The sequence below is a fragment of the Pseudactinotalea terrae genome, from assembly GCF_009733845.1.
GTDB lineage: Bacteria > Actinomycetota > Actinomycetes > Actinomycetales > Beutenbergiaceae > Pseudactinotalea > Pseudactinotalea terrae.
This window is the reverse complement of the sequence record NZ_WNXZ01000004.1, coordinates 57,672-114,053: the sequence shown is the minus strand read 5'-3', so window position 1 is coordinate 114,053 and position 56,382 is coordinate 57,672. Positions and strand designations below refer to the sequence as shown.

The following is a 56,382-nucleotide window of genomic DNA, read 5'->3' as shown; positions in this document are numbered from 1 at the left end:
TCAGCGGGCAGGTCATGCAGTGCCCGCCGCCGCGGCCCCGGCCCAGCTCGGCACCGACGATCTCGATCACCTCGATGCCCGCCTTGCTCAGCATCGCGTTGGTGTGGGTGTTGCGGTCGTAGGCGTAGACGACGCCCGGCTCGGCCGCCACCACGTTGTTGCCGCTGTCCCACTGCTGCCGCTCGGTGGCATAGGTGTCGCCACCGGTCTCGATGACGTTGAGCGAGGACAGCCGCAGCGCGCCGGCCAGCACGTCGAGGAAGGGCGCGCGCTCCTCCACGACGTCGAGGCGGCCGCCGCTCCCGGGGTACAACGAGAACGGTTTGAGGTCGTAGACGATCGTGGGGAACACCGTGACCACGTCGCGGTCGGCGAACGTGAGCACGGTGTCCAGGTGCATCGCGGCACGCATCCGCGGCAGGCTCGCGACCACGACCCGTTCGGCGGCTTCCTGCTCGAAGAGCGCCGTCGCGAGGCTGGTCAGCCCTTGTCGAGAGGTGCGCTCGCTCATCCCGACGAGCACCACGCCGTTGCCCAGCGGCATCACGTCGCCGCCCTCGACCGTGGCCTGACCCCAGTCCTGCTCGGGGTCGCCCCACCACACCTTCACCTGCCCGGCGAAGTCCGGGTGGAAGGTGTAGACGGCGGTCATCAGCAGCGTCTCGTCGTGGCGAGCGGGCCAGTACAAGGGGTTCTGCGTGACGCCGTCGTAGATCCAGCACGTGGTGTCGCGCGTGTAGAGGGTGTTCGGCAGGGGCGGCATCACGTAGTCGGCCACGCCCTCGGACTCGCGAGCGAGGGCGAGGTAGGAGGAGCGGAAGTCGGCGGGCAGCTCTCGCGTGGACAGCCCGCCGATCAGGTGGACCGCGAGCTCGCGGTCGGAGAGTGACTCCAGGTACGCGCGGACGTCGGCGACGACGCCGACCCCGACGTTCGCCGCCACGATCTTGCGGTCCAGCAGCCACTGCTTGGCCTCGGGGATCGCCATCGTCTCCGCGAGCAGGTCGTGGAGCTCGACCACCTCGGTGCCGCGCTCGATCATCCGCTGCACGAAGTCGGCGTGGTCCCGCTTGGCGTTCTGGACCCACAGGACGTCGTCGAAGAGCAGGTCGTCGCAGTTCGTGGGTGTCAGGCGGTCGTGCGCCATGCCCGGGCTGCACACCAGCACCTTGCGCAGCGTGCCCACCTCTGAGTGGACACCGTACGGGGTCGTGGTCACGATCAGCTCCTCACCGAGTCGCTCGAGTCTGCCACGCGGCCACGGCTCAGCGGCGCGCTCTCAGCCCCAGCCCAGGGCACGCACCGCTGCCGCTGCCGCGGCCCCGAGGATCACGACGACGATGAACGGGGCCCGCAACCACAGCGCCCCGGCGGCGACAGCCACCGCCACCAGCCGCGCATCGATGACCAATGCCGTGCCCTCGGCGAAGGTCTGCGTGACCACGAGCGCCGCGAGCAGCGCGCACGTGACCATCGCCGCGGTGTGAGCCATCCGGCGGTTCTCGAGCACCTCGGTCGGCACGAGGTAGCCGACCAGCTTGAGTGCCACGCACACGAGCGCGGCGATCAGCACCCACAGCCACAGGCTCATGCGGCGCTCCGGACGTGCGGCGGCTCGCGGTACTGCCACCACGCGATACCGGCGGTGACCGCGGCCGCTGCGAGCACCGGGACACCGGCAGGGGCGATCGGGATCATGATCGCTGCGACCACAGCCGCGACCACGCCGATCGTCTGGGCCTGTCGCTGCTTCAGCCGTGGCCACAGCAGCGCGAGAAAAGCGGCGGCCGCAGCGCCGTCGAGCCCCCACCTGGCCGGGTCTCCGAGCACGTCACCGAGCAGCGCGCCGCCGAGGGTCGCGAGGTTCCAGAACACGAACACCCCCAGCCCGGCGGACCAGAACCCTGCGCGCGCGGCGGGCTCGTCGGGCTGGGCGAGCGCGACCGCCGTCGACTCGTCGATCGTGATCTGCGCAGCTCCCAGCCGCACAAGCCTGCGCGGCTTCAGCAGCGACGCCATCTGCAGCCCGTACAGGGAGTTCCGGACCCCGAGCAGCGCGGCGGTCGCCGTCGCGGCCGCACCGCCGCCGCCCGCGCCGATGATCCCGATGAACGCGAACTGGCTGCCACCGGTGAACATCAGCAGCGAGAGCACGCAGGTCTGCCACACGTCGAGGCCCGCGGCCACCGAGAGCGCGCCGAAGGAGATCCCGTACGCGCCGGTCGCGAGTCCGACGGAGATCCCCTGCCGCACGGCAGATCGGACGCTGGGGCTTGCGCGCACGGGAACACTCTGCCATCCGTGTCCGCACGGCAGCAGTTCTCCGGGCGCCGTCCGTCTCGGCTCAGAAGGTGATTCGAATGACCCGGTCGTCGCCGGGCGCCGGGTCGCCCCGGCCATCGGTGTTCGAGGTGGTCACCAGGAGGCTGTCGCCATCGGGGGTGACGGCGCGCAGGCGTCCGTAGTCGCCGAAGTGACTGATCGGTTGGCTCGGGATCGCGCCGTCGATCGGGATCTCGATGAGCGACTCACCCTGCAGCGCCGCCATCCACAGCGACCCCTGCCAGAAGGCAAGTCCCGACGGCGAGGCTTCGTCGGTCGTCCAGGTCAGCACAGGCTCTGCGGTGTCGGCGGACCCGCCGAAGCCCTCGACATCGGGCCACCCGTAGTTGAAGCCGGCCTCGATGACGTTGAGCTCGTCCCACTCGCTGCTGCCGTACTCGGCGGCCCAGAGCCGACCTTCGTCGTCGAAGGCGAGGCCCTGCACGTTGCGGTGCCCGTAGCTGTAGACCAACGAGTCGAACGGGTTGCCGGGCGCGGGCGCCCCGGTCACGGTGAACCGCAGGATCTTGCCGTTGAGCGAGCCGGTGTCCTGCGACAGGCTGGGCGCACGCGCATCGCCGGTCGAGGCGTAGAGGAAGCCGTCGGGACCGAGGATCAGGCCACCGCCGTTGTGGGTGTCCTCGTTCGGGATACCGCTGACGATCACCGTGGGCTGGCCCAACCTCGAACCGTTCCACGGCAGCGCCACCACCCGGTTGTCCCGCGAGGTGGTGACGTAGGCGAACAGCGTCCGCTCGTCGGCGCTCAGGGCGAGTCCGAGAAGACCGCCCTCGCGGCTGGGCGCGGTCTCCCCGAGGACACCGACCACCGTCGTCCCGCCGTCGGTGTCGACCAGCAGGATCTCGCCCGTGTCGCGGCTGCTCACGAGCATCCGACCATCGGAGAGCGGCTCCACGTCCCAGGGTGTGACCAGGCCGGTGACCACGTCGGTCGCGGTCAGGTCGCCGCTCGCCTGCGTGTTGACGTCGGGCGGGGTGCTCGACGTCGTCTCCTCGGTGGCCGGCTCCTGCGACGAGGGGTCCTCGGTCGTCGGCGCCTCCGAGCTGGGATCCGGCTCCGCGGACGTGGCCGGCTCGCTGGTCGGCGACGTGCTCTCGCCGGTGCTCACCGGCGGCGGGGCCTGCCCGGCGCACGCCGTCAGCAACGCGATCGCCGCGAGTCCGCACAGCAGCGCGAGACCGCGACCACGGCGCGATGACGGCGCCGGGTCTGCGGTCGCGTGCTGTGTGGTGTTCAGAACTCCCAGTCCTCATCCTCGGTGTTGACTGCCTTGCCGATCACGTAGGACGAACCGGAGCCCGAGAAGAAGTCGTGGTTCTCGTCGGCATTGGGCGAGAGCGCGGACAGGATCGCCGGGTTCACGTTCGTCTGGTCCTTGGGGAACAGACCCTCGTATCCTAGGTTCATCAAGGCCTTGTTGGCGTTGTAACGCAAGAACGCCTTGACATCCTCGGTCAGGCCCAGCGGGTCGTAGAGGTCCTCGGTGTACTGCTCCTCGTTCTCGTACAGCTCGAAGAGCAGGTCGAACGTGTAGTCCTTGAGCTCCTGACGGCGCTCGGGCGAGGCCTTCTCCAGCGCCTTCTGGTACTTGTACCCGATGTAGTACCCGTGCACGGCCTCGTCGCGGATGATCAGCCGGATCAGGTCAGCCGTGTTGGTGAGCTTGGCGCGGCTGGACCAGTACATCGGGGCGTAGAAACCCGAGTAGAACAGGAACGACTCCAGCATGGTGGAGGCGACCTTGCGCTTCTCGGGGTCGTCGCCGCGGTAGTAGTCGAGGACGATCCGCGCCTTCTCCTGCAGGTTCGCGTTCTCCTCGCTCCAGCGGAACGCCTCGTCGATCTCAGCGGTGGAGATCAGCGTGGAGAAGATCGAGGAGTACGACTTCGCGTGCACCGACTCCATGAACGCGATGTTGGTGTACACCGCCTCCTCGTGGGGCGTGATCGCATCCGGGATCAGGCTGACCGCGCCGACGGTGCCCTGGATCGTGTCGAGCATCGTCAGACCCGTGAACACCCGGGTCGTCATGCGCTGCTCCTCCTCGCGGAGGGTGTGCCAGCTCTGGATGTCGTTGCTCAGCGGCACCTTCTCGGGGAGCCAGAAGTTGTTGACGAGGCGGTTCCAGACCTCGACGTCCTTCTCGTCCTCGATCCGGTTCCAGTTGATCGCCGACACCCGGCTGACCAGCTTGGGCTTGTCGCCGTGGGCTGCGCTTACTGCGGTCACTGCGTCACTTCCTTGCTTCTGATGGTGTCGATGCCGGGGTCGCGCCCCCGTGCGCTAGAGCATGCAGCTGACGCAACCCTCCACCTCCGTACCCTCGAGGGCGAGCTGCCGCAGGCGGATGTAGTACAGCGTCTTGATGCCCTTGCGCCACGCGTAGATCTGCGCCCGGTTGAGGTCGCGGGTGGTGACCGTGTCCTTGAAGAACAGCGTCAGGCTCAGCCCCTGGTCCACGTGCTGCGTGGCCGCGGCGTACGTGTCGATGATCTTCTCGTAGCCGATCTCGTACGCGTCCTGGAAGTACTCCAGGTTGTCGTTGGTCATGAAGGGCGCGGGGTAGTAGACGCGGCCGATCTTGCCTTCCTTGCGGATCTCGATCTTGCTCGCCACCGGGTGGATCGAGGAGGTCGAGTTGTTGATGTAGCTGATCGAACCGGTCGGCGGCACGGCCTGCAGGTTCTGGTTGTAGATGCCGTGCTCCATCACCGAGGCCTTGAGCGCACGCCAGTCGTCCTGCGTGGGGATGTGCACGCCGGCGTCCTCGAACAGCCGGGCGACCCGCTCGGTGGCCGGCAGCCACTGCTGCTCGGTGTACTTGTCGAAGTACTCGCCGCTCGCATACTTGCTGCGCTCGAACCCGCCGAAGGCACGGCCGCGCTCCATCGCCAGCTTGTTCGACTCGACCAGGGCGTGGAACAGCACCGTGTAGAAGTAGATGTTGGTGAAGTCGATGCCCTCCTCGGACCCGTAGTGGATCCGCTCGCGGGCGAGGTAGCCGTGCAGGTTCATCTGGCCCAGCCCGATCGCGTGGCTGTCGTTGTTGCCCTGCTCGATGCTCGGCACGGACCAGATGTGCGTCTGGTCGGAGACGGCGGTGAGCGCACGGATCGCGGTGCCGACCGTCTTGCCGAGGTCGGGCGAGTCCATCGACAACGCGATGTTCATCGACCCCAGGTTGCAGGAGATGTCCTTGCCCACGTGGTTGTACGACAGGTCCTCGTTGTACGTGGACGCCGTCGAGACCTGCAGGATCTCGCTGCACAGGTTCGAGTGCGTGATCTTGCCGTCGACAGGGTTGGCCCGGTTCACCGTGTCCTCGAACATGATGTACGGGTAGCCGGACTCGAACTGGATCTCGGCGAGCGTGGTGAAGAACTCGCGGGCCTTGATCTTCTTCTTCTTGATGCGGCCGTCGTCGACCATCTCGCGGTACTTGTCGCTGACGTTGATCTCGGCGAACGGCACCCCGTAGACGCGCTCGACGTCGTACGGCGAGAACAGGTACATGTCCTCGTTGTTCTTGGCGAGCTCGAAGGTGATGTCGGGGATGACCACGCCGAGGGAGAGCGTCTTGATCCGGATCTTCTCGTCGGCGTTCTCACGCTTGGTGTCGAGGAACCGCATGATGTCGGGGTGGTGCGCGTGCAGGTAGACCGCGCCCGCGCCCTGGCGCGCACCGAGCTGGTTCGCATAGGAGAAGGAGTCCTCGAGCAGCTTCATCACCGGGATGACGCCGGAGCTCTGGTTCTCGATCTTCTTGATCGGAGCGCCGTGCTCACGGATGTTGGACAGCAGCAGCGCCACCCCACCGCCGCGCTTGGAGAGCTGCAGTGCGGAGTTGATCGCGCGGGCGATCGACTCCATGTTGTCCTCGATCCGCAGCAGGAAGCAGGAGACGGGTTCGCCGCGCTGCTTCTTGCCGGAGTTGAGGAACGTGGGCGTGGCCGGCTGGAACCGGCCGGAGACGATCTCGTCGACCATCGTGAGCGCGAACTGCTCGTCGCCGTCGGCGAGCGTGAGCGCGACCATCACGACCCGGTCCTCGAAGCGCTCGAGGTATCGCTTGCCGTCGAAGGTCTTCAGCGTGTACGAGGTGTAGTACTTGAAGGCGCCCAGGAAGGTCTGGAAGCGGAACTTCTTGTTGTACGCGTGGTCGAAGATCGCCGTGAGGAACTCGAAGGAGTACTTGTCGAGGACCTCGGCCTCGTAGTAGCCCTCCTCGACCAGGTAGTCGAGCTTCTCGCGCAGGTTGTGGAAGAAGACCGTGTTCTGGTTGACGTGCTGGAGGAAGTACGCCCGCGCCGCCTCCCGGTCCCTCTCGAACTGGATCTCGCCGTTGGGGCCGTAGAGGTTCAGGAGGGCGTTGAGCGCGTGGTAGTCCATCTCCCCCTTCGACGCGGGGTTGCCGCCAGCCGTCTCGATCGTCTCGGCCTCGGTCAGGGTTGCTGCCACAGTCGTTCAATCCCCTCTCGGACGCTTCGTACGTCCTCGGTTGTTCCTAGTAGCTCGAACTTGTACAGGTGGGGAACGCCGCACTTGCGGGCGATGATGTCGCCAGCGATGCAGTACGCGCTCCCGAAGTTGGTGTTCCCGGCCGAGACCACGCCGCGCAGCTGTGAGCGGTTGCGTTCGTCGTTGAGGAACTTGATGACCTGCTTGGGCACCGCGCCCTGACCGTTGCCACCGCCGTAGGTGGGGACGAACAGCACGTAGGGCTTGGTCACCAGCAGGTGCGGCTCGGTGGGTCGCAGCGGGATCCGCTGCGCGGGCACCCCGAGCCTGTCCACGAATCGCTTCGTGTTCTCCGAGACCGAGGAGAAGTACACGACCGACAGGCGCGTGCCGCTCATGTGCTTCTCCTTGCTGTCTCGGTGGTGGTGCTGCGAACCGGAGCCCGGATCGTGTCTCGGGCCCCGGTTCGCAGGGTCTGGAGTTGTCGTCGATCGCTCGACGGCGGAGCTCGCCCGGGTCGGTGACCCGACCGCGAGTGCTCGCTGGGTCAGGCGATCGCCGCGGCGCTCTGCGCCGACTGCACGAGGGCCTTGATGCGATCGGGGCGGAAGCCCGACCAGTGGTCGCCGTCGGCGAACACCACGGGTGCCTGCTGGTAGCCCAGCGCCTTGACCGACTCGAGGGCCTCAGCGTCGGTGCTGATGTCCACGATCGTGTACTCGAGCCCGTGCTTGTTGAGAGCGCGGTAGGTGGCGTCGCACTGCACGCACGCCGGCTTGCTGAAGACGGTGATGGTCATGATTTCCCCTCCCTGGCTGCGGCTCGCGCAGCGCCTGACGTACCCGGTGCTCACACCCGCCGTCGGTCCCTGGTGCGATGCTGTCTGCCTTCGTGAGGCCGACGACACCGGCGGAACCACGGCGTTGTAACTACATCCATGTCATTCGTGGGCGCTTGTGCTCCGCCCCACGTCTTCGACACTACACCTAGTGGCCGACAAAGCGCGAGACCCACAGATGTTGTGTCCGGCGTGTTGCTCGTGGGCGCGTCCTCCACAGCTTCGCGGCGTGTCGATGTGCAAGGCGGACCCCTTTCTGTGGGTAGTCCGGCCACATCTGTGGACAGCCCTGTGGGCATCTCGGAAGGGCTCCTGCGGGTCCCCAGCAAACCCGCTGATCCAGCCTCGGTCGGGGGTCGGAGAGTTCAACCCTCGCTGCACAGGCTGTCCACAGGACAGCTCCTTGCGCCATCGTCCTCGCCAGCCCCGGTGGGCTCCCAGGCAACAGTGGTCACACGTGCCACGCACCGGTGGCGTGGCACGGCGGCGGCGAGAACCTCACGCGGCACGCAACCGTGCGCCCAGGCTCTGCGCCCCGACCACCAGACCGGCGGCGGCCAGCACGATGTCCTTGAACACGTACTGAGCCTCGAGGCTGGGCCCGCCGGCGTACATCAGCTCGGGGAACAGCACCAGCGGCGACATGATCCCGACGAGCGCCACGGCGAGCACCACGAGCCCAAGCCTGACGAGTCGACCGGTCAGCAGGGTGAGCCCGATGACGGTCTCGACGACCGCCGTCAGCAGCACGGCCGCCTGGCCTCCGACGATGCCGAACGTGAGGACCTCGATCGTCGCGGCGGCCAGCCCTTCGGCCGGGCTCAGCCCGGGCACGTACTTGGGGATGGCGAACGCCAGGAACACGAGGCCGAGACTGATGCGCAGGATGCTGAGACTGTGGGCCGCGAGCCAGTCCCGGACCCGGTCGTTCAGGCCGCCCGGGGTGCGCAGCGCGGTGGTGCGGATGGTGGACATGAGGTGCTCCTTCGTAGGGGGTGATCCGATGCGTCCACGCTCCCGGGGATCGCCCGCGCCGACATCTGTCAGGCGACGTCACCTGCGGTACGCCCGGGCGCTCAGGCGCGCCGCGCGGGCTACGTCGCGGGTCGACCACGCGTCACGCGCGGAGCGCGGATCCCCACCGCAAGCACTGGGGGTCTCCCCCCGCGCCGCCGCCAGGCATGACGACGGCCGGCCGGTTCACGAGGAACCGACCGGCCGCCGTCGGGCCGTACGGGCTACGGCTTGGCGCGCAGCGCGGCGAGCCGCGTGCGGTAGTCCTCCGCCGTGATGTCGCCCTGCGCAAACCGCTCGGCGAGCACGCACTCACCGGCGCGGGGGCCGGCCGTGCGCTCCCGGTGCCGGCGACCGAGCACCACGGCGGTGATCGCTACGCCGATGATGAGCAGCCAGATCAGCGGGAACAAGAAGAACGGGAACGGCGGGCCGTAGCCGCCGTGCCAGCCGCCGTCGGCGAGGACGTGTCCGATGATCTCCATGGGGAGCCTCCTTCGTGTGATGGGACATCTCCAGCCTCATCACGGGAGGCCGCTGCGGCATCCGTCGCGGCGCGTGACCTCGACTAAGCCGACCGACGTAGCGCCGCTGCCTGCTCCCGCAGCACCGCCGTGGTCATCTCGGCCCACCGCGCGATGACCTGCTGCTGCTCGAGCGTGAAGCCAGCCGTGACCTCGGCCATCGCCGAGCCGAGCGCGGCGAACGCGGCAGCCACCCGGGGGTCCGTGGGGCGGCTCGCAGTCACCACGAGCCGCCGTCGGTCGTCGTGATCGCGGTCCCGCCGCGCGAGGCCGGCCGCCTCGAGGCGGTCGACAAGCCCGGTCACGGCACCCGCCGTCAACGACGTGCGCGCCGCGAGCTCGCCCGCCGACATCGCACCCTCGCGCTGCAGGATGCCGAGCGCCTTGTGATCGGCAGCAGACAACCCGAGCAGCCCACCGATCGCCTCGTGGAACGCGACGACGGCGTCGCTCAGCTCGCTCCCGAGTGCAGTTCCGCGGTCAGGAAAGTGATCGGCCATGGCCACATGATCCACCATAGCTTATAGTTTAGAACACTGAACTATTTAGTAGAGCGAAGGGATTGCTATGTCTCTGCGGATCAGCCGCCAGCACTGGGTGGAAGCGGCCGGCGTGCTCGCCACCGCCACGAGGTTCTTCGTCCGGCACTACCCGATCGTGCTCGTGTTCGGGGCTGTGGCTTCGCTGCAGCGGTTCCTGGCGGTGGGTGGCGACGACCGGTTCGCGTTCGCCGGCGGCCTCGCGGGTGAGCTCGTCACCGCCGCTGTCCGGGTCCTGTTCCTGGTGTGGCTCGTCAGACGTATGTTCGCGGGCGACGACATCGGCTGGTCGCAGGTCGGCCACCGCCTCGGCCGGTTCGGCCGGACCCGCACCGGGGCCGTGCTGGCCACCGCCGTCATGCTCGTCGGGCTCACGATCGTCGCCAAGGTGATCCCCGACGCGGTCGCGGCCACGCTTCCCGAGAGCGAGCGCGCCACCTACCTGTCGTGGGAGCTCGCGATCAAGAACGTCACGGTGATCCCGTTCACCATGGTGTGGCTGACGGCGCTCAGCAGGCACGCCGTGCGGCGCGGCGCGCCGGTCACGACACGGTGAGGTACGTCCGCGGACGTAGCCGGAGCGCCGACCCGTAACGGACGCAGATTCGCCCGCACCCGGTCAGGATGGAGCGGTGCGGGAGCGTTGGAGTTGGCGAGAGGTGGTGCCGGCAGCCGTCGGCGCCGTCGCCATCCCCGTCATCACGCAGGGGTCGCAGCGCTGGGGCCGAGGCATGGCCGGCGATCCACTCGACCTGCCCGGCGTGACCCTCATCGCGATCGCCGCCGCGATCCTGCTGCTGCGCAGGCGCCGACCCGTCCTCACGCTCGCCGTCGTGACAGCGAGCGTGATGACGTACCTCTCGCTCGGCTACCCCTACGGGCCCGTGCTCATCACCTTCGTGCTGGCTGTCTACTCGGTCGCCCACCACCGCCCGTTCCGACCCGCTGCGCTCGCCACCGGCATCGCGATCCTGGTGCTGCTCAGCCACGTCTATGTCCGCGACGGCGCAGAGCCGAGCCTGGCGGGCGTGCCGGTCGCCGTGGCCTGGGCCGTGGTGCCGTTCGCGATCGGGTTCGCGATCCGGCAGCGCGGGCACGCGACCGCCCGCGACCGCGAGGCGCAGCTGCAGCGTCGCGTCGACGCCGAGCGGCTCCGCCTCTCGCGTGACGTGCACGACGTGGTCGGTCACGGTCTGGCCGCGATCAACCTGCAGGCCTCGGTCGCGTTGCGCTCCGCCGACCGCGACGACCCGCGCGCTCGCGAGCGCACCCGGGACGCCCTCGCCGCGATCGAGTCCGCGAGCGCGGCCTCGCTCGACGAGCTCCGGTCGGTTCTCGCCGGGCTCCCGGGCGAGGCCGCGCCACACCAGCCGGCTCCCGGCCTGTCCGGCCTGCCGGCTCTCGTCGAGCGCATGAGCGCGCCCGGGTCGCCCGTCACGTTGCGCATCGAAGGTGCGACGGCGCCCCTGACCGGCGCACCCGACCTCGCCGCCTATCGGGTGGCGCAGGAGGCCCTGACCAACGCCGTGCGGCACGGCACCGGTGGCCCGATCACGGTCGTGATCACGCACGCACCCGACGCAGTCACCCTCGCGGTCGAGAACCTCGCGCCGAGCGATCCTCCACGCGGGGCGAGCCCCGGCATGGGGCTCCCCGGCATGCAGGACCGGCTGGCCGCCGTCGGCGGTTCGCTGACGACCAGCGACGACGGCGGCCGGTTCCGGCTTCGTGCCCACATCCCCCGAGAGGAGAGCCGATGATCTCCGTGCTGATCGTCGACGACCAGGACCTCGTGCGCCGCGGCCTGCGGTCGTTGCTCGAGGACGAGGAGGACATGATGGTCGTGGGCGAGGCCGCCGACGGGCTCGACGCCGTCGCACTCGCCAAGCGTGAGCGGCCCGACGTCGTGCTCATGGACATCCGGATGCCCGGTGTCGACGGTCTCGAGGCCACCCGCCGCATCGGCGCCGACCCCGATCTCGCCGGCACCCGGGTCGTCGTGCTGACGACCTTCGAGACCGATGCCTACATCCTCGAGGCGCTCCGCAACGGCGCCAGCGGGTTCCTCCTCAAGGACGCCGGGCCGGACGAGATCCTGCACGCCCTCCGCCTGGTGCACGCCGGCGAGGCGCTGCTCGCGCCGTCGGTCACCCGGCGCGTGGTGCGCGAGCTGATCGCCGCCCGAGCGCGCGTGCACACGCCGCACCCTCGCCTGGGTGACCTGACCGCACGCGAGCGCGAGGTCGTCGGGCTGGTCGGCCGCGGGCACTCGAACGCCGAGATCGCCGAGGAGCTGGTGCTCAGCCCCGCGACCGCCCGCACGCACGTGAGCCGCGCGATGATCAAGCTCGGCGCGCGGGACCGTGCCCAGCTCGTGGTCTTCGCCTACCAGTCCGGCCTGGTGGACTGAGCACGCCGAACCCTCCTTGAGTGCGCACATCCACGGTGGGTGCGCACTGTGCACGGTGCGCTTTCACCGTGGATGTGCGCACTCAGCGGGGTCAGGCGTCGCCGTGCCTGTCCGTCACCCGACGCGCAGTCGCACCTGCATGCTCGCGGGCGCGGGGTTGAGCGTCGCGTTCGGCAGCACACCCGGGCCGCACGCGGCGCTGCCGACGCCGTGCTGGGCCACGTCGAGGTGCAGCCACAGCGCACCGTCGGCCTCCAGCTCGTGCGGGTGCGCAGCGGCGGCCAGCGCCTGGTCGGACCAGGGCCGCGCCGTCAGCTCGATGCCGTCGATGTCGTCGGCCCCGAGGACCACCTCACCCACGACGATCTCGAGCGAACCGGTCTCGAGCGCGAGCGTGGCGTGGTTGACGCCGCGTCGAGCGCCGTTCTCCTGCGGGTGCGTGTACCGGGTCTGCAGCTCGGCGACCGTGTGCGAGTACCGGCCGAACAGCGCGGCCTTGGTCGAGTCCGCGTAGGACTCGCCCGGCCCCTGCCCCACCCAGTCGACCGCCACATCCGCAGCGTTCGGCTGCTCGAGCGCGAGCAGCCAGCCGAGCCGCGGCAGCGGCGCGGCCCAGCGGCCCTCGGGCACCAGCTCGAGCGTCAGCTCGACCACGCTCGGGTCGTCGGCGTCCGCACGCCAGGTGTAGCGGACCGACAGGCCGCAGTCGCTGGCGGCGCCCGCGAGACGGCCAGTCACCACCAGCGCCTCGCCGGCCCCCTCGGAGGTCTCGACCACCGCGTCGTCGAGACGCTCGTGCAGACGGGTCAGGCCCGCAGCCTCCCAGAGCGCGCCGTCCTGGCGGCCCGGGCCGTTATCGGCGCCGTCGTTGTCGGTCGGTGCCCGCCAGGCATCCGCCCGTGAGGTGAGCACCTCGGTCCCGCCGAGCGAGACCAGCCGCCCTGCGCCGTCGAAACGCGCGGGTCCCACCGCGAAGGCGTCATCGGCGCTCTCGACCGGTCCGGAGACCGGCGCGAGCGGAACGCGGGCCTGGATCTGGATCTGCCCGGCACCGAGCTCGGCGGGTGCCTGCTCGCCCCCCTCGTTGTTACGTGCGCGCACGATCCACCAGACGTCGGCACCCGGGTCGACCTCGGGCACCTCGATGCCGGCGGCCTCGAGGCTGACGATCGCGGACTCACCCGCCTCGAGCACACCCACGACCTCGTCGAGCGATCCCTCGGCGACGGTCTCGCCGTCGGCGCTGAGGACCCACGCGAGGGTGACGTGGTCGGTGCTGCGGAACGCGTACCGGTTCCGGATCTCGAGGGTGTCCGGGATCCCGGGGAACCCTTCGACGCGGATCGGCGCGTACACGGCCGCCATCTCGAGCATGCCTGGCGAGGGCGTGCGGTCAGGCAGCAGCAGGCCGTCGGCGATGAAGGTGCCGTCGTGCAGCTCCTCGCCGAAGTCCCCGCCGTAGCCGTAGAACTCCACGCCGTCGGAGTCCCGCGTGAGGATGCCGTGGTCGATCCATTCCCACACGAACCCACCCATCAGGCGCGGGTAGACCTCGAAGAGGTCGTCGTAGTCGGTGAAGCCGCCGGGGCCGTTGCCCATCGCGTGCACGTACTCGCACTGGATGAAGGGCAGGTTGCGACGCCGGGCGTCGACCTCGCCGTCGATGGTGTCATCACCCTGACCCCGCTGCAGCGCCCGGTCCTCGCCGCGGCCGATCTGCAGCGTCTCCTCGGTGGAGGCGTACATCCGGGAGTAGACGTCGGTGTGCTCGCAGGTCCAGTCGCCCTCGTAGTGCAGCGGTCGGCTGTCGTCGATCTCGCGGATCGCGTTCGCCATCTCGCCGAGGTTCGAGCCGGTCCCGGCCTCGTTGCCCAGCGACCACATGATGATGCTGGGGTGGTGGGCGTCGCGCCGGACCATGCGCTGCACCCGGTCGACCAGCACGTCGCGCCAGGCGGGCGAGTCGGTCGGGTTGTCGCGCCAACCCGCAGGCTCGAAGCCGTGGGTCTCGAGGTCGTTCTCGTCGATGACGTACAGGCCGTAGGTGTCGCACAGGTCCAGGAAGTGCGGGTGCGGCGGGTAGTGGCTGGTGCGCACGGCGTTGACGTGATGCGTCTTGGCCAGCAGCACGTCGGCCAGCATCGTCTCGGGCGTGACCGCGCGGCCGCGGGTGGGCTCGAACTCGTGCCGGTTGACGCCGTAGAGCTTGACGGGCGCACCGTTGACGGTGAACACCCCGTCGATGATCGCGATCGTGCGGAACCCGATCTGCAGGGTCACGGTCTCGGCGCCGGTCGCGATGCTCGCCTCGTACAGGCGCGGGTTCTCCGCGCTCCAGGGCTCGACGGCGGCGCTCACCTCCTCGCCGGAGCTCACCTCGATGCCGAGCTCGCCGATCGTGATCGTGGCGCCCGCCGGGTCGGTCGTCTCGACGTCGACCTGCAGCGTTCCCTCACCGGCGGTGTGGTCGTAGGAGGCGCGGACCTCGACGTGCTCGATGCCACCCTCGGGGCGGTGCAGCAGCGCGACATCACGGAAGATGCCGGACATCCACCACTGGTCCTGGTCCTCCACGTAGGTGAAGGCCGACCACTGCGTCACCCGGACCGCGAGCAGGTTCTCGCCCGCCTGCACGTGCTCGGTGACGTCGATCTCGGTGGGCAGCCGCGACCCGTGCGAGGTCGCGACCGGCGCGCCGTTGAGCGAGACCTCGAACCAGGAGTCGACGCCCTCGAACCGCAGCACCACGCGGCCGGAGTCCAGCCACGCAGCCGGGACCTCGAGCGCTCGGCGGTACTCACCGGTCGGGTTCTCTCGCGGCACCCGCGGCGGGTCGAGCGGGATCGGGAACAGCACGTTCGTGTAGGCGGGCTTGCCGTAGGGCCAGGCGTCCGGCGCACCGGCCATCTGCCAGTGGCTCGGCACCGCCAGGGTGTCCCACCCCTCGCCCGCATCGCCCGGGTCGGCACCCGTGACCGCCTCCGGGAACAACCGGAACCGCCAGTCGCCGTTCAGGTCGATCGATGACGCCGTCGCAGCGCCCGCCGGCGGCCGGAACCGCGGCTCCCGCACCCCGCTCGGGACGACGACGCTGGTGTGACTGGGGCGCGCGGACATCGACTTCTCCTGAGGGTTGAACTAATCCGTCCGCAGGAGCCTAGTGGGCGAACGGCGGCGTCCGATCTCGCGGATCGCGAGAGTCCCAGCAGCCACGCGGGCTACCGTTCGAGCATGACCCCACCTCCCCCGGCGCGCACCGACGCCGTTCTCGCCGGACTGGACGCCCTCACCTGGCTCGAGGACACCTATCGGGACCTCCACCGCCATCCCGAGCTCTCGCACGGCGAGGTCCGGAGCGCAGGCATCTGCGCGGCCAGGCTCCGCGAGCTCGGGTACGAGGTGAGCGAGCAGATCGGCGGAACCGGCGTCGTCGGCGTGCTCAGGAACGGCGAGGGGCCCACCGTGCTGTTCCGCGCGGACATGGACGGTCTCCCGGTCCGGGAGGACACGGGGCTGGACTACGCCTCCACCGCGACCGACACGGACCGCGAGGGCATCGAGCACCCCACGATGCACGCGTGCGGTCACGACTTCCACATGACCTGGCTGCTCGGCGCGGCGGCGCTGCTCGCGGCCGGTCGGGAGCACTGGTCTGGCACGTTCATCGCGCTGTTCCAGCCCGCCGAGGAGACCGGCGACGGCGCGATCGCCATGATCGAGGACGGCCTCGTCGAGCGGCTCCCCCGCCCGGACGTCGCCCTGGGGCAGCACGTGGGAGGCGCACGTGCCGGCAGCCTTCACCTGCGGCCGGGACCGACGATGTCGCGCTCCGAGAACCTCAAGGTCGTCGTGCACGGCTTGGGCGGGCACGGCTCGATGCCGCAGTACACCATCGACCCGGTGGTGGTGGCCTCCGCCATCGTGATGAACCTGCAGACCGTGGTGTCCCGGACGCTGGCGGCCACGGAGTTCGGCGTGGTCACGGTCGGGTTGCTGCACGCCGGCACGAAGGCGAACATCATCCCCGCGAGCGCCGAGCTGCACCTGAACATCCGCTCCTACGACGACGCCGTGCACGACCGGATCGTCGCGGCGATCACTCGGATCGTCAACGGACAGGCCGCGGCGGCCGGGTGCCCTCGCGAGCCCGAGATCTCCGCCTACGACCAGGTGCCCCTGACCGACAACGACCCCGAGGTGATCGCACGCGTGCGAGCGGCGCTCGAGGCTGCGGGCGAGCACGTGGTCGACGGCGAGAAGATCACCGGCAGCGAGGACTTCTCCTGGCTGCCGCACGCGTGGGGGATCCCGTATGCCTACTGGTTCGTGGGCGGCTGGGACCAGGCAGCCTTCGACTCTCTCGAGGCCGCGGGCCGACTGCTCGAGATCCCGAGCAACCACTCCCCCTTCTTCGGACCGGTGATGCACCCGACGCTCGAGACCGGGGTGCGCTCCGCCGTCGTCAGCTCGCTGGCCCACCTGGGTGCGGCCGCGTCATGAGCGAGCTGCCGCCCGGCCTGGCCGAGGACCCGTTCGACTACCAGGTCACCCGGTCAGGTCAGGTGCGGGTCAGCCGCGGCGGTCGCGAGGTCGTCGTGGTCGGCGGTCGAGACGCGGAGCGTCTCGCCGCCCGGCTCGCGAGCGCCGACCCCGACCAGGTGCAGCACCTGCTCGCACGCGCGACCGGCAACTACCGGCGCGGGAACGAACGGCGACCGCACCGCTGAGCGTGGCGGCGCACCGGACATGATCTCCACCCACCGGTGAAGGCTCGCCGCTCTGCCTGATCGAGGAATCATCATCGCCACCTCCACACCTCAGGAGTCGGCGGGTTCGGTGGTGATACGGCCTCAGCTGCCGACGACGCCGCCCTGCTCGAACGCCTCGGCCAGCGCACCCTTGACCTCGACGGCGACCCGACCGTCGGCGTGCGCGGTGGCCTGCTGGGTGGTGCCGTCACGGCCGACGAAGAACACGTGCGACGAGAGTGCACCCGGCTGGTTCTGGTGCTGGTCCAGCGCGAGGTTGACCATCCCGTTCATCGCGAAGACCGTGCCCGGCCCACCGATCTCGTGCAGCGCGATCATGTGCCGGTTCGGGATCGCCAGCAGCAGCCCGGGCGAAAGGCCCTTGCTGCCGGCCTGCGCCAGCAGCTGGTCGAGCGCGAAGTAGCGCGACGGGCCGAAGAAGTCGTCGGTCGTGAACACGTGGATCGCCGAGTCGGGCCGCTGCTGGTCGGCCAGCACTGTGCGGTGCGTCATCGCGGGGAGCCGGCGGATGTTCTCCATCGCGAGCGCCCTGATCTCCTCCCAGCTGCCGAGAGCGTCGATGTTGCCGAGCTCCTCGGTGTGCTCGGGGAAGTCGATCGCGACCATGCCCACGATGCCGGGCAGCACGCGGGAGTCGTAGTCGGGACTCCGCGGCAGCGCCGCCTGCTCACGCAGCCGCAGGTACACCTGGGTGCGGACCTCGTCGAGCGAGCGTGCCTCCTGGTCGATCGTCCCGTCCATGATCCGCACGTGGTTGGCCACGATCGCCCGCCAGTGCTCGCGCGGCGCCTGCCGCAGGGTGGCCTCGAGGTTCGCGGTGCCGAACGAGCGGCCGTCGGCCCCGTGCAGGCCGCCGCGGCCGTCGGGGACGACCTCGCGCCCACGCTCGGCGAACGCCTGCTGCGTCAGGTGCAGGATCGCCGCGCGGTCCGCCTCGGTGAGCTCCCCAGGGAGCGAGCCCTGACCACCTTGCCGGGCTGCGCCGTCGTCGGCCTTCTTGCGGAACTTGTCCATCCACCCCATGCGCGCCAGCCTGCCACCCAGCGGCCGGGAAGGACGAGGGCAGTTCGTACTCAACCAAGAGGTTGACAAGCGTGACGGGTCGGGCGTAGGTTTCTTGTCAACCAACTGGTTGAGGAGGAGCACGTGGCGGACGAGCTGTCCAAGGTCTTCGCGGCCCTGGCCGATCCGACGAGGCGCGACATCGTGGCGCGGCTGGCATCGGGTGACGCAACGGTCACCCAGCTCGCGGCGCCCTACGAGGTCAGCGTGCAGGCGATCTCGAAGCACCTCCGGGTGCTCGAGGACGCAGGTCTGGTCACCAAGACCAAGGAGGCCCAGCGCCGCCCCGTGCACCTGGAAGCGGAGGTGTTCGACCTCATGACCAAGTGGATCGAGCGCTATCGGCAGCAGGCCGAGCAGCGCTACCAGCGCCTGGACGCCGTCCTGGCGGAGCTCACCGAGGAGAACGAGGGAAAGGGACAAGCATCATGACCACCACCAGCATCATCGCCGAGGCCACCATCGAGGCCGACGAGCAGGTCCCGGCGATCCGCATCGTCCGGGACTTCAAGGCCAGCCCGGCCCAGCTCCTGAAGGCGCACACCGACCCGGCGCTGTTCAGCCGGTGGATCGGGCCCAAGGACATGCGCAACGAGATCACGGTCTGGGAGCCGCGGACCGGAGGCGAGTGGCGCTACGTGCAGCACCGGGGCGAGGAGCAGTACAGCTTCCGCGGCTGCTTCCACGAGGTCAGCGAGACCAAGATCGTGCAGACCTTCACGTACGAGGGCTTCCCGGACGGCGTGGCGCTGGAGACGATGACGTTCGAGGATCTCGGCAACGGGTACACCCGGATGCACGCGCAGTCGCTGTGCGACTCGTTCGAGGCTCGCGACGGCATGCTGAGCTCGGGCATGGACGTCGGCGTGCACGAGGGCTACGCGAAGCTCGACGACGTCCTCGCGGAGGGCGCTGCCTGATGGGTCTCGCCGAGCTCGCGCCGAGCGAGCGGCACCGGGCGGTCGCGGCGGACTTCACCGCCGCGGCCGCGCAGGTGCCGGACTGGGACACGCCGACGCCGGTGGCGCAGTGGCGGGCCAGGGACGTCGTCGGGCACCTCGTGGGGTGGTTGCCCGGCTTCCTCGAGGGCGGTGGGGTCTCGCTCCCGGCCGTGCCCTCGGCCGACGGCGACCCGACCGCAGCGTGGGCAGCGCACGCCACCGCCGTGCAGGCCCTCCTCGACGACCCGACGACGGGGGAGCGCACCTTCGAGCGGCCGTACGTGCCTGCGCAGCCGCTGGGCCAGGCGATCGACACGTTCTACACCGCCGACGTCTTCATGCACACCTGGGACCTGGCCCGCGCGGCAGGGGTGGAGGTTGCGCTGGACCCCGAGCTCTGCGCCCGGCTGGTCGACGGCATGGCGGAGATCGAGGACGTGCTGCGCAGCTCCGGCCAGTACGGTCCGGCTGTCCCGGTGCCCGCGGATGCCGATCCGCAGACCCGGCTGATCGCTTTTATCGGCCGGGACCCGGCCTGGTCCCCTGCGGCCTGAGCCCATCCCAGCCCGCTGACCCGTCAGACCGTCTTGACCGCGGCGAGCACCGCCGCGAGCGAGGTCTTGGCGTCACCGAAGAGCACCTGGGTCCTCGGTGCGAACAGCAGCTCGTTCTCGATGCCCGCGAACCCGGGGCGCATCGAGCGCTTGAGGAAGATCACCTGCGCGGCCGCATCGGCGTCGATGATCGGCATGCCGTAGATGGGGGCCGACGGGTCGGTGCGTGCCGCGGGGTTCACGACGTCGTTCGCACCGACCACCAGCACCACATCGGTCGAGGGCATCGTCGGGTTGATGTCAGCGGCCTCGACCAGCAGGTCGTATCCGACGTTCGCCTCGGCGAGCAGCACGTTCATGTGCCCGGGCATCCGGCCCGCGACCGGGTGGATGCCGTAGACCGCGTCGACGCCCCGGCCGCGGAGCGCGTCGACCAGCTCGGCCACCGTGTGCTGCGCCTGCGCCACCGCCAGCCCGTACCCCGGGACCACCACGACCCGGCGCGCGTAGGCGAGGGTCACGGCCACGTCCTCGGCGGTCGCGCGCCGGACCGGGCGCTCCGAAGCCTCGGTGGACCCCGCCGTCGAGCCGCCCCTGAGGGCGCCGAACAGGATGCCCGCGACCGGGCGGCCCATGCCCGTGGCCATCGCGAGCGTGAGGATCGTGCCCGACGCACCCACGAGCGTGCCGGCCACCAGCAGCAGCACGTTGTCGAGCGCCCAGCCGGTCGCGGCCACCGCCAACCCGGTGAAGGCGTTGAGCAGCGAGATCACGATCGGCACGTCAGCGCCACCGACCGGGAGCACCAGCAGCACCCCGAGGAAGCCGGCGACCACGAGCAGCCAGATCGCGATCGGGACGCTGCTGCTGGCGACGACCGCCCAGCCGAGCGCCACGGTCGTCATCAGCGTGAGGCCCATGATCACCGGCGCAGCCGGCAGCACCAGCGGTCGTGCGGTCAGCCATCCCTGCAGCTTGAGGAACGTCACCACCGAGCCCGAGAACGAGATCGAGCCGACAGCGATACCGAAGGCGGTGGCCACCAGTGCCGGCAGAGCGCTGGGCACGGACGACTCGAGCGCGGTCGCCACGGCCACGTCGTCCGGAACGTACGCAGTCCACCCATAGGTGCCCTCAGGGATCATCGGGGGCAGCGCGAGCTCGATGACGCCGATCAGCGCGGCCGCTCCGCCACCGACGCCGTTCAGCAGCGCCACGAGCTGGGGCATCGCCGTCATCTTCACCCGGCGAGCCGCGGGCACGGCCAGCACCAGACCGGCCGCGATCATCACGAGCACGATCACCAGGTTCGATCCGGCGAAGTCGGTCGAGAGCATCACGACGGCGACCGCGACCAGCGCGCCCAGCGCCCCGAGCGCATTGCCGCGGCGGGCGCTGGCCGGCGCCGACAAGCCCTTGAGGGCCAGGATGAAGAGTGCGGCTGCCAGGAGGTAGCCGAGGGCCGCCACCGGCGCGGCGAGGAGCTTCACTCTCCGCCCCGCTTGGCGCTGAACATCTCCAGCATCCTGTCGGTCACCACGAACCCGCCGACCAGGTTGATCGTGGCCAGCAGGACCGCGAGCGCTCCGACGGCGATCAGCAACGGCTCCTGGGCGCGCGCGGTGATCACGATGGCCCCCACGAGCACGATCCCGTGGATGGCATTCGCACCGGACATCAACGGCGTGTGCAGCCGCGACGCCACCTTCGAGACCACCTCGATGCCCACGAACACCGCCAGCACGAGCACGGTCAGGGTCGCGATGCCGTCCATCAGCTCCCCGCTCCCGCCACGCGCAGGCCCGTGAGGATGTCGTCGCTCTCGTCGAGCACGAGCTGGGCGCCGTCGGGGCCGGTGACCGTGAGGAGCTCGACGACGTGGGTCACGTTGGTGGCATACAGCCGGGAGGCGTCGGTGGGCAGGTCGCCCGCCGCGTTGGCGAGCCCGACGATCGTCACCTCGCCGCCGCCCCGCGCCGATGGCACCCGCACCTCGGCGCCCGGCACGGTGCCCTCGATGTTGCCTCCCGTGCTCGCCGCGAGGTCGACGGCGACCGATCCCGCCCGCATGGCGCGCACCATCGCGGCGCTCACCAGCCGCGGCGCGGGCCGCCCGGGGACCGCAGCAGTGGTGATGAGGACGTCGGCGTCAGCGATGTGGGGGGCGATCGCCTGCTGCTGCGCCTCGGCAGCGGTGGCCGCCAGCGAGCGCGCGTAGCCGCCCGCGGCCTCGGCGCTGCCCACGCCCGCGTCGATGAAGGTCGCGCCGACCGACCGGACCTCCTCGGCGGAGTCGGGGCGGATGTCGTTGGCCGCGACCGTGGCACCGAGACGCCGCGCGGTCGCGATCGCCTGCAGCCCCGCGACGCCGACCCCGAGCACCACCACCTTCGCCGGCGGCACCGTTCCGGCCGCTGTCATCGCGAGCGGGAAGAATCGCGGCAGCCGGATCGCCGCCTCGAGCACCGCCCGGTAGCCCGCGGCCAGCGCCTGGCTCGAGAGCACGTCCATCGTCTGCGCGCGCGACGTCCGCGGCAGCTGCTCGAAGGCGAGCGGGACCACACCCGCGGCTGCCAGCGCAGCCCGGCGATCGCCGTCGTCGACCCCCGCAAGGCCCAGGGTCAGCGCCCCGGGCCGGAGCACGGAGATCCGCTCCGCGGGCAGCGGCGTGACGTGCGCGAGCAGGTCGGCGACACGCAGCGCCTCGGCGAGCGGAGCGCCTTCTAGCACCTCCGCGCCGGCGTCGGTGTACTCGTCGTCGGGATGCCCCGCGTGCGCACCGATACCGGTCTGCACCACGACCCGATGACCGAGCCGCGCGATCGTCCGCGCAGCGTCCGGGGTCAGCGCGGCCCTCGTCTCCCCGTGCGGCTCACGGAGGGCGACGACGGTGCTCACGCGCCCCACCCTACGAACAGCCGGTGGGCGCCGGGGGTGTTTGGGATCCGGTCAGCGCCAGAGGTCGGCGGCGACGCGCACATCCGCGCCGGTCCGCGCGGACTCCCCGATCGCGATCCCGACGGCGTGATCCTGGCAGCCGTCGGCGAGCGGATAGGGGGCCGGGCCCTCGTCGCGTGCCCACGACCCGGTGTCCTCGAGGAGGCTTGCGACGGCGATGTCGTCCTCCGAGAGCCGGGTCCCCACCCACGGGTTCCGGTACACGACCTCGCCGTCGAAGGTGGCGTTGACGACGTCGTTGCCCTCGAGGTTGAGGTCGATGCCGGTGCGGCGGTAGGTGATGGTGGAGGTCACCGGGCCGTCCGCGGTGAGGCGGGTGACGGCGTCGTCGTGGATCTCGCCCAGTGATCCGCGCACCACGATGCGCCGGGAGAGCAGCGGGTTCCACCACTGGTTGTCGACGAAGTCGTACAGGCCCATGCGGCCCCCGCCGAAGTCGATGGTCGCGATCGTGGTGCCGCGCTGGATCGGCTCAGGGTGCTCCACCCAGCCGGCGGGGGTGAGCGGGTCGGCCAGGGGCGCCTCGAAGTGCCGGGCGTTGACCACGACCTCCTCGGTGCTGGCGCCGAGGAACGCCCGCATCAGCGAGACCGCGTGGTAGAGGTGCGTCGAGGAGATCTGCACGGCGCTCGGGGCCCCGATCACGCCGCGCCGGGCGACCGCCAGCCGCGCCGCGTGGCCGGGCATGAGCGTGTACTGCTCGGCGACCTGCACCAGCCCGGAGGCACCGACGTCGCTCCACAGCGATCGCAGCCCGTCCAGGTCCGGTGCCGGCGGCGTCTCGGCGAGCACCTTCACCCCCGCAGCGACCAGCTCGCGCGTGACCTCGGGCATCGCCTCCCACGAGACCGCGGCGATCACGTACTCCGGCTGCAGCGCCAGCAGCTCCGCGATCGTCTCGACCGTGCGCACGCCCCACCGGCGGCCGAGCTGCTCCCGCGCCTCGGCGCGGCGGGCCAGCACGCCGACCGGTTCCAGCCGCTCGGGTGCGGCCGCCGCCAGCCGCAGGAAGAACTCGGAGCGCCAACCGCTTCCGATGACGGCGAACCTCACGGGACGCGACACTCAGATCTCCTTGGTGGTGATGTCTCGGACGGTGCTCTCGCGGATCACGAGCTGGAAGCCGGCGGTGATCTCGCGGATCTCGCCCGGTTCGGTCTGCTGCCGTTCCAGGCTCTCGACGGCGGCACGCGCGATCTCGTCGCGCGCGGAGGCGATCGTGGTCAGGGTCGGGGTGGAGACCCGCCCGTAGGGGATGTCGTCGAACCCGACGACGGCGACGTCGTCGGGGACCCTGATGCCGCGCGTCGTCAGCTCGCGGATCGCCCCGAGCGCGAGCCAGTCGGTCGCGCAGAACAGCGCGTCCGGGGGGTCGCCAGCACCGAGGCCGTCCAGGAGCGCCGCCATGGCGGAGGCGCCCTGCTCGCCGGTGTTGGCCGCGACCGGTCGCATCCAGTCGGGTGCCGTGGTCAGGCCGCGGGCGGCGACGCGGTCGAGGAATGCCGCGCCGCGGTCGTTGCCGGGATCGCCGAAGGTGGCGCCGATCATCGCGAGCCGGGTGCGACCGGTCTCGGCGAGATGGTCGACAGCGGTCCGGCTCGCCGCCGCGTTGTCGATGCCCACGTGCTCGGCGACACCGCGGTGGGGCCTCTCACCAATCAGCACCAGCGGGGTGGGGTCCGGGCGGTCGCGGATCTCGTCGGCGGTGACGTGCAGGGGGTCGAAGATCACGCCGTCGAGCCGCTGCGGGAAGGCACCGGAGAGGATGCGGCGCTCGGCAGCGACATCGCCGCGTGTCTGCACGATCAGCACGAACCAGCCGCGTCGGTCGGCGGCGTCGAGAACGTGCATCGCGAGCGAGGCGAAGTAGGGCATGTCGAGCTGCGGCACCACCAGCGCGATCGTGCCCGCGCGCCCGAGCGCGAGGTTCCGGGCCGACAGGTTCGGGTGGTAGCCGAGGTCGTCGATCGCGGCCTGCACGCGTGCACGGGTGGACTCGCGCACGTTGCTGCGGCCATGCATGACGTTCGTGACGGTCTTGAGCGAGACGCCGGCACGCTCGGCGACCTCGCGCAGCGTCGCCCTCACCATGGCGGCACGGGCGAAGCGACGGCGGTCGGCACAGGTGAACCGTACCGACCGCCGTCGTGATCCAGGCTCAGGCCAGCGCAGACTCCGCGGCGGTCATCACACCGGCCGCGGCGGTGGCTGGGTCGGCCTCGCCGAACGCCACCTGCTCGTTGGCGCGTGCGAATGCGCTGAGGATCTCGCTGTATCCGGTGGGCCACGCGGGCGGCGGCGGGCCGACCTGGTCGGTCAGCTCCTCCACGTACGCGATGGCCCGACCGGGCGCCGACTCGGGGTCCGCGGCGAGCTGGTCGCGGGCAGCCTTCGACGGCGGGACGCCGAGCGTGAGCCCGATCGCCTCGATCGCGCGCGGGTCGTTGAGCAGGAAGTCGACGGTGGCCGCGGCCTGCTCGGGGACCTCCGTGGTCGCCGAGATGCACCAGAAGTCGAGAGCCTTGATGAAGGCACCGGACAGGTCGCCGGCCGTCTTCGCGGGCACGCTCACGACTTGCAGCGACGCGTCGGTGACGTCCTGGTAGAAGACGACCTGCTGCACCCAGCCCCACTGCATCGCGCACTGGTTCTTGACGAACAGGGCGTTCTCGAAGCCCTGCGTCTCGGCCGTGACATCGGCCGGCGGTGCGACGCCGGCCTCCCGCAGCCGGTGCCAGTAGGCGAGCCAGGACTCCACGACGGCGGCGTCGAAGGTGAGCTCGCCGTCGGTCGAGAACAGGTCGCCGGACTCCTGGCGCGCGTACACCTCGAAGGCCTGGAAGTTGCCGCCGTTGTCGTTGCAGCCGTAGGTGCCGTCGGGGGTGGCCTCGGCGTACGCGGTGGCGAGCGCCTCGAACTCCTCCCAGGTCCAGCCGTTGGCGGGCGGCTCGAGGCCGGCTGCCGCGAGCTGGTCGGGGTCGACGAACACCGCGAAGACGATCGAGCTCTGGCCGACGCCGAACGTCCCGCCGGCCACCGTGCCGCTGGCCGCCACGTCCTCGTCGAGCCCGCTCGCGTCGATGTCGCCGTTCGCGAGGGCGTCGCCGACGTCGAGCAGCGCGCCGCGGGAGGCGTACTCGTCGAAGTAGGTCATCGACATCCGGAACACGTCGGGAGAGTCCCCCGCCGCCGTCTGGGTGGCGAGGCGGTCCCAGAAGTCGCCGAACGGCGCGAACTCGGTGGCGACCTCGACGTCGGCGTTGTCCGTGCCGAACGCCTCCAGCGCGATGGCCATGCCGTCGTGCACGGGCTGGCCGCCGTACCAGGAGACCCGGAGCGAGGCACTGCCGGCGTCGCCCGAGCCGGAGGCGTCGCCCCCGCCGGTGCTACCGCCGTCGTCGTCGCCACCACCGCGGCTGCACGAGGCGAGCGCCCCGGCGGTCACCAGGCCGAAGCCTGCGGTCAGGAAGGTGCGTCGCTGCAGATCCTTCATGGTGTTTCCTCCATCGAGAGTTGCTCGGTCGGCGCCCAGCGCCAGTTGTGCGGAACGGTCTTGGGGACGTACACGCCGCGCGGCAGGTCGTCGGCCACGCGGATCATCCAGCGGCCGAGCAGCTCCATCAGCTCGGCGCGCACACCGGCCAGCTCGGGCTGCCCGGACAGATCGGTGAGCTCGACCGGGTCGGACTCGAGGTCGAACAGCTCGACCGTGCCCTCGACATCGAGCGTCAGCTTGTGACGGCCGGCACGCACCATCCGGGTGCCGCCGCTCATCGTCACGGTGTTGAGCTCGTCGAGGGTGGGACCCTCGTACGAGAAGTGCAGGTCCGGGTGCTCGTCCTCGCGGTAGGGCACGCCGCCGTAGCCGAGCTCGGCGTAGATCGAGTCGAACTCGACGGCGGGCGCAGGTTCCCCTCGCAGCAGGGGTGCGAGGCTGCGCCCCTGCACGCCGTCGGGGATCGGGGCACCGACCAGCTCGCAGATCGTGGGCAGCACGTCGACCAGCGACACGGGCGCATCCAGGGCCTGGCCCGCCTGCACGCCCGGACCGCTGATCTGCATCGGGATGCGCATCAGCACCTCGGGCATCCCGGCCCCCTTGCGCTGCAACCCGTACTCGCCCACGAAGTCGCCGTGATCGGCGACGAAGACGATGAGCGTGTCCTCGGCGCGATCGCCGAGGTGAGCGAGGAGGCGCTCGATCTGGTCGTCGATCAGTCGGAGCATGCCGAAGTAGTTGGAGCGGTAGCGGCGCCACTGGTCATCGAAGCCGGGCCGCTTGCTCTCGAAGAGGTCACCCAGCCAGCGGAACATCGGACCCTTGGCGTCCCGGGCCTCCGGGCCCGCGGTGCGCTCGGGCACCTCGTCCTCGCCGAACATCTCGAAATAGGGCGAGGGCACCTGGTACGGGTTGTGAGGCTCCGGGAAGGAGACCCAGCAGAAGAACGGGTCGTCGGGCTGGGTCGCGGTCAGCTCGTCGATCACCTCGATCGCGCCGGTAACGATCCGGTGCGGGAGCTGCTGCTCGAGGCCGAACGGCGTGGGCTCGGTGGCGACGCCGTGGTCGAGGTCGGCCAGCCAGGAGTCGAACGACTCGTCGGCGGCGCTGCGCTCCGGGCCGCGTTCGTGCCAGTACGGTCCGCGCGCGGCGTCGAAGTCCTCCAGCGGCCGGTGGATGTGGGGCTTGCCGGCGAACCCGAGGCGGTACCCGTGCTCGCGCAGCACGTCGATCATGTCGCGGTCGAAGACGGCGTGCTCCCCGGTGCTGTTCTGGCGCACGCGGTGCGCGGTGGGGAACCGGCCAGTCAGCATGCTCACCCGCGCGGGCACGCACAGCGGCGCTGCGGTGTAGCCCGAGCGGAAGACCGTTCCCGCGCGCCCGAGCGCGTCGACGCAAGGCATCGTGTCGAGGCTGAACCCGGTGGCCCGGGTCATGTCGGCGCGCTGCTGATCGGTCATCACCAGCAGGACGTTGGGCTTCTTCGGTGAAGGCACGGGCCCCAGTGTGCCAGAAATTCTAGCGTTAGAATAGTGGGGTGGATCACGCAGGTGTCCGAGAGATGAACAGAACGTGACCAGGAGCCGTAAACTCGTCATCCCTCGTTCATCGACGGCCGCTTCTTCCACGGCCACGCCAGGAGCAGCAGCATGGTTTGGTACGCACGCGGCCTCCTCAGGCTGACCGTCGCCACCGCCCTCGCCGTCGTCGGCCTCGCGGTCGCCTTCGTCGTCGCCCCCGCTCAGGACTCCACCGGCCTCGTCTCCGAGCAGAGCCTCACGACCGACTGACGCGCTCCCCACCGAGTTCGTTCCTGACCGTCGAGTTCGGTGGGTGCTCCCAGCGACCTCGGCGGTCTGCGACGAACTCGGCGGGCGGACCTGCGGAACGGTCCGAGACATCGCGTCGGCTCACGCCCAGCTCCCCGTTGCACGACCGCCCGTGCAGTCACGTCCGCAACACCTACCGGGCACACACGTGGCCGAACCCGCCCGGATGTCACTTCCGCAACGCCAGCGCCGCGAGCGTCGATCCCGCCGCGGGTACACACCTCGCTGCAGGCCGAGCCGCGGCTGCTCGTCGGGCGAGCCAGCGCGCCGAGTTCGTTCCTGACCGTCGAGTTCGGTGGGTGCTCCCAGCGACCTCGGCGGTCTGCGACGAACTCGGCGGGCGGACCTGCGGAACGGCGGGCGGGCGGGCGGACTGGGCCAGTGCGGCGCGCTCGCGCTCCCGAGGGGCTAGACTCGCCGACAGACTCAGGTTGGAAACGTTTCCAATTCGTTCGACGAGGAGCGACATGATTCGGCACGCACACGGCCTGCTGCGGGCGACCGCCGCCGCCGCGATCGGCATCCTCGGGCTCGCGCTCGTGGCCGCCGCCCCCGCCCAGGCAGCGACGGGAGAGGTGAGCACCGCGCAGGCGCCCTCGGACGCCGTCGGGCAGATCGACTACGCGATCTACCTCCCGCCCGGGTACGAGGACTCCGAGGTGGACTACCCCTCGCTCTACCTGCTGCACGGGCGCGGCGACACGATGGCCGCCTGGCAGCACGTCTCCGCCACGCTGGACACCCTCATCAGCGACGGCGACATCCCGCCGATGATCGTGGTGATGCCCGACGCGCCGTGGAACGACCGCGGCAGCTGGTACACCGACTCCAGCTACACGGGCAGCGCCGCCAGCGGCCCCGGGGAGCAGGTGGAGACCGCGCTGACGCAGGATCTGGTCGACCACGTCGACGCCACGTACCGCACCGTCTCGACGCGCGAGGCGCGTGCCGTGGGCGGCTACTCGATGGGCGGCGCGGGAGCGGTCCAGATGCTGCTCGGCCACCAGGACCTGTTCTCTGCCGGGCTGATCCTGAGCCCTGCCGTGTACGTGCCGCAGCCGCCGGCCGACTCCTCCACGCGCGACTACGGTGCCTACGGGGTGGGCGACGCCCTGTTCGACGAGGCCCGCTACACCGAGCTCGCCTACCCGACGGCGCTCGCCGACCTCGACCCGACGCTGCCGGTGCACATGTTCATCGCCGTGGGCGACGACGAGTGGCCCAACCCCGACCCCGCGGACGCACTCCACGACCTCGACATGGAGGCGCACATGCTCTACACCGCCGCGCGCCGCGCCGCGGGCGTGACCGCAGAGCTGCGGGTGCTCGACGGCGGTCATGACTGGGACGTCTGGGATGCGGGCTTCGCCGAGGGCATCGTCGACATCGCTGCGCGACTGCGCACCTCGCCCGTGCCCGAGTGGGAGGGCGAGCTGCTCGGCAGCGCCGGCGACGACCGCGCCGGCGGCGTGCTGCCGATGGCCGACGGCGGCAGCGTCGTGGCCCTCAACGTCGCCGATGCGTTCGGAGAGATCCCGCACCTCGGGGGGCTGGACGTGGTCGTGCAGCGGCGGGACGCCGGCGGCACCGTGCTGTGGTCGACCTCGCTGGCGACCGCGGCGAACGACCGCGCCTACGGCGTGGTCGCGGGTGCCGACGGCGGCGTGCTGGTCGCCGGGTACACGCGCGGCGATCTCGACGGCGCCCACCCGAGCGGGGCCTCCGACGACGCGTTCGTCGCGGCGATCGCTGCCGACGGCTCGCTGAGCTGGACCACCCAGCTGGGCGACGGCGCGGCCGCCGACCGGTTCTACGCGGTGACCTCCGACGGCGCCGGCGGCGCGTGGGCGGCCGGGTACACGAGCGGCTCGGTGGCCGCTCCGAGCGCCGGCGACAAGGACGCGCTGCTCGTGCACGTCGCAGCCGACGGCGCGGTGGCCTCGTCCACCCAGCTCGGCGGCACCGGCGAGGACAAGGGGCAGGCGGTCTCGCTCGCACCCGACGGTGGCGTCTACCTGGGCGGCGCTGCCGGCGCCGCGATGCCGGGCGCGACCGCTGCGGGCGGGCTCGACGCCTACGTCGCACGGCTGGCCGCCGACGGGTCGCTCGTGTGGCTGCAGCAGATCGGCACCGCGGAGACCGACCAGGTCTGGGGTCTGGTGACCCGCACCGACGGATCCGTGGTCGCGATCGGGCACACCCGGGCCGCGCTGGGCGCCGCGGCGCTCGGCGATCACGACGTGCTCGTGCTGGCGATGTCGCCCGACGGCGAGACGCTGTGGACCACCCAGACCGGCACCTCCACCGACGACCGCGGGTTCGCGGGTGTGCTCGGTGCGGACGGCTCGGTCATGGTGGTCGGCACCAGCTACGGGGCGATCGGCACCCAGATCGGCGGCGTCGACGTGTTCGCGTTGCCGGTCGGACCGGACGGCTCCGTCGGCGCCGCCACCCAGCTCGGCTCCCTCGAGCGCGACGGTGCCGACGAGTGGGACGACCCGAACCTGTTCGCCGCGCCCGGCTCGTTGTGGGTCACCGGGCTGACCTACGGCGCCCCGACGGGTACCACGAACGCAGGCAGCGGCGACGTGTTCATCAGCGTGCTGCCGTTCGAGGTCCCCGGCCCGGACGACGGATCCACGGATCCCGGCACAGGTACACCCGGGACGGATGGTCCGGGCACGGACACCCCCGGCGCCGTGGTGCCGCCCGCAGGATCGGGCGGCGGTACCGGGACAGGGACCGGAGGCGGCACCGGTGCGCTCCCCGCCCTCGGCGCTGCGCTCCCGATCACGGCGCTGCTCGTGGCCTTCGGCCTCGTCATCGCGGGACTCGCGATGCGATCCGCTCGAACGCACGCAGCTGGTCGCTAGCGTGTCCTCCGCACGTGCCAGCCACGTGCGGAGGACACGCTAGTGACGATCGGCCCGACCAGGTCAGCTGATCTCGACGGTCAGCTTGTCCTCGGGGACCTCGGTGCAGACGACGTGGTAGCCGGCGACCTCTTGCTCGTCGCCCTCGGCGCAGGTCGCGGAGGTGCCGTCGACGGCGAACTCGGCCGTGCCCTCGGCGGAGCTGATCAGCTCGACGGTGATGCTGTCGTTAAGGATCTCGGCCTCGGCGCCCGCACCGCTGAGCGAGACGGTGCAGACGTTGTTCGCGCACTGCGAGGAGTACGAGGTGGCGCCGCCGCAGGCGGTCAGCGAGACGGCGGCGAGCGCCAGGGCAGGAACGGCGAGGAGGCGTGACTTCATGGCCCCCACCCTGCCCAACGAGCGCGCGTCACACCAGGGGAGAACAACCCGGGCGAGTCGCGCCGTCGAGCGTTGATAGTTTGCGGGACATGTCGGTCTCCGAGCTCTCCGTGAGCACCCAGAACTACCTGAAGGCGATCTGGGGTCTGCAGGAGTGGTCGGACGAACCGATCACCGCCACGGCCTTGGCCGCGAAGGCCGGCGTGGCGCTCTCGACGGCATCGGACGCCATCCGCAAGCTCGGCGAGCAGGGGCTGGTCGAGCACACCCGGTACGGCTCGGTCACGCTCACGGCCGCGGGGCGCACGCACGCGGTCGCGATGGTGCGCCGGCACCGGCTGATCGAGACGTTCCTCGTGCAGGTGCTCAACTACCGCTGGGACCAGGTGCACGACGAGGCCGAAACCCTCGAGCACGCGGTCTCCGACCTCATGATCGACCGCATCGACGAGCACCTCGGGCACCCCACCCGGGACCCGCACGGCGACCCCATCCCGCACGCCGACGGCACCGTGGCCCGACCCGACGCCGTGCAGCTCACCGCGATCGAGCCGGGCACCTCGGTGACGGCCGAGCGGATCTCCGACGACGACCCCGACCTGCTGCGGTTCTTCGCCGACCGTGGCATCGGCGTGGGCGTGGGCCTCGCGGTCCGGGCGGGTGCCCCGTTCTCGGGGTCGGTCGAGGTCGTGGTCGACGGCGGGGCGGAGCCGGTGGCGCTCGGACAGAGTGCCACGGACGCCGTGTGGGTCACGCCGGTCGGGCGGCCAGGCGGCGCCTCCGACGGCGAGCGCTGAGCCGCGTCCCGATCAGGCCCCGGCGCGGGCTGAACAGGTACACGAGCGCGAACAGCGCACCCTGCGCGAGCACCACCATCGGACCCGTCGAGGTGTCGAGGTAGTAGCTGCCGTACACACCGAGCACGCCGCACAGCAGCGCGAGCGCCGGGGCGATCACGAGCATCGAGGAGAACCGGTCGGTCAGCAGGTAGGCGGTCGCGCCCGGGATCACCAGCATCGCGACCACCAGCACGACCCCCACGGCCTGCAGCGCGACCACGGCGGTGAGGGCCAGCAGCCCCAGCAGCAGCCCGCCGAGGAACGCGGGGCTGAGCCCGATCGTGTGCGCGTGGCCGGGGTCGAACGCGTAGAGCGTGAGGTCACGCCGCTTGAGGACCAGCACGGCCAGCACCGCGACGCCGAGCACCAGCACGCCGACCAGGTCGCTGCGCGAGACCCCGAGCAGGTTCCCGAACAGCACGTGGTTGAGATCGGTCTGACTGGGCGTGACCGACACCAGCACCAGCCCGAGCGCGAACAAGGTGGTGAAGACGGTGCCGATCGCGGCGTCCTCCTTCACGCGGCTGGTGCTTCGGACGAGACCGATCAGACCGACCGCGAGGAAGCCGAACACGGCCGCACCGATCGCCAGCGGCAGCCCGAGGATGTGCGCGATCACGATCCCGGGGAGCACCGAGTGGGACACCGCGTCCCCCATCAGCGACCACCCGATCAGCACCAGCCAGCACGAGAGGACGCCGCACACGACCGAGGCGATCGCCGTCGTCGCGAGCGCCCGCAGCATGAACTCGTAGCTGAGCGGTTCGGTCAGCAGCTCGAGCAGGTTCATCGGTCCTGCTCCTGCCACGAGTCGAGCCCGAACGCGAGCGCGAGGTTCTCCGGGCGCAGCACCTCGGCCGGCTCGCCGCGCACGAGCACGCGGCGCATCAGCAGCGCGGCATCGTCGGCGAGCGAGGGCAGCGCGTGCAGGTCGTGCGTGCACACCAGCACAGTGGCGCCATCGGCGGCGAGCTGGCGCAGCAGCCGCGTGATCGTGGCCTCCGACCGCTTGTCGACGCCGGCGAACGGCTCGTCCAGCAGCAGGATCGTGGCCTCCTGCGCGATCCCGCGCGCCACGAACGCCCGCTTGCGCTGGCCACCCGAGAGCTGCCCGATCGGGCGGTTCACCAGCTCGGTCAGCTCGGTTCGCTCCAGGGCATGGTCGACGGCGGCCCTGTCGGCCGGGCGGGCCCGTCGGGTTGGTCCCATGTGGCCGTACCGGCCGGTCATGACGACGTCGCGCACCGAGAGCGGGAAGTTCCTGTCGACGTCCTCGCTCTGAGGGACGTACCCGATCAGGCCACGGCTGCGCGCACGAGCCGGGGACCCGCCGTCGACCATCACCGACCCGGAATCGGGTCGCAGCAGCCCCGTGATCGTCTTGACGAGCGTGGACTTGCCGGAGCCGTTCATGCCGATGAGGCCGGTCACGCGGCCGGCGTGCAGGGTGAGGTCCACGCGATCGAGGGCGAGCACCTCGCCGTGGTGCACGGTGACGCCGCTGACCTCGACCGAGGCGCTCACGGCGCGCCCCCGGTGAGCCCGGCGACGATCAGGTCGACGTCGTACCGGAGCAGGTCGAGGTAGGTGGGCACCGGGCCGTCGGGCTCGGAGAGGGAGTCGACGTAGAGGATGCCGCCGAAGTCCGTGCCGGTCGCCTCGACGACCTGCTGCATCGGGCCGTCGTTGACGGTCGACTCGCAGAAGACGGCGGGCACGTCGCGGCTGCTGACGGTCTCGATCGTGGCGGTGATCTGCTGCGGCGTGGCCTGCTGCTCGGCGTTGACGGGCCAGATGTAGGCCTCGGTCAGGCCGGCGTCACGCGCCAGGTAGGAGAAGGCGCCCTCACAGGTGACGAGCACGCGCTGGTCCTGCGGGACCGCGCCGAGTGCGGCGATCAGATCGTCGTGGATCGCGCGGAGCTCGTCCTGGTACGCCGCTCCGTTCGCCGCGTACGTGTCCGCTCCCTCGGGGTCGAGGTCGCTGAAGGCATCGACCATGGCGTCGACGTAGAGGATGACGTTGAGCGGGCTCATCCACGCGTGCGGGTTGGGGTGGCCGGCGTAGGCGTCGCCGGTGATGTCGATGACCTCGACGTCCTCGGTAAGGACCACGTGCGGCACATCGGTCTCCGCCACGAACCGTTCGAACCAGGCCTCGAGGCCGAGCCCGTTGTCGAGGATGAGGTCGGCGTCGGAGGCGTTGCCCACGTCGCGCGGCGTCGGCTCGTAGCCGTGGATCTCGGCACCGACCTTGGTGATCGACTCCACCCGCAGCCGGTCCCCGGCGACATTGCGTGCGACGTCCGCGAGCACGGTGAAGGTGGTGAGCACCACGGGGCGGGGATCATCGCCGTCGGGCAGGTTCGAGCACCCCGCGAGCGCGAGCAGCACCAGCGCCACGGCTACCGCGCACGTCCGACGCATCTGCCCTCCGATTGATCGAACTATAAAGTTCGGCCTACCGTAGTTGGTGAGCACGGCCGGCACAAGGAGCGCTCCGTGCCGTCGCACTCGCGACCCGTAACGTGTGGCCCATGGACTCCACGACGCACGTCGACACTCCGGCGATGACGATCGGCGAGCTGCAGGACCTCTCGTTCGCCGGCGCGCGGCCGACGACGCACACGTCCTACCCGCCCGAGCGCCGACTCACCCCCGAGCAGCTCGAGGCGTACCTCGACCGGCGCAGCTACGCCGTCATCGGATCGGCCCGGCCCGACGGGCGGCCGCACGCGTCGATGTCGGCATTCGTCCGCCACGGGACCACGTTCTGGCTTCCGACGATGACCAAGACGGTCCGGGCACGGAACGTGGCGCACCAGCCGTGGCTCACGCTCGTGGTGCCCGAGGCCGAGGACGAGCAGCACATCGCGGTGCTCGTCGAAGGCCCGGCCACCACGCTGGGACTCGACGAGACACCGACGCACATCCTGGGCTCCTACGGCGGTGACTGGGTCACCGCCTGGATCCGTGTGGACGCCTCGCGCGTGCTCTCCTACGCTGCGGAGGACGCGGCGATCTGAGCCTGGCCGCAAGCGGTCAGGAATCGAGAAGCACCGCTGCGGCCGGCGTCCCTAACGTGATGGACATGTACTCCATCGATCACATCACTCTCGAGGTGGCCGACAGCGCGGCCGCCACCCGCTTCTACGTCGACGCCCTCGGGCTCGACCCTGAGACGAGCGGCGTCACGGTGCGCACCTCGGACACCCCCACGTCCGGCTTCCGCGGCTTCGCACTCTCGCTCATCACCGCACAGCCCGCCGACGTGGATGCGCTCGTGCAGGCGGCGACCGACGCCGGCGCGACGATCTTGAAGGCGCCGACCAAGTCCTTCTGGGGCTACGGCGCCGCCTTCACGGCACCGGACGGCACCGTGTGGCAGGTCGCGTCCGAGTCCAAGAAGAACACTGGCCCGGCGAGCAAGAAGGTCACCGACGTGGTGCTGCTGCTCGGCGTCGATGACGTGAAGGCCACCAAGCAGTTCTACGTGGATCGCGGCCTCGAGGTCGGCAAGGCGTTCGGCGGCAAGTATGTCGAGTTCGCAGCACCTGAAGGCACGGTCAAGCTGGCGCTCTACGGCCGCAGGGCGATCGGCAAGCAGGTCGGCGTGACGCCCGAGGGCAGCGGGTCGCACCGGATCGCAGTGGCCAGCGGAGCAGGCGACTTCACCGACCCGGACGGCTACGCCTGGGAAGCCGCCTGATCGGAGCGCCGCTCACCTGAAGGGCATCGCCTCCCGGGGCTGCCGACGCCCGCGCGTCACGAGCAGCTCCGGGCCGGCGGCGGCACGGGTCCCCTGTCCAGGCGCGTTCAGCGCCTGGCGAGGTCAATAGCGCAGCGACTTCCCGCCGTCGACGATCACTTCCTGGCCCGTGACGAAGGGGAGGTCGAGGGCCAAGGTGGCGATCGCCTCGCCGATCTCCTCGGCCCCGGCAAGCCGACCGAGGGGGACGAGGTCGGCCTCGGCGTCGAAGTTGCTGCGGGCAGCCTCGGCCCCGATCAGCCGCTCGTGCCAACCGGAGATCACGGTCCCGGGCGCGACGGCGTTCACCCGCACCTCGGGTGCGAGCGAGACCGCGAGAGCGCGCGTCAGCTGCGCCAGCCCGGCCTTGGACACGGTGTACGGGATCGAGCTGCCCACCACGCGCGTGCCCGAGATCGAGGTGACGTTGACGATGGCGCCGCCGCGCTCCTTGAGCGAGGCAGCGAACGCCTGGCAGACCCAGAACGCGCCGAGGAGGTTGACGCCGAGGATCTCCTCCCAGACCTGCGGTGTGAGGGCGTCGAGATCCGTGAAGTCGATCTTCTGCGTGGTGCCGGCGCTGTTGACCAGCACGTCCACGCCACCGCTCGCCTCGACCACCTGTGCGGCTGCGCGCTGCACGGCGTCACGGTCCGAGACCTCGATCTGAAGCGGGTGGCCCTGGGCACCGAGTGCCTCCAGCTCGCGGCACAGCTCCTCGGCCGCAGCGGCTGAGCGTGAGTAGCCGACGTGAATCTGCTGCACGCCGCGGCGTGCGAGCTGCAGGCAGGTGGCACGCCCGATGCCGGTGGCTCCGCCCGTGACGACGGCGACCGTGCTCATGCTCCACGTTCCGTCAGCTCGTCGGCGGCCCGCCGGTCGGCATCCGACATCGGCAGTGCGATCGGCTGCTTGCGCTCCTGCGACAGGTAGACGCCCTTGATCACCTCGATGGCGTTGAGCCCGTCGCGACCGGTGATCGCGGGCTGCCGCCCTTCGCGGACGGCGTCGAGGAACTCCGCGATCTGGCGGCCATGGAACTCGGGCACGCTCGGGCGCCCGGACTCGGCCTCGCGCCACTGCGCGAGGCGGTCTTCCTCGCCGTCGAACGTCCACAGGTCGGTGACCGCCTGCGCGAGCTCAGGGCTCTCGTCGAGACCGACGCTGTGCCCGGCGGTGCCGTGCACCGCCAGCCGGAACCCGGGGGCCCGGTGCTGCGTGGTGGTGCTCGGCTGCGAGGCGAACCCGTTCTCGAACGTCGTCATCGCCTGGATGGTGGCGATCGCGCCGCTGGAATAGGTGACGACGGCGCCTGCCACGTCCTCGACGTCGATGTAGTCGCCGTGCTTCAGCGTGTCCCAGCGGCCGTACACGGAGGTGGGCGTGCCGAGCAGCCAGTTGAGCATGTCGATGTAGTGAACCGCCATCGTGAGCAGCACACCGCCGCCCTCACCGGCCCAGGACCCACGCCAGTCGTCCTGCTCGTAATAGGCGCGGTCACGGCCGAGGAGCGCGACGAGCTCGGCGGCCGCCACGCGCCCGAGCCGGCCCCGCTCGATCGCCTCGCGCATGCGGATCGCGGCGGGGAAGTAGCGCCGCTGGAAGACCGTGCCGAGCGCGACTCCTGCCTCCTCGGCTGCCACGACGAGCTCGTTCGCCTCGGCGAGCGAGGTGGTCAGCGGCTTCTCCACGAGCGCGGCGACGCCGGCGCGGATCGCCTGCATGGCCGGCTCGAAGTGCTGCTTGTGGGGTGTGGCGATCAGCACGGCGTCCAGGTTCGCCTGGGCGAGCATCGTGGCGACGTTGTCGTAGGCCACCGCCCCGGGGAAGCGGTCGGCGAGCGCCTGCGCACGATCGAGCGTGCGCGAGCAGAGGGCCGCGACCTGCACGCCGGGCAGCGCCGCGGCGGCCTCGGCGTGGAAGGTGCCGAACTTCCCGAGCCCGATCACCCCGACCCGCAGATCCGCCGTCATGCCTGCACCTGACGCACGGGGCGGACCACGCCGGCCTGCTCGCAGGCCGCCGCGAGGGTGCGGTAGGACAGCTCGGCCGCCTCGACCTCGTCGAAGTCCGGGAGCGCCTGACGGCGGACGCTGATCTCGACCGACACGGTGCCCGTGTAGCCACCTGCCGCGAGCAGGCCGAGGAAGGCTGGGTAGTCGAACTCGCCCTCGCCCGGGGTCAGGAAGTCGAACCCGCTCTCGGTGCGGCGATGGTCCTTCACCTCGACGACGACGGAGCGGGGCAGCAGCGCCGCCACCACCTCCGCGAGGTCGAAGTCGCGCACCGCGAAGTGGGAGATGTCGAGGTTGATGCCGAGGGCGGGCGAACCGACGGCGTCGAGCACCGCGAGCGCCTGCTCCGGCATCGAGACGACGGCTCCGGCATGCGGCTCGAGGGCCACCGAGCAGCCGGCCGCCGTGGCGAGCTCGACCAGCTCACCGAAACGGTCGATGATCTGCTGCCGGTCGGCTTCCCAGCTGGTCTGGGCGGTGATCGGCGGCGGGCTGCCGCCGAGCAGCTTGCCCTTCGGCTTGTGGGCGCCCAGGCTCACCGGGAGGGCGCTGCCGTTCCCGAGGATCCCGGCGACCTCGAAGGAGCGCGCGAGGCGGCGACGGCTGGTCGCCCAGATGTCGTCGTCACAGACGAGCGGCGCGTTCGCGGTGACGCTGGAGATCTCCAGGCCGTTCTCGACGGCGTCCTGTCGCCATCTGCGGGCTTCCTCGTCCGAGGCGAGCATGGCATCGGTGGGCCAGTCCTCGCAGACCGTCACCTCGATGCTGTCATAGCCGATCCGCGCCAGGTGTGCGGTGGCATCGGCGAACGAGAGGTTCGGCGTCGACCAGGTGTTGTAGCCGAGTCGCATCAGATCTCCTCCGGGACCAGCATCTGCTTGACACCGGCGCTGCTGCGGACGGCGTCGAACGCGGCCTCCCACTCGGCCAGCGGGAACCGATGGCTGACGAGGGGCTCGAGCTCGATGACGCCGTCGTGAAGCAGCTGCATCGCTCGGTCCCAGGAGTCCGGGGTGCTGGCGAAGCCACCGGTGATGACCAGCTCGTGGAACGAGACGAGCGCGAGGTTGACCGGGACGGCGTCACCGCGCTGACCGATCTGCACGTAGCGGCCGCCGCGGCGAACCCGTTCGATGCCGAGCGCCATGCCCGGGCCTGAGCCTGAGCACTCGAGCACGACGTCGACCTCTGACGGCACGGCCGCCGCGTCGTCGGTCGCCGTCAGGCCGAGCTGATGGGCGACGGCGAGTCGCTCGCTGTCGGCGGGCGTACCGAGCACGGTGACGACGCCCCCGGCCGTGCGGGCGACCTGCGCGGCGAGCAGCCCGATCGCGCCGGGTCCGATGACGAGCACGTGGTCCCCGGGCGTGACCGCGGGGAAGGGCTGGAACAGCGAGCGGCACACGCACGCCAGCGGCTCGCTGAGCGCGCCGGCCACCAGCGAGACGCCCTCGGGCAGCACACGGGCGTTGCGGCTCGGCACCACAACCTCGGCGGCGAATCCGCCGTCGACACCGGATCCGATCGAGATCCGCTGCTGGCAGCGGTTGGGCGATCCACCCCGGCAGCCGCGGCACTGACCGCACGTCGAGTAGAAGGTCTCGAGCGCCACACGCTCACCGATGCGGGCCGGGTCGACGCCCTCTCCCACCGCAGCGATCGTGCCGCTGACCTCGTGCCCCAGGGTCACGGGTGGGCGGGAGCCGTAGCTGCCGTCGATGATGTGCAGGTCGGTGCCGCAGATGCCCGAGGCCGCGACGGCGACGAGGACCTGGCCGGCCTCAGCGCTCGGCCGTGGCACCTGCTGCAGCGCAAGGTCGTCAGGATGAGGTCCAGTCTTGCGAACAGCGTCCATCACCGGACATCGGCTCCCATGTACCGCAGTGTGCAGGCTCGGTAGATCGAGGCGATCGACTCGATCGCATCCTCGCGGGAGAGTCTGCCATCGAGCCAGGCGGAGACGGCCTCGCCCCAGAAGCTTCGGCCGACGGCGAACCCGATGTAGCCAGGCGTGCCGGCAGCGACAGCCAACCAGTGCTCCACCGTGCTGGGCGCTGCGCCGGCACCGAGCACCATGCAGGTCGCCGGGTGGTCGCTCGCCGCCGCCTGGGCTGCGATGCGCTCGGCACCCTCGCGGGAGGCGACCCCCTCGACCTTCCACATCGTCACGAGCACGCCAGCGGCTTGGATCTCAGCCATGGAGGCGCAGAGCGCATCGACATCGACGCTGGGGACGCCGTCGAGGCTCTCCTCGCCCATCCCCACGATCAGCTCGCACATGAAGTCGATCGACTGAGCGGCCAGGAACTCCGAGAGCTCGCGCAACCGGGTGAGCTGGGTCAGCTTGTCATCGGCCGGGTCGGTCGTGCGGTGCTGGATGAGGACTTTCGCGCAGCTCGGCCGGAACTGCAGCAGGTGCTCCTGGTAGTCCGCGCCGTACTCGAAGGTGAACACCTGCTCGTTGGCGCGCTCGACCGGCATCGCGACGAGCACGCCGTCAGCGATGGCCCGCTGCGCGATCCCCGCGCCGAACTGCTCGTCGACGAGGATTCCCGGTCGGACGTCGCCGAGCCCGAGGTCGACGGCGCGGCCGAACGCCTCGTAGATCAGCCTCTTGGAGTCCTGGATCTGCTCGTGGTTCATGCCGCCGGGCCGCACCGAGCCGAAGGCTCGCTCCCGGTGGTCGAACGCCAAGAAGGCCAATGGTCGCGCCGTCACGATCCCCCCTTGCTGAAGTAGTTCACATCCCGACAGTAGCGCTTCTTTGCCAATATGTCACTATGTATAGACAGCAGCCCATTAACTCCAGATAGCCATGCTACAGGCGTCCGGACGCACCAGATCCACTCGCATGGACGCCGACCTCGTGACGAGACGGGGGTGTGCGGGCTATTGTCACGTTGATATGACATGTTGCCGCGGCGAGGAGGGGGCACCACATGGCCGCACCTGAAGCAGTGGTTCCGGTGGCGCTCGACCGCGCCTCCCCGGTGCCCTTGTACTTCCAGCTTGCCGAACAGCTGACGACGGCGATCTCCGACGGGAGTGCGCAGCCTGGCGACCCGTTCGAGAACGAGGTCGCGATGAGCGAGCGACTGGGGCTCTCACGCCCCACTGTGCGGCGCGCCATCCATCACCTCGTCGACCAGGGGCTCCTCGTGCGCAGGCGTGGCCTCGGGACGTTCGTGGCCAGTCGCCGAGTCCACCGCCGCGTGAGCAAGGGCAGCCTGTACGAGGATCTCGAGGTCCAGGGCCGCCACCCGAGCACCTCGGTGCTGCGGCACGAGATCGAGATCAACGCCCGGGCGGCGACCGCGCTCGACCTCGATCCCGACACAGAGCTGCTGGCGATCAAGCGCCTTCGCCGTGCCGACGGCGAGCCGCTCGCCCTCATGCAGAACTGGCTTCCGCCGCGACACAGCCGAATCTCGCAGGAGCAGCTCGAGAAGCGGGGGCTCTACTCCATGCTGCGCGACCAAGGCGTCGGTTCGGTGGTCGCCCACCAGTCCGTGGCCGCCCGACTGCCGACCGGAGAGGAGCAGAAGCTGCTCGAGATCTCGAGTCGACTCCCGGTCATCGCCGTGACGCGGACCGCCTTCGATCCCAGCGGGGCACCGGTCGAGCATGCCGAGCACGCCTACCGCTCGGACGGGTACACGATCGACCTCGTGCTCGAGGAGAGCTGAGACCCGCCTGTGGCCGGGGTGCAAATGTGTTGACATATTTACCTGTGGCCATCTAGGCTCGACGTCGTCGGCGCACCCGGGCGAGACGCCGCCTCCTGACGTCGGCGTCTCGCGAGGTCGCGTACGGCATGCCATCGGCCGCGGAGCCGAACCACGTCTGAAGGGTGCAGAGCATGCAGCGGATTCCTGTCGCGATCATCGGTTGCGGAGGAATGGGGACCCGCCATCTGTTCGGTCTTGCCGAGCTCGAGCGAGCGGGGCTGAACCCGTTCGACCTGGTGGCCGTCTGCGATGTCGACCCCGAGCGTGCCGAGCGCCTGGCCGATGAGGCGGAGCGCCGCCTCGGCCGCCGACCCACGCCCGGCACGGACCTCGCCGAGGCGCAGCGGCTCGGCGCCGCCGCCGTCGACATCACCACGGTGCCGCAGTTCCACCACAGCCTCGCAGCCGAGGCGATCGGCCTCGGGCTCGACGTGATGGTCGAGAAGCCGGTCGGGCTCACGATCGCTGCCGGCCAGCAGCTCGCCCAGGCGATCGACGGCTCCGACCGCATCCTGAGCGTGGCCGAGAACTTCCGCCGGGACCCGATGAACCGGCTCGTGAAGGCTCTGATCGACGGCGGTGTGCTCGGTGAGCCGCGCTACTTCCACCAGAGCTCAGGTGGCGGTGGCAACCTGATGGCGATCTCGGTGTGGCGCCACATGAAGAACGAGAGCGGCATCCTGTTCGACGCAGGAACGCACTACACCGACATGATGGAGTACTACCTCGGACCGGTCGAGAGCGTCTACGCGCAGATGCGGCTGTTCGAGAAGATCCGCTACAACCCCGCGGCCACAGGCGGCGCACCGGCATCGAACCCGAGCGGTGTCTACGGGCAGTCGCAGGCCGGGATGCCTGCGGAGTTCGAGGCCACCGCCGAGGACGCCCTCTACGCCATGGTGAACTTCGCCTCGGGGGCGATCGGCCAGTACGCGGAGAACCGCGCCGAGCACGGCCGAGACAGCTGGGCGCGCAGCGTGCACGGCTCAGCGGGCGCCGTCGAGATCCCCAAGGACCGCAGCGGCCAGGCGCTCGTGCTGACGCTCGACCGCACACGGACCTACACGGGAACCGAGATTCTTCCGCTCGTGCCCGACTACGAGCTCGACGACGCGACCGCCGCCCTGTTCGGTGGCCCGCGAGCGGCCGCGTACGGGCTCGACTTCGAGACCGTCGACCGGCTGCTCCTGGCCGTCGAGTACGCCGAGTTCGGCAGCGCGATCAACACGCGGAGCAAGCCCGAGGTCGGCCTCGAGGAGGGCATGCGGGCCATCGCGCTCTGCTACGCGATGATGGAGTCCGGGGCGGCCGGCGGCACGATCGTGTCGGTCGAGGACGTGCTCAACGGTTCGGTCAGCGCCTATCAGGCCAGCATCGACGCGGTGCTCGGTACCGAGGCCTAGAGCGATGGAGCGCTTCACCCACATCGCCGGCGACGTGCACCTGCTGAAGGTCCCCTTCACCGGCGTGTGGACCGGCGTGACGCTGGTGCTCAGCGACGATGCACCGATCCTCGTCGACAGCGGCGGCATGTCCGAGACCGTCGACTCCACGATCGTGCCGGCGCTCGCCGAGATGGGATTGAGCCTGGCCGACATCGGCTGGGTGCTCGCCACGCACATCCACGGCGATCATGTCGGCGGTATCGCGCGGATGCGCGAGCTCGCGCCGTCGATCAAGGTCGGCGTGCTGCGCGAGTCGGATGGGCGGATGCGTGACCCGCTGGCCTACAGCCGCGAGATCCGCGCCAAGTTCCCCGAGCACAGTGCGGCTCCGCCGCCCGTGCTCGACGGCGTGGCTCCCGACCTGCTGCTGGATGACGGCGCCATGGTGGGTCCGTTGCGCGTGATCCACACCCCTGGCCATGACACCGACGCATGCTGCTTCTTCGACACTCGTTCAGGCACGCTCATCACCGGTGACTCGCTGCAGCTCAACGGGACGATCTCGCAGGGATGCGCGCTGCTGTTCGACCCGCAGCGTTACCTGGGATCGCTGCAGCGGCTGCTGGCGATGCCGATCCAGAACATCATCTGCGGCCATCCGTACCTGCCGCACGGCGAGGTCGCGATCGGTGAGCACGCTGCCCGCCAGCTCCTCGCAGCCGCGATCGGCTGCTACGAGCACGACAGGGGCTTCGTCACCGGGATGGCAGCGGCCGGCACCGATGACGTGCTGGCCATCGCGCAGGCACTGGTGGCGAGTGTCGGCGGCGTCGAGCCACAGAAGCTGTTCCTCCCCATGCACACCGTTGCCGCCTACCTGAAGGCTGCGCGAGACGAGAGAGACGATCGATGAAGGCAGCACTCATCACCGGAGCGTCGCGCGGGATCGGGGCCGGCTGCGCGCTGGCGTTCGCGCGCGAGGGCTATGCCGTCGGGATCAACCACCGGTCCTCCGCCGAGGATGCCGAGAAGATCGCGCAGCAGTGCCGGGAGCTGGGCGTCGAGGCCGAGGTGTTCGCCGCTGACGTCGCCGACGCCGGCCAGGCGCAGGGAATGGTCGAGGCGTTCGTCGAGCGGTTCGGACGTATCGACGCGCTCGTCAACAACGCCGGCGGCGCCCTGAGGATGCCACCGGGCGGCTTCGTGGACATGCCGATCGAGTACTGGGACAACCAGATCGCCCTGAACCTGAGCGCCGCCTCCTACTGCGCGCAGGCCGCTGCCCGGAGCATGATCGCCACCGACGTGCAGGGCGCGATCATCAACATCTCCTCCATCCACGGTGACGTCACCTGGGTGCGTCGCAAGGCGCTCCCCTACTCGGCCGCCAAGGGCGGTCTGAACATGTTCACGAAGGCGATCGGCGTCGAGCTGATCAAGCACGGCATCAACGTCAACTGCATCGCGCCGGGCCTGATCCACACCAAGGCGCTCGACCGCTACTCCGAGCGCGATCTGAACGGCTTCAACCGCAAGATCCCGTTCGGGGGCGGCGGTACCCCTGCCGACATCGCCGAGCTCGCCGTGTTCTTGGCCGACAAGGCCAAGAGCCGCTTCATCGTCGGTCAGACGATCACCGTCGACGGCGGCCAGTCGATCGACGGATCGATCGACGCGATGCTCGACGACGAGTTCTGATCGCCACACCACGGCCGCCGAGGTAGTACCTGCCGGCCGAGGTAGCACCGCGTGCGGTCCTACCTCGGCCGCGTGGTACTACCTCGGCCGCTCGGGCCGTCAGAGCCCGGCGAGGTCCGCGTAGAGCTCCGGGTCGAGGTCGATCAGGTCGTTGATGCCGCGCAAGTGGCTGACCGGGACCCACGGCAGCCATTCGCGGTGCCGCCCGATCCCACGGGGAAGGGTGAAGCAGTAGTGCTCCTGCTGCCAGCCGGGCCCGCGCGTGCCACGGTGATCATCGGGCGTGCCAACCATCGCCTTGGTGTTGTGCAGCAGGATCCGCGCCACCTCGAGGTAGTGGTCGTCACCGGTCTCACGCGCCAGCCTGGCGTAGCTCTCGACATCCCACGCCATGTACGCATCGTTCAGCGAGTGCCCCGTGGCGATCAGCTGGATCCCGACGGTCGAGGCACCGTGCTTCCAGTGCAGCTGCTCGTCGTCGGCGTCGTCGGGCATCGGGACGTCCCAGATGTACATCCAGGTCTCGGCCACGTCCGCGGCGAGGCGAGCTCGCTCGAGCCACACCCCATCCTGCGTCATCGCGTGCAGCGCGAGGTAACCCTCGAGCGCGATCGTGGCGGCTTCCTTGTCCAGCACGTCGGGGTTGTCGATCGTGCCACCGGTGAACCGGCCGCGGCCATGTCCGCCGGACTCCCAGCCGAACTCACCTGAACGAAGCGCGGCGTCCCGGTAGGTCTCCTCCCCGGTGATCCGGTAGAGCTGGGCATAGAACGGCACGGCGTTGTACGTGCCCGTCGTCGAAGCTGCCTTCAGCTTGCCCGTCAACGCCTCCCAGGCGCGCGGGAAGCCACCACCGGGCTGCTCCTGGGTCAGCAACCAGTCAGCGAACGTGCGCACCCAGGCGAGCCAGCTGGATCGCTCCCGACCCGCTCGCTCCTCGCGCTCGTAGGCACGCAGCAGCGACTTCATGTCGTCGGTGAAGCTGCGCAGGAAGATCACCTGCTCCGTCGTGACCTCACGACCGGTCGGCCACGTCGAGACCTGGGGAGCACCGGAGCCCAGCATGAAACCCTCGTCCAGCGGTGGGTCCACGGGCCGGCGCAGGAATGCCTCGATCGACTTCTCGGCCTTCTCCACCAGCGCCTGGCTGCGCTCCGACTCGGGATCGCGAGCGGCCTCGACCAGCATCATCTCAGCGGAGCCGAGCGCGTAGCCGGTGAACCCGAGGATGACCTTCGAGTCGGGCAGCTGCCGCCCGCCAGGCACCGCCGCGCGGACGAACTGCACGCCGGCGCGGTCCTCGACCTCGAGGAAGTTCTCCGCCAGCACATCGACGATGCTCGAACGCATCGTCTCGATGTCCTGGGGGTTCGGGCGAGGGTCCAGGGTGCGCCAGGCCCAGCGCCACGAGTCGGTGATCAGCTCGCTCGTACCTTCCGCATGGCCGAACCGGAACGTCACCTCGTAGCGCTGGGTGAAGCCGTCCGTGAGCGGGTTGTAGCGGTGCCGCCACTGCTGCTCCGCGCTGGCGCCGTGCTCGCCGCCGCCCTTCGGGCCGTAGCTCAGGGTGCCTTCCGAGCCCGGCACGGCGTAGCCGAGCATCGTGCCGTCCGGCCGCTCCTCAGCGAGGATCGAGCCGAACGTGAACGCCTCGCCGACCATCGGCTCGCGCGAGAAGCTCTGGCCCTCTTCCGCGTTCGTCCGGCTGTCCGGTGCCGAGCTCAGAACGGCGAACGACGGGCCGTCGGGCAACCGCGTCGCCAGCAGTGGGGCGGCCAACCGGTCCTCACGGATCCACATCGTGTAGTCGCCCGGCACGTAGTAGTTCGCGGCGCCGAAGGAGTTGTCACGCAGGTGGTCGAAGCCGCCGTAGAGGGTTCCGGGCGAGAACCACTCCATCTGCGGCCACGGCTGGGCGTCCACGAGCCGCAGTGCTGCCACGCTCGTGAAGCCGCCCGGGGCGTCGCCATGCACGCGCGCCTCGCGGCGCAGCCGCACCGTGTCCTGATCGATGCTCCAGCGGTCCGTGAACTGCACCGCCGTACCCCGGCCGCTCTCGAGCCGGCCGGTGCCGACCCACTCTCCTCCGGTACCGCGGAGCGAGTCGTACCCGCCGGTCACCGTGACGGGATCGGTGCCCGCCTCGCCGTTCCACACGCTCAGGCGAAGCGGCGTTGTCTGCTCGGCCGCCGCACCGTGGTGCGACGTCAGGCTCAGCCCGAGGGTGCCGTCGTCGTTGCGCAGCACACGCGTGGACACCCGTGCTGGTGTGGCCTGCTCAGTCGTGGTGGACACGTACCGATACCGTCTTTCTCTTCGTCTCGCCGGGCTCGATCGTGAGCTCGGTGCCAGTCAGAGCACGCGCGCGTGCCAAGCCGCTCGGGTAGCCGGTGGCCGGTTCGATCGAGAAGCCGTGCGCAGCCCCGTACCAGGGGTACCCGAGCCGCCCTCCGGCCTCGTACCAGTAGCAGCCATAGGGGAAGTCGTCGACCGACCACTCGACGTCGACACCCAGTCCCAGCGCCGGGTTGCGGATCTCGGCGCGGACCTGCTCGGCCTCGAACTCTCCGAGGAACGCCAGCCGGCTGCCACCCTCGCCTGCCGCGGTGAGCCGGGACAGGTCGACCGGTTCACCGCCGGGCGGCCGGTGCTCGGGCCAGCGCGGCGGCGGTGCCGTGTCCGGGACGTCATCGGGCATGTCCGGATGAACCAGGCAGTCGGTGATGCTGACCGTCGTCTCCGGTCCGATGAGCGGCGCCCCGAAGGTGGGGTGCTGCCACCACATCACATCGACCGGGTGAGCCCCGATCTGGGTGACCGTCTCGGTGACGCTCACCCGGTCGCCGTCGAGCACGATGTCTTTCACGACAGTGAAGGGGCTGCGGGCCAGCGTTGTGGTCAGTCGCAGGCCGTCATCGGTGCGCTCGTGCTCGAACGGCGCGAGCCAGGCCTCGCCGTGGAACCCCCACTCGACACCCTGCTCCACGCAGGCACGGCCCGCGTTGGGGAACAGGGTGTGCCAGCCACCGCCCGAGCGGTCGAGCGCCTCCGCCTCGGGCGAGGCCGGCGGTGCCATCGCTCCCGGTGGTCGCAGTCCCCACCGGGTTCTCCACATCAGCTCGGTGCCCGTGGCCCGGTCGATCATCGAGGTGATGTCGGCGCCCTTGCCGGGTACGACCGTCACCTCGAGCTGCTCGTTCGACAGCCTGACGGCAGACCAGCCCGAGACCGTGATGTCCTCGTGCGTGACGTTGTTCAACGACCTACCTCAGTCCGACCCGTGCCATCGACGACATGAAATGACGCTGGAAGACGATGAAGATGATCAGCACCGGGATGATGGAGGAGACCGAGCCGGCCATCGCGGGACCCATCGAGACCGTCCCGTCATCCGACATGAAGCGCGTCAGCCCGAGCGGGACCGTGTACTTCTCCTCCGAGCTGATCATGATCAGCGGGCCCTCGAAGTCGTTCCAGGTCGAGTCGAAGATGAGAATCGCGAGCGCCGCCAGCGCCGGTCGTGCCAGCGGCAGGTAGATGCGAGCGAAGATGCGCCACTCCCCCGCGCCGTCGATCCGAGCCGCCTCACCCAGCTCGCGTGGCGCCGAGGCGAAGTGCTGCCGCAGCAGGAACGTCGCGAACACAGACGAGAGACCCGGCAGGATCAGGGCCCAGAGCGTGTCGTACAGACCGATCTGCTGGAAGAACATGAACCGCGGCACCAGCAGCAGCTGGGCCGGCACCATCGACGTGGCGAGGAACACCAGGAACAAGGCGTTCTGCCCCTTGAACCGCAGCCGCCCGAACGCGTACCCGGCGAGAGACACCACGGCCAGCTCGCCGACGATCGTGGCGACCACGACGATCGTCGAGTTGCCGAAGTACCTCAGCATCGACCGCTCGCCGGTCCAGACCTGGATGTAGTTGCGCCACTCGACCGGATCCGGGATCCACCGAAGCGGGAGCTCGAAGATGTCGAGGTTCTGCTTCAGTGAGGACGAGATCATCCACAGGAACGGGACGAGGAAGACGATCGCCAGCAGCGACATCACCAGCCCGCGCAGCAGCCAGACGAGACGCTCCTTGCGCTTGCGCCGCAGGTAGCCCGCGCGCGGCGCCATCAACTCGGTCGATGCAGTCATCGCCCGCCCCTCACGTGTAGAGCCCCCGCCCGCGCTGGAACCTGAACAGGAAGATGGACAGGATGAGTACCGCGATCATGCTCATGATCGCGATCGCGGCTGAGTATCCGAATCGGTACTGCTGGAACGCGACCTCGTACATGTAGTAGGAGAGCACGGTCGTGGAGTCCGCCGGGCCACCCTGCGTCATGAACTGGATGGTTCCGAAGCCCTGCGAGCGTCCGATGAAGGAGGTGATCAGCAGGAATGTGAGGATCGGGACCAGACCGGGGAACGTGATCGTCGTGAACTGCCGGAACGCACCCGCACCATCGATCTTCGCCGATTCGTAGAGCTCGGTCGGGAGGTCCTGCAGCGCGGCGATGACCAGCAGCGAGACGTAGCCGGCGCTGATCCAGACCGACATCAGCACGATGCCCGGAAGGGCCCAGTCCTGCGAGACGAACCACCCCGGCGGGTTGTCGATCCCCAGTGCCCTCAGCGCCTGGTTGATGAGGCCCGACTGCGGGTTGAGCAGCGTCAGCCAGACGGTGCCCGCCGCAATGATGTTGGCCAGGGACGGCAGGTAGAAGATCGCTCGGAGGAGTCCTCGGAAGGGCATCGGCCGATTCAGCGCCAGCCCCAGCAGCATGCCGACGAAGATCGTCAGCGGCGTCCCGACACCGGCGTAGAAGAGCGTCCGCAAGGCCGACTCCCAGAACATGTCGTCCTGGAGGAGCTCACGGAAGTTGGCGAGCCCGACCCACTCGATGCCCTCGATGCCTGAGACCACGTTCCACCCGGCGAAGGCGATCGCCAGCCCCGCCACGAGCGGCACGATCAGGAACGCGGCGACCGAGACGATCGTCGGCACGAGGAAGAGCCAGGGGATCCACCACTTGTAGCCCTCGACCAGCTTCTTCCGAGGCCGGTGATCGGACGGCGACCGGCCGCGCAGGAGCTTTCCTGCGCGGCCGGGCGAGGTTTGCACTGCTGTCACGAGTTGCGCCCGTTCACTCCGACGCCTTGGCGATCGCCGCGTCGGCCTCTTCCTTCATCCGTGCCAGGCCGTCGTCGATCGACAGCGTGCGCAGTCGGATCTCGCCCTCGGCCTGAGACTTGATGCTGGAGATCTCGTTGTAGGCGGTGGTGATGGTCTTCACCGACAGCGGCGGGGTGTCCGTGTAGAAGGTCTTCTCGAAGGCCTCGACGTCGAACAGGTCATCAGCGTTGGGTCCGAACAGTGCGGCGTTCAGGTCGGCATTGCCCGGGCCGGCAGCGAACTGCGCCGGCGACACCTTGCCCGACTCCGAGATGATCGGCGCACCCTCGTCGATCCAGAACTTCACGAAGGTCCAGGCGGCCGCCTGGTACTGCGACTTCGCCGCGATCTGCACGTCGTCGCCCCGGACGCCGGGGTTGATGTACGGCTCGCCGTTGCCCAGCATCGGGTACGGCCGGAAGGTCGTGCGGAAGTCGTGGGGGTACTCGTCGAGGTTCTTGACGTACCGCATCGCGATCGTCCCGTCGAGCTGCATGCCATAGGTGCCGCCGAGGAAGTGGTTCTGCATGTAGCCACTCATCCCCTCGGCAGTCATCTGCTCCTGGGTCAGGATCGAGCCGTCGTCCTCCCAGGCCAGCGTGTCCTCGAGTCGCTTCCGGAAGAGCGGGTGGTCGAAGTTGGACTCCAGGCCGCCCTCCTTGTACAGGTAGTCGCCACCGAGACCAGTGGCCGCGTGCCGCGGCACGTTGTAGGCGCCGACGTGGAAGCCCTCGCCCTTGAGCGCGAGCGCGACCTGGTGGTAGTCCTCGATGGTCCAGTCGTAGGGGATCTCGATGCCGGCCTTGTTGATCGCGTCCTCGTTGATGACGGCGAAGTTCGGGAAGTAGGTCGTCGGGATCGAGAAGAGCTTGCCGTCGACCTTGGTACTGACCGGCTCGCCCTGGACCAGTTCCTTCGTGAGGTCGTCCTGACCCGCGAGCTCGGTCAGGTCCAGCGCAAGCCCGGCCCCCGAGCGCCGCACGATGTGGGGCGTCGAGTAGGAGAAGAAGATGTCGATCGGCACGCCGCCCTGCAGCGCCGTGTCCAGCTTGAGGTTGCCCTCGTCGTTGTTGACGTAGCGGACGTACTCCACCTCGATCTTGGGGTACTTCGCGGTGAAGGCGTCGACAAGCGCCTGCGGACCGTCCTCGGGCGCGACACCGCCCCAGACGACGAGCTTGCCTTCCTCGGGCGAGCCCTGGTCCTCAGGCGGCTCGCTCTCGTTCCCGCCTGAGGTGCCGTTGCCACCACCGCCGCCGTCGCCACATGCCGTGAGCAGGCCTGCTCCTGCGAGACCGAATGCGCCTCCGAGAAGCCCTCGTCGACTCAGCTGTCGATTCCTGATGACCACCGTCAAACCTCCTTGTCTGGGCAGCCCACCCCGTCACTCGGGAGCGTCTGTCTGTGCTGCTCTCCGCAGACTATCCACGCCTTCATATTGTGTCAATGTCTGGAGGTGCTTACATTTGCTTCTGTTACCTCATTGTGAGCATGACTGCGGCCTGCGAGCGGCATCGTGCCACTCACAGGCCGCAGTGGTGGAATCAGACCAGCGTGAACGTGATCGTCTGCGTGTTGCCGGCGACGTCGTACACCACGAGCGTGTTCTCACCCTGGACCGCACCGAACACACCCGGGCGGATGAAGTTGAGATCGGACCACGCGTTGTCGACCAGGTCGACGACGTGCCCGTTCAGCTCCGCCCTGGCGATCTTCCCCGCGTCGTGAAGCTTGTAGCTCACCTTCTCGTAGGCGGCGCCAGAGGCGATGGTGAACCCAGGCCCGTCCTTCACCGTCACCGTCGGCGCCGTGGTATCGACGACGACGGCGAGCGTCGAGGTGCGCGAGACGTTGCCTGCCAGGTCGTGGGCGTTGTACTTGATGGTGTACTGCCCGTCCGGAAGTGTCACCGTTGCCGTGTGAGCGCCACCGGTCTGCCCGGTGAAGGGGGTCTGCGTGCTCTGCACCAGCCCGTCCGGACCGTAGATGTTGGCAACGATGCGCTGCAGCCCGCCGTCGTCACTGGCCTGCACCTCGATCGTGATCTCGGACATCGGGCCGGCCGTCGACGGTGAGATCAGCTCCACCTCCGGACGCGTCGTGTCCGCAGGCGTGAAGCCGCTGATCTTCTCGCTGAGTGGGATCGGGTTCACGCTCATGGTGTACTCGGTCGCCAGCGGCGCCGGGTGCCCCGACCCATCACCGATGCTCAAGCCATCGGCGTCAGCCGTGTAGGGCTCGATGAAGGCGTGCCGGGCTGTCTGGGTGTTCTGCCCTGGCCGAGCTTGGAACACGAACCAGTCCGTGCCTTCATGATCGGTGAAGTTGGGGCCGGTACCGGTACCGGTGACCTCGTCGTTCAGGCTCATGATCGGCTCGGGGTTCTTGACCCAGTTCGTGCGGTCCATCGGATCGCCACCGGTGTATGTCAGATACCCGATCGCGTAGTAGATGGTCCAGTATCCGCTCGCGGAGTAGGAGAGGAAGACCTCGCCGTCGTCTCCGTAGACGGCGGTGCCACCCTCCACGACCTTGGGCCACCACATGTTCGGGTCGCTGGTCGACTGGGCGTATCCGTGCTCCTCCCAGTCGTACTCGGACTGGGTGATGATGCTCGACTCGCCCGTGAACGTCCACGGGTTGGCGATCCGGGTCATGTTGATCGTCTGGTGGAACTCGGAGGTGCCGCGCCCCTCCTCGAGCACGTAGGTGATGAAGGTCTCGCCTGCCACCCGCATGAACGAGATGCCCGCCACGAACTCGTCGGTGTTGAAGTCGGGGTCGTTCTCGCTGGTGATGCGCTGCGGGACGTTGACCTCTCCGGTGACCGGGTTGCCCCAGCGGCCCAGCAGGTCGTCGCCGTCGAGCGCCTTCAGCACGTACTGTCGCTGACCTTCGGCAGCCGGGTCGTTGGGGTCGGTCGCCGACAGGTAGAGGTACCACCCGGCGTTCTCCTCGCCGACGTCCTCGGCTGTCAGGTGGTGGATCTCCGGGGACCACAGGTTCTTCATGTCCTCGGGTGCGAAGATCACCGTGCCGACCGACTCGGACAGGTCCGAGGGGTTGGCCACCTTGTGCAGCGCCATGGTGGTGCCGGAGGTCGCCAGGAAGTAGTACTGCCCGTCATGGGTGAAGATGTACGGGTCCGCCGCCCGCACCAGCGGGTTGGTGAACGTCAGCTCACCGGTCGGCGTCGCCGCAGCGACTGCGGGATCGACGTGCAGCTCGCTCGTCATGCTTCCACCGAATGCCTCGGTGCCGACCAGATCGGTGAGGTGCCCGAAGTCACCACCGGTGACCGTCACGTCGTAGCTGCCGTCCAGCTCGGTCGTGCGTGACCTCGCCGGCGCGATGCTCGACCAGAACTGGCCGCCGTTCACCGTGAGGTCCACGCTGTAGTCGGCTGCGTAGTCGCTCCCGTCCTCCTCGTAGACGGCGTAGACACCCTGCATGAACGTGCCGCCGTCGAACGTGGCGGACACCGAGCCTGAGCCCTCGCCCCGGTGGGCGAGGACGACAGGCCCGAAGAACGTGCCGCCGTCGATCTGCACGGTCACGTCGGCGCCGGTCGTCACGGCCTCGGTGTTGTCGGACCCACCACGAAGGCTGGCCCATGTCCCACCCTCGACGGTCACCGAGGCGGCCGGTGTCGGCGTGGTCCCATCGGTCCCGCCGACGATCGTCAGGTAGGTCTCGCCCCGGCGAGTGAACTCCGTCTCGACGTTGCTCCCGATCGTCAGGGGGTGTCCCATGCCGTAGATGGCACCGTTGGTCGTCGGTGACTGCAGCAGCAGGTTCTCGAAGGTCGTCGGACCACCGAGTCGCATCGGTCCCTCGATCTGCAGGGCCGCACCATCGGCAGCGAAGTCGATGTCGCCGTCGTCGGTGGTGAGGACCACGCGTGAGCCGTACTCGCCCAGGTCGTAGCCATCGACGGTGTACTGATCCGTGAGCACCACGCGGCCGTCGCCCGACAGCGCGGCGATCGCTGCGCTGAGGTCGCCGGCGGCGTGGGTCGGGCTGCTGCCGTCACCATCGCCGCTGGCGGCCAGGTAGACGACCTCGTCGTCGGTGATCTCGGTGAACGCGCTCGCGATCTTGCCGATCACGTCCTCATCGGCACCCGGCAGCCGTACCAGCGCACGAGTCGCGCCCTCGGCCGCCGACCAGTCCGAGAGCGAGATCGCGTCGATCTCGGTGTCATCGAGCCGCACCCTGACATCGCCGTCGGCACGGGCAAGCTGCGCGTCCTTCACGGCGCCGTCGAGGAACCGGACGATCAACGACCCGGTGACCCGGCCCGCGGAGGAATGCAGAATGTTGACCTCACCGCCGGCGATGGTCACGGTCACGCCTGCGACGTCATGGGCCGTATCGGTTCCCGCCCATACCTCGTCGACCTCACCACCGGCGATCGTGACGTCGGTGGTGCCGTCCGAGTCACCAATCAGGCCGGTGATGCCCGTGACCCGGGCGAACTCGCCGGACTCGATGGTGATCGAGGCGCCGTCACTGACGCCTGCGACGCCGACCTGGCTGCCGTCATCCACCACGACGCCCTCGCCGATCGTCAGATCGACGCCGTCGACCAACAGCTGCAGCGCACCGGCGTTGACCAGCTCGACCGACTCGAAGGTGACATCGCGGGCCAACGCGATCTCAGCGTCCGCGGGGAACGCGATCGACGCCGAGCCGTCGCCGACGAACGTGATCCGCCCAGCTCCGGCGGCGAGGGTGGCTGCCGCCACGTCCCAGGTGACGTCACCGCTGATCGTGATCGCGCCGCCGTCAGCGGCAAGCAGACCGATCGCGGTCTCGAGGCTGCCGCACGGGTTCTCCGCCGTGCACTCGCTGCCGCTGCCGCCGGCACTGACGTGGACATCGGCGGTGTTGTTCAGGACGTCGAAGATCTCTCTGAGCGCCGCTACCTGCTCCGCCGAGTAGTACTGGCCCGCGAAGGTCACGGTGCGAACCGGGGCGAAGTCGAGGATCTGCTGGTGCCGCCCCTCGCCACCCCAGGCGTTCTGGGCCTGAATGGCACCCCACTCCACACCATCGAGCGTGAGGTTGACATCCTCGACGACGTTGTTGATGTCGATGGTGTTGATGTGTCCGCCGGTCAGCTCGACGTCCGCGCTGCCGACGATGTAGCGGGTCACGTCACCGGCGGTGTGCAGGGCTCCGACCCGGCCACCGGTCATCGTGATCTCCGTGCTCCCCGAGTAGTGGTTCTCGAGCGAGGCTCCGAAGATCTCCTGGACGATGCCGCCGTTGAAGGTGATGTGCGAGGTTCCGGTGTAGGTCTGCGTCCCGGCGCCCTTGCCTCGGCTGAAGCCCGCCACCTTGTAGTACGTGCCGGAGTTGATCGTGATGTGGGAGTCGGCGTCGAGAGTCGTGTCCGTCTCCGAGGGCCCGTGGTACCCACCGACCACGAAGACCTGCCGCTTGCCCGGCGTGGGGACGCTCTCCATCACCATGCCGTCACCGAACGTGATCGGGTTCCAGTTCGCGGCGAAGACCGCCCACTGCGAATGAACGACGCCGAGCTCGGCAAACGTCGTGGGGCCGGCGAGGTTGTACTCGATGAACGGGGTGTCGCCGAAGACGAGCCGCCCCGGGTAGTCGGTCTCGCCGTCGTCGCTGGTCACAAGGATCGGCTCGGTGTGTGCCGGCTCGACGATGGTGGCCTCGAGCGGGTAGTCGTCCATGAGAACGACCTGTCCGCCGGTCGGAGCCACGAGGGCCAGTGCCGCCTCGAGGGTCTGCACCGGTTGCGCCGGATCGGTGCCGGCTGCTACGTCGTCACCGGTCTCCGCAGAGACGTAGACGGTCGGGCCAGGCGCGGCAGCGGCCGGCACCGCCACCGCCGTCAATCCGCTCAGGACGAGGACGAAGGCGGCGACCAGCGCCGTCAACGTGGTGGACACGCGACTCATGGGGGCTCCCGAGGAGTGGGTTCTCGGGCACCGCATCCTCAACGTCGGTGGTGGGATGTCGGTCGGCGGGCCCGTGTGAGTTTGTCATGACAACTAGGTGTTGTTGTCGGGCAAATGTCACCGTAGCCGGTTCAGGATGTGAGGTCAACGGTTGGGCGCCAACCTGCTCGGGCGCATGCGGACGAGATCGTCGGCGCAGCACCAGCTCGTCGCCGCGTGAGGGCGATCTGGTGCCGGACGACGATCGCGTGCGCGAGCGAGGGTCGGAGCCCGGGTGGGCACTCGCGGGAAGGCGGCGGGGGCAGGGCCCCCGCGCTCACCACTCGCGGGCTGGCGGGATCAACGATCCAGGGTTGAGGTTCCGGCTCGGGTCGACGGCCTTCAGCAACCCGACCATCTGGTCGACACCAGCAACAGAGATGTCCTGCTCCATCCACGGGGCGTGGTCCGTACCGACGCCGTGGTGGTGGGACAGGGTGCCGCCGCCGTCGATGAAGGCCTGCTGGATCGCGGTCTTGACCACGTCGTACTGGGTGAGGAAGTCACCCTCGGGGTTGGGAGGGAACCCGAAGGTGAAGTACAGGCACGCACCCGAGTGATAGCTGTGCGAGAGGTGGCACATGACGTACCCCTTGACGCCGATCTCCTCGAACGCCGCCTTCACGCCACGGGTGGCGCGGTGGTACACCTCGCCCAGCTTCTCCCACGGTGCCGCCGTCTCCGACACGTCACCGACCGCGCCCCGATCGAGCAGGAAGTCGCGGATGTAGGGGGTGTCGAACTTCTTCTGGTCATACAGGGCGCCGGGGCCCTTGCCGAGGCGGATGCCGCCGTGGTTGCCGATGATCTTCCCGACGATCGACTTGTCGGCGCGCACCT

Annotated in this window: 54 protein-coding genes (2 of these 54 running past the window's edge); 18 read left to right on the top strand and 36 right to left on the bottom strand. The window is 69.8% G+C overall.

Annotated elements, in window-relative coordinates:
- The 8 genes from arcA to nrdH form a co-directional block, all read right to left on the bottom strand.
- A protein-coding gene (gene arcA / locus GPA03_RS14400; protein ID WP_156252734.1) for an arginine deiminase crosses the window boundary here: on the bottom strand, positions 1–1,222 show its 5' portion. 23 nt of this gene lie to the left of the window's left edge; 1,222 of the gene's 1,245 nt are visible here — the first part of the coding sequence; its start codon is at positions 1,220–1,222; its stop codon lies off the left edge, out of view.
- A 57-nt stretch (positions 1,223–1,279) separates the two neighbouring features.
- Positions 1,280–1,591: an AzlD domain-containing protein gene (locus tag GPA03_RS14395; RefSeq protein ID WP_156252733.1), complete on the bottom strand. Its 312-nt coding sequence runs from the start codon at positions 1,589–1,591 to the stop codon at positions 1,280–1,282.
- Complete coding sequence (locus tag GPA03_RS14390; RefSeq protein WP_241681309.1) at positions 1,588–2,283, bottom strand: AzlC family ABC transporter permease; 696 nt, start codon at positions 2,281–2,283, stop codon at positions 1,588–1,590. The genes GPA03_RS14395 and GPA03_RS14390 overlap by 4 nt, the downstream gene beginning before the upstream one ends.
- A 61-nt stretch (positions 2,284–2,344) precedes the next feature.
- A complete protein-coding gene (locus tag GPA03_RS14385; protein ID WP_206673577.1) occupies positions 2,345–3,451 on the bottom strand; it encodes a PQQ-dependent sugar dehydrogenase in 1,107 nt (368 codons plus the stop codon).
- Positions 3,452–3,576: 125 nt separating this feature from the next.
- Positions 3,577–4,572: a class 1b ribonucleoside-diphosphate reductase subunit beta gene (gene nrdF / locus GPA03_RS14380; RefSeq protein WP_156252730.1), complete on the bottom strand. Its 996-nt coding sequence runs from the start codon at positions 4,570–4,572 to the stop codon at positions 3,577–3,579.
- Positions 4,573–4,626: 54 nt separating this feature from the next.
- Complete coding sequence (gene nrdE, locus GPA03_RS14375; protein ID WP_156252919.1) at positions 4,627–6,732, bottom strand: class 1b ribonucleoside-diphosphate reductase subunit alpha; 2,106 nt, start codon at positions 6,730–6,732, stop codon at positions 4,627–4,629.
- 53 nt (positions 6,733–6,785) lie between these two features.
- The gene (nrdI, locus tag GPA03_RS14370; RefSeq protein ID WP_156252729.1) at positions 6,786–7,199 is read right to left on the bottom strand and encodes a class Ib ribonucleoside-diphosphate reductase assembly flavoprotein NrdI; all 414 of its coding nucleotides are present in this window, start codon (positions 7,197–7,199) and stop codon (positions 6,786–6,788) included.
- A 149-nt stretch (positions 7,200–7,348) separates the two neighbouring features.
- Entirely contained in the window at positions 7,349–7,600 is a 252-nt protein-coding gene (gene nrdH, locus GPA03_RS14365) for a glutaredoxin-like protein NrdH (RefSeq protein WP_156252728.1), read from the bottom strand.
- On the opposite strand from nrdH, the gene GPA03_RS23070 reads away from it, so the two are divergent.
- The gene (locus GPA03_RS23070; protein WP_277755229.1) at positions 7,599–7,730 is read left to right on the top strand and encodes a hypothetical protein; all 132 of its coding nucleotides are present in this window, start codon (positions 7,599–7,601) and stop codon (positions 7,728–7,730) included. The genes nrdH and GPA03_RS23070 overlap by 2 nt on opposite strands.
- A gap of 407 nt (positions 7,731–8,137) precedes the next feature.
- Here the strand turns inward: GPA03_RS23070 and GPA03_RS14360 are convergent, their stop codons facing one another.
- The 3 genes from GPA03_RS14360 to GPA03_RS14350 all read right to left on the bottom strand — a co-directional run bounded on the left by GPA03_RS14360 (position 8,138) and on the right by GPA03_RS14350 (position 9,677).
- Positions 8,138–8,614: a DoxX family membrane protein gene (locus tag GPA03_RS14360; protein ID WP_156252727.1), complete on the bottom strand. Its 477-nt coding sequence runs from the start codon at positions 8,612–8,614 to the stop codon at positions 8,138–8,140.
- A 263-nt stretch (positions 8,615–8,877) separates the two neighbouring features.
- Positions 8,878–9,138 (bottom strand): SHOCT domain-containing protein, encoded by a 261-nt coding sequence (locus tag GPA03_RS14355; RefSeq protein WP_156252726.1) that lies wholly within the window; start codon positions 9,136–9,138, stop codon positions 8,878–8,880.
- Between the two features lie 83 nt (positions 9,139–9,221).
- Entirely contained in the window at positions 9,222–9,677 is a 456-nt protein-coding gene (locus tag GPA03_RS14350) for a MarR family winged helix-turn-helix transcriptional regulator (protein WP_156252725.1), read from the bottom strand.
- 67 nt (positions 9,678–9,744) lie between these two features.
- On the opposite strand from GPA03_RS14350, the gene GPA03_RS14345 reads away from it, so the two are divergent.
- From GPA03_RS14345 to GPA03_RS14335, 3 genes are all read left to right on the top strand, one after another.
- Complete coding sequence (locus GPA03_RS14345; protein WP_156252724.1) at positions 9,745–10,272, top strand: hypothetical protein; 528 nt, start codon at positions 9,745–9,747, stop codon at positions 10,270–10,272.
- A 106-nt stretch (positions 10,273–10,378) separates the two neighbouring features.
- Positions 10,379–11,476, top strand: coding sequence for a sensor histidine kinase (locus GPA03_RS14340; protein WP_156252723.1), 1,098 nt, complete (start codon positions 10,379–10,381; stop codon positions 11,474–11,476).
- Positions 11,473–12,126 (top strand): response regulator, encoded by a 654-nt coding sequence (locus tag GPA03_RS14335; protein WP_156252722.1) that lies wholly within the window; start codon positions 11,473–11,475, stop codon positions 12,124–12,126. Before GPA03_RS14340 ends, GPA03_RS14335 begins: the two co-directional genes overlap by 4 nt.
- Before the next feature lie 114 nt (positions 12,127–12,240).
- Here GPA03_RS14335 and GPA03_RS14330 read toward each other — a convergent pair whose 3' ends face one another.
- Positions 12,241–15,243 (bottom strand): glycoside hydrolase family 2 TIM barrel-domain containing protein, encoded by a 3,003-nt coding sequence (locus GPA03_RS14330; RefSeq protein WP_156252721.1) that lies wholly within the window; start codon positions 15,241–15,243, stop codon positions 12,241–12,243.
- Positions 15,244–15,357: 114 nt separating this feature from the next.
- Between GPA03_RS14330 and GPA03_RS14325 the strand changes: the two genes are divergently transcribed.
- A complete protein-coding gene (locus GPA03_RS14325) occupies positions 15,358–16,626 on the top strand; it encodes an amidohydrolase (RefSeq protein ID WP_156252720.1) in 1,269 nt (422 codons plus the stop codon).
- On the top strand, positions 16,623–16,853 hold the full coding sequence (locus GPA03_RS14320) for a hypothetical protein (protein WP_156252719.1): 231 nt from the start codon (positions 16,623–16,625) through the stop codon (positions 16,851–16,853). Before GPA03_RS14325 ends, GPA03_RS14320 begins: the two co-directional genes overlap by 4 nt.
- 123 nt (positions 16,854–16,976) lie before the next feature.
- On the opposite strand, the gene GPA03_RS14315 is transcribed toward GPA03_RS14320, so the two are convergent.
- Positions 16,977–17,918, bottom strand: coding sequence for a DUF1444 domain-containing protein (locus tag GPA03_RS14315; RefSeq protein ID WP_156252718.1), 942 nt, complete (start codon positions 17,916–17,918; stop codon positions 16,977–16,979).
- A gap of 123 nt (positions 17,919–18,041) precedes the next feature.
- Here GPA03_RS14315 and GPA03_RS14310 point away from each other — a divergent pair, with 123 nt between their 5' ends.
- Genes GPA03_RS14310 through GPA03_RS14300 form a run of 3 tightly spaced genes read left to right on the top strand, consistent with a single transcriptional unit; the run spans position 18,042 to position 19,452 of the window.
- Positions 18,042–18,389 (top strand): ArsR/SmtB family transcription factor, encoded by a 348-nt coding sequence (locus GPA03_RS14310; RefSeq protein WP_156252717.1) that lies wholly within the window; start codon positions 18,042–18,044, stop codon positions 18,387–18,389.
- Entirely contained in the window at positions 18,386–18,877 is a 492-nt protein-coding gene (locus GPA03_RS14305; RefSeq protein WP_156252716.1) for an SRPBCC family protein, read from the top strand. Before GPA03_RS14310 ends, GPA03_RS14305 begins: the two co-directional genes overlap by 4 nt.
- On the top strand, positions 18,877–19,452 hold the full coding sequence (locus tag GPA03_RS14300) for a TIGR03086 family metal-binding protein (protein ID WP_156252715.1): 576 nt from the start codon (positions 18,877–18,879) through the stop codon (positions 19,450–19,452). Before GPA03_RS14305 ends, GPA03_RS14300 begins: the two co-directional genes overlap by 1 nt.
- A 23-nt stretch (positions 19,453–19,475) precedes the next feature.
- Here GPA03_RS14300 and GPA03_RS14295 read toward each other — a convergent pair whose 3' ends face one another.
- The 7 genes from GPA03_RS14295 to GPA03_RS14265 form a co-directional block, all read right to left on the bottom strand.
- On the bottom strand, positions 19,476–20,942 hold the full coding sequence (locus GPA03_RS14295) for an NAD(P)(+) transhydrogenase (Re/Si-specific) subunit beta (protein ID WP_156252714.1): 1,467 nt from the start codon (positions 20,940–20,942) through the stop codon (positions 19,476–19,478).
- Positions 20,939–21,226 carry an NAD(P) transhydrogenase subunit alpha part 2 gene (locus GPA03_RS14290; RefSeq protein ID WP_156252713.1) on the bottom strand — a complete coding sequence of 96 codons (288 nt, stop codon included), beginning with the start codon at positions 21,224–21,226 and terminating at the stop codon, positions 20,939–20,941. Before GPA03_RS14290 ends, GPA03_RS14295 begins: the two co-directional genes overlap by 4 nt.
- Positions 21,226–22,350, bottom strand: a complete 1,125-nt coding sequence (locus GPA03_RS14285; RefSeq protein WP_156252712.1) for a Rossmann-fold NAD(P)-binding domain-containing protein — start codon at positions 22,348–22,350, stop codon at positions 21,226–21,228. Before GPA03_RS14285 ends, GPA03_RS14290 begins: the two co-directional genes overlap by 1 nt.
- Positions 22,351–22,401: 51 nt before the next feature.
- A complete protein-coding gene (locus tag GPA03_RS14280) occupies positions 22,402–23,475 on the bottom strand; it encodes a Gfo/Idh/MocA family protein (RefSeq protein WP_156252711.1) in 1,074 nt (357 codons plus the stop codon).
- On the bottom strand, positions 23,476–24,501 hold the full coding sequence (locus GPA03_RS14275; protein WP_206673575.1) for a LacI family DNA-binding transcriptional regulator: 1,026 nt from the start codon (positions 24,499–24,501) through the stop codon (positions 23,476–23,478). It lies immediately after the preceding gene.
- Positions 24,502–24,568: 67 nt separating this feature from the next.
- Positions 24,569–25,903 (bottom strand): ABC transporter substrate-binding protein, encoded by a 1,335-nt coding sequence (locus GPA03_RS14270; RefSeq protein WP_156252710.1) that lies wholly within the window; start codon positions 25,901–25,903, stop codon positions 24,569–24,571.
- Positions 25,900–27,405, bottom strand: coding sequence for a sulfatase-like hydrolase/transferase (locus GPA03_RS14265; RefSeq protein ID WP_206673574.1), 1,506 nt, complete (start codon positions 27,403–27,405; stop codon positions 25,900–25,902). The genes GPA03_RS14270 and GPA03_RS14265 overlap by 4 nt, the downstream gene beginning before the upstream one ends.
- A gap of 153 nt (positions 27,406–27,558) precedes the next feature.
- Here GPA03_RS14265 and GPA03_RS14260 point away from each other — a divergent pair, with 153 nt between their 5' ends.
- Both GPA03_RS14260 and GPA03_RS14255 read left to right on the top strand, forming a co-directional pair.
- Positions 27,559–27,699, top strand: coding sequence for a hypothetical protein (locus GPA03_RS14260; protein WP_156252708.1), 141 nt, complete (start codon positions 27,559–27,561; stop codon positions 27,697–27,699).
- A 506-nt stretch (positions 27,700–28,205) separates the two neighbouring features.
- The gene (locus tag GPA03_RS14255) at positions 28,206–30,611 is read left to right on the top strand and encodes an alpha/beta hydrolase (protein WP_156252707.1); all 2,406 of its coding nucleotides are present in this window, start codon (positions 28,206–28,208) and stop codon (positions 30,609–30,611) included.
- A 63-nt stretch (positions 30,612–30,674) separates the two neighbouring features.
- On the opposite strand, the gene GPA03_RS14250 is transcribed toward GPA03_RS14255, so the two are convergent.
- Complete coding sequence (locus GPA03_RS14250) at positions 30,675–30,992, bottom strand: hypothetical protein (RefSeq protein WP_156252706.1); 318 nt, start codon at positions 30,990–30,992, stop codon at positions 30,675–30,677.
- Between the two features lie 89 nt (positions 30,993–31,081).
- On the opposite strand from GPA03_RS14250, the gene GPA03_RS14245 reads away from it, so the two are divergent.
- Complete coding sequence (locus tag GPA03_RS14245; protein WP_156252705.1) at positions 31,082–31,789, top strand: metal-dependent transcriptional regulator; 708 nt, start codon at positions 31,082–31,084, stop codon at positions 31,787–31,789.
- Here GPA03_RS14245 and GPA03_RS14240 read toward each other — a convergent pair.
- From GPA03_RS14240 to GPA03_RS14230, 3 genes are read right to left on the bottom strand one after another with little or no spacing between them, the layout of a single operon-like run.
- Positions 31,743–32,621 (bottom strand): metal ABC transporter permease, encoded by an 879-nt coding sequence (locus GPA03_RS14240; protein ID WP_156252704.1) that lies wholly within the window; start codon positions 32,619–32,621, stop codon positions 31,743–31,745. The two genes, GPA03_RS14245 and GPA03_RS14240, sit on opposite strands and share 47 nt — an antisense overlap.
- Complete coding sequence (locus GPA03_RS14235; RefSeq protein WP_156252703.1) at positions 32,618–33,355, bottom strand: metal ABC transporter ATP-binding protein; 738 nt, start codon at positions 33,353–33,355, stop codon at positions 32,618–32,620. Before GPA03_RS14235 ends, GPA03_RS14240 begins: the two co-directional genes overlap by 4 nt.
- Entirely contained in the window at positions 33,352–34,257 is a 906-nt protein-coding gene (locus GPA03_RS14230; RefSeq protein ID WP_156252702.1) for a metal ABC transporter substrate-binding protein, read from the bottom strand. Before GPA03_RS14230 ends, GPA03_RS14235 begins: the two co-directional genes overlap by 4 nt.
- A 110-nt stretch (positions 34,258–34,367) precedes the next feature.
- On the opposite strand from GPA03_RS14230, the gene GPA03_RS14225 reads away from it, so the two are divergent.
- Positions 34,368–34,856, top strand: a complete 489-nt coding sequence (locus GPA03_RS14225; protein ID WP_156252701.1) for a pyridoxamine 5'-phosphate oxidase family protein — start codon at positions 34,368–34,370, stop codon at positions 34,854–34,856.
- Positions 34,857–34,921: 65 nt separating this feature from the next.
- Entirely contained in the window at positions 34,922–35,539 is a 618-nt protein-coding gene (locus GPA03_RS14220; RefSeq protein ID WP_156252700.1) for a VOC family protein, read from the top strand.
- A 123-nt stretch (positions 35,540–35,662) separates the two neighbouring features.
- Here GPA03_RS14220 and GPA03_RS14215 read toward each other — a convergent pair whose 3' ends face one another.
- From GPA03_RS14215 to GPA03_RS14195, 5 genes are read right to left on the bottom strand one after another with little or no spacing between them, the layout of a single operon-like run.
- The gene (locus GPA03_RS14215; protein WP_156252699.1) at positions 35,663–36,421 is read right to left on the bottom strand and encodes an SDR family NAD(P)-dependent oxidoreductase; all 759 of its coding nucleotides are present in this window, start codon (positions 36,419–36,421) and stop codon (positions 35,663–35,665) included.
- Positions 36,418–37,551, bottom strand: coding sequence for a Gfo/Idh/MocA family protein (locus GPA03_RS14210; RefSeq protein WP_156252698.1), 1,134 nt, complete (start codon positions 37,549–37,551; stop codon positions 36,418–36,420). Before GPA03_RS14210 ends, GPA03_RS14215 begins: the two co-directional genes overlap by 4 nt.
- On the bottom strand, positions 37,548–38,444 hold the full coding sequence (locus GPA03_RS14205; RefSeq protein WP_156252697.1) for a sugar phosphate isomerase/epimerase family protein: 897 nt from the start codon (positions 38,442–38,444) through the stop codon (positions 37,548–37,550). The genes GPA03_RS14210 and GPA03_RS14205 overlap by 4 nt, the downstream gene beginning before the upstream one ends.
- Positions 38,444–39,448: a zinc-binding dehydrogenase gene (locus GPA03_RS14200; RefSeq protein ID WP_156252696.1), complete on the bottom strand. Its 1,005-nt coding sequence runs from the start codon at positions 39,446–39,448 to the stop codon at positions 38,444–38,446. The genes GPA03_RS14205 and GPA03_RS14200 overlap by 1 nt, the downstream gene beginning before the upstream one ends.
- On the bottom strand, positions 39,448–40,311 hold the full coding sequence (locus GPA03_RS14195; RefSeq protein ID WP_162458381.1) for a 2-deoxy-5-keto-D-gluconate 6-phosphate aldolase domain-containing protein: 864 nt from the start codon (positions 40,309–40,311) through the stop codon (positions 39,448–39,450). Before GPA03_RS14195 ends, GPA03_RS14200 begins: the two co-directional genes overlap by 1 nt.
- 221 nt (positions 40,312–40,532) lie before the next feature.
- On the opposite strand from GPA03_RS14195, the gene GPA03_RS14190 reads away from it, so the two are divergent.
- The 4 genes from GPA03_RS14190 (at position 40,533) to GPA03_RS14175 (ending at position 44,404) form a co-directional block, all read left to right on the top strand.
- Positions 40,533–41,279 carry a GntR family transcriptional regulator gene (locus GPA03_RS14190; protein ID WP_156252694.1) on the top strand — a complete coding sequence of 249 codons (747 nt, stop codon included), beginning with the start codon at positions 40,533–40,535 and terminating at the stop codon, positions 41,277–41,279.
- Between the two features lie 173 nt (positions 41,280–41,452).
- Entirely contained in the window at positions 41,453–42,724 is a 1,272-nt protein-coding gene (locus tag GPA03_RS14185) for a Gfo/Idh/MocA family protein (protein ID WP_156252693.1), read from the top strand.
- Positions 42,725–42,728: 4 nt separating this feature from the next.
- Entirely contained in the window at positions 42,729–43,619 is an 891-nt protein-coding gene (locus tag GPA03_RS14180) for an MBL fold metallo-hydrolase (RefSeq protein ID WP_156252692.1), read from the top strand.
- Positions 43,616–44,404 (top strand): SDR family NAD(P)-dependent oxidoreductase, encoded by a 789-nt coding sequence (locus GPA03_RS14175; protein WP_156252691.1) that lies wholly within the window; start codon positions 43,616–43,618, stop codon positions 44,402–44,404. Before GPA03_RS14180 ends, GPA03_RS14175 begins: the two co-directional genes overlap by 4 nt.
- A gap of 99 nt (positions 44,405–44,503) precedes the next feature.
- On the opposite strand, the gene GPA03_RS14170 is transcribed toward GPA03_RS14175, so the two are convergent.
- The 7 genes from GPA03_RS14170 to GPA03_RS14140 all read right to left on the bottom strand — a co-directional run.
- Complete coding sequence (locus GPA03_RS14170; protein WP_156252690.1) at positions 44,504–46,699, bottom strand: YyaL domain-containing protein; 2,196 nt, start codon at positions 46,697–46,699, stop codon at positions 44,504–44,506.
- On the bottom strand, positions 46,683–47,663 hold the full coding sequence (locus GPA03_RS14165) for an aldose 1-epimerase (RefSeq protein WP_156252689.1): 981 nt from the start codon (positions 47,661–47,663) through the stop codon (positions 46,683–46,685). The genes GPA03_RS14170 and GPA03_RS14165 overlap by 17 nt, the downstream gene beginning before the upstream one ends.
- Before the next feature lie 4 nt (positions 47,664–47,667).
- Entirely contained in the window at positions 47,668–48,546 is an 879-nt protein-coding gene (locus GPA03_RS14160) for a carbohydrate ABC transporter permease (RefSeq protein ID WP_156252688.1), read from the bottom strand.
- A gap of 10 nt (positions 48,547–48,556) precedes the next feature.
- Positions 48,557–49,525 carry a carbohydrate ABC transporter permease gene (locus tag GPA03_RS14155; protein ID WP_156252687.1) on the bottom strand — a complete coding sequence of 323 codons (969 nt, stop codon included), beginning with the start codon at positions 49,523–49,525 and terminating at the stop codon, positions 48,557–48,559.
- Between the two features lie 13 nt (positions 49,526–49,538).
- Complete coding sequence (locus GPA03_RS14150) at positions 49,539–50,918, bottom strand: ABC transporter substrate-binding protein (protein WP_156252686.1); 1,380 nt, start codon at positions 50,916–50,918, stop codon at positions 49,539–49,541.
- 193 nt (positions 50,919–51,111) lie between these two features.
- The gene (locus GPA03_RS14145; protein WP_162458380.1) at positions 51,112–55,503 is read right to left on the bottom strand and encodes a family 43 glycosylhydrolase; all 4,392 of its coding nucleotides are present in this window, start codon (positions 55,501–55,503) and stop codon (positions 51,112–51,114) included.
- 316 nt (positions 55,504–55,819) lie between these two features.
- On the bottom strand, positions 55,820–56,382 hold the 3' end of the coding sequence (locus tag GPA03_RS14140) for an FAD-binding oxidoreductase (protein ID WP_156252684.1). The gene runs 1,120 nt beyond the window's last position; only the last 563 of its 1,683 coding nucleotides appear in the window; the start codon falls outside the window, past its right edge; its stop codon occupies positions 55,820–55,822.

Coding starts and splice junctions, on each gene's coding strand:
- GPA03_RS14190 (WP_156252694.1), top strand. CDS start 40,533: ATGGCCGCACCTGAAGCAGTGGTTCCGGTGGCGCTCGACCGCGCCTCC.
- GPA03_RS14225 (WP_156252701.1), top strand. CDS start 34,368: ATGGACTCCACGACGCACGTCGACACTCCGGCGATGACGATCGGCGAG.
- GPA03_RS14360 (WP_156252727.1), bottom strand. CDS start 8,614: ATGTCCACCATCCGCACCACCGCGCTGCGCACCCCGGGCGGCCTGAAC.
- GPA03_RS14350 (WP_156252725.1), bottom strand. CDS start 9,677: ATGGCCGATCACTTTCCTGACCGCGGAACTGCACTCGGGAGCGAGCTG.
- GPA03_RS14160 (WP_156252688.1), bottom strand. CDS start 48,546: ATGACTGCATCGACCGAGTTGATGGCGCCGCGCGCGGGCTACCTGCGG.
- GPA03_RS14270 (WP_156252710.1), bottom strand. CDS start 25,903: ATGAAGGATCTGCAGCGACGCACCTTCCTGACCGCAGGCTTCGGCCTG.
- GPA03_RS14275 (WP_206673575.1), bottom strand. CDS start 24,501: ATGGTGAGGGCGACGCTGCGCGAGGTCGCCGAGCGTGCCGGCGTCTCG.
- GPA03_RS14215 (WP_156252699.1), bottom strand. CDS start 36,421: ATGAGCACGGTCGCCGTCGTCACGGGCGGAGCCACCGGCATCGGGCGT.
- GPA03_RS14345 (WP_156252724.1), top strand. CDS start 9,745: ATGTCTCTGCGGATCAGCCGCCAGCACTGGGTGGAAGCGGCCGGCGTG.
- GPA03_RS14315 (WP_156252718.1), bottom strand. CDS start 17,918: ATGGGGTGGATGGACAAGTTCCGCAAGAAGGCCGACGACGGCGCAGCC.
- GPA03_RS14250 (WP_156252706.1), bottom strand. CDS start 30,992: ATGAAGTCACGCCTCCTCGCCGTTCCTGCCCTGGCGCTCGCCGCCGTC.
- GPA03_RS14210 (WP_156252698.1), bottom strand. CDS start 37,551: ATGACGGCGGATCTGCGGGTCGGGGTGATCGGGCTCGGGAAGTTCGGC.
- GPA03_RS14395 (WP_156252733.1), bottom strand. CDS start 1,591: ATGAGCCTGTGGCTGTGGGTGCTGATCGCCGCGCTCGTGTGCGTGGCA.
- GPA03_RS14185 (WP_156252693.1), top strand. CDS start 41,453: ATGCAGCGGATTCCTGTCGCGATCATCGGTTGCGGAGGAATGGGGACC.
- GPA03_RS23070 (WP_277755229.1), top strand. CDS start 7,599: ATGATTTCCCCTCCCTGGCTGCGGCTCGCGCAGCGCCTGACGTACCCG.
- GPA03_RS14200 (WP_156252696.1), bottom strand. CDS start 39,448: ATGGACGCTGTTCGCAAGACTGGACCTCATCCTGACGACCTTGCGCTG.
- GPA03_RS14325 (WP_156252720.1), top strand. CDS start 15,358: ATGACCCCACCTCCCCCGGCGCGCACCGACGCCGTTCTCGCCGGACTG.
- GPA03_RS14245 (WP_156252705.1), top strand. CDS start 31,082: ATGTCGGTCTCCGAGCTCTCCGTGAGCACCCAGAACTACCTGAAGGCG.
- GPA03_RS14145 (WP_162458380.1), bottom strand. CDS start 55,503: ATGAGTCGCGTGTCCACCACGTTGACGGCGCTGGTCGCCGCCTTCGTC.
- GPA03_RS14330 (WP_156252721.1), bottom strand. CDS start 15,243: ATGTCCGCGCGCCCCAGTCACACCAGCGTCGTCGTCCCGAGCGGGGTG.
- nrdH (WP_156252728.1), bottom strand. CDS start 7,600: ATGACCATCACCGTCTTCAGCAAGCCGGCGTGCGTGCAGTGCGACGCC.
- GPA03_RS14205 (WP_156252697.1), bottom strand. CDS start 38,444: ATGCGACTCGGCTACAACACCTGGTCGACGCCGAACCTCTCGTTCGCC.
- GPA03_RS14240 (WP_156252704.1), bottom strand. CDS start 32,621: ATGAACCTGCTCGAGCTGCTGACCGAACCGCTCAGCTACGAGTTCATG.
- GPA03_RS14305 (WP_156252716.1), top strand. CDS start 18,386: ATGACCACCACCAGCATCATCGCCGAGGCCACCATCGAGGCCGACGAG.
- nrdE (WP_156252919.1), bottom strand. CDS start 6,732: ATGGACTACCACGCGCTCAACGCCCTCCTGAACCTCTACGGCCCCAAC.
- GPA03_RS14355 (WP_156252726.1), bottom strand. CDS start 9,138: ATGGAGATCATCGGACACGTCCTCGCCGACGGCGGCTGGCACGGCGGC.
- GPA03_RS14290 (WP_156252713.1), bottom strand. CDS start 21,226: ATGGACGGCATCGCGACCCTGACCGTGCTCGTGCTGGCGGTGTTCGTG.
- GPA03_RS14230 (WP_156252702.1), bottom strand. CDS start 34,257: ATGCGTCGGACGTGCGCGGTAGCCGTGGCGCTGGTGCTGCTCGCGCTC.
- nrdI (WP_156252729.1), bottom strand. CDS start 7,199: ATGAGCGGCACGCGCCTGTCGGTCGTGTACTTCTCCTCGGTCTCGGAG.
- GPA03_RS14320 (WP_156252719.1), top strand. CDS start 16,623: ATGAGCGAGCTGCCGCCCGGCCTGGCCGAGGACCCGTTCGACTACCAG.
- GPA03_RS14300 (WP_156252715.1), top strand. CDS start 18,877: ATGGGTCTCGCCGAGCTCGCGCCGAGCGAGCGGCACCGGGCGGTCGCG.
- GPA03_RS14175 (WP_156252691.1), top strand. CDS start 43,616: ATGAAGGCAGCACTCATCACCGGAGCGTCGCGCGGGATCGGGGCCGGC.
- GPA03_RS14220 (WP_156252700.1), top strand. CDS start 34,922: ATGTACTCCATCGATCACATCACTCTCGAGGTGGCCGACAGCGCGGCC.
- GPA03_RS14180 (WP_156252692.1), top strand. CDS start 42,729: ATGGAGCGCTTCACCCACATCGCCGGCGACGTGCACCTGCTGAAGGTC.
- GPA03_RS14255 (WP_156252707.1), top strand. CDS start 28,206: ATGATTCGGCACGCACACGGCCTGCTGCGGGCGACCGCCGCCGCCGCG.
- GPA03_RS14335 (WP_156252722.1), top strand. CDS start 11,473: ATGATCTCCGTGCTGATCGTCGACGACCAGGACCTCGTGCGCCGCGGC.
- GPA03_RS14260 (WP_156252708.1), top strand. CDS start 27,559: ATGGTTTGGTACGCACGCGGCCTCCTCAGGCTGACCGTCGCCACCGCC.